Origin of the sequence: Streptomyces sp. NPDC086519, assembly GCF_040686075.1 — a bacterium.
Classification (GTDB): domain Bacteria; phylum Actinomycetota; class Actinomycetes; order Streptomycetales; family Streptomycetaceae; genus Streptomyces; species Streptomyces shenzhenensis.
In genome coordinates this window covers 1-57,671 of record NZ_JBFBJL010000056.1, presented here as the reverse complement: position 1 = coordinate 57,671, position 57,671 = coordinate 1, and the positions used below count along the sequence as shown (strand labels likewise).

The following is a 57,671-nucleotide window of genomic DNA, read 5'->3' as shown; positions in this document are numbered from 1 at the left end:
ACGTAGATCCACACCAGCGTCATGGTGAGGCCGAACGCGGCCAGCCAGGCCTCGTTCTTCGGGGCACCGTAGGCGATGCCGTCCTCGATCTGCTTGAAGTCGAGGGTCAGGAAGAACGCGCCGAGCAGGATCGCGATGATGCCGACGATCGCGCCGAGCGGGCCGAAGCTGCGCAGTCCGCCGTTGTCGGCGACGCCGAACGCGACCAGCAGCAGGTTGACCGCCATGACCAGCACGAAGGCGATGGCGATGGACATGCCGACGCGGGCGTAGCGGGCGGTGACGCGGATCCAGCCGGCCCGGTAGACCAGCAGGGTCGCGGCCGAGACCGCCATGGTGCCGAGCACCGCCTGGAACGGGGCGCCGCTCCACTGGCTGTTGTACATCTCGCTGATGACGCCGAGGAAGACGCCCTCGAAGGCGGCGTATCCCAGGATCAGCGCGGGCACCGGGGTGCGCTTGAAGCTCTGGATCAGGGCGAGGACCATCGCCACGATCGCCGAGCCGAACGCCAGACCGAAGCTGGTGCTGGAGATCGGGAGCAGGGCCCAGGCGAGAACCGCGCCGACGGCGACCGTGCCGAGCGTCATCGCGGAGCGCGTGACGACGTCGTCCATGGTCATCCGGCCGGTGGTGGCCGGGGCCTGCGGCGGGGCGCCCTGCTGGAGGTCCTGCTGGGCGTAGGGGTTGTTCGCGTACGGGTTCTGCGCGTACGGGTTGCCGCCCTGGGCGTACGGGTTGCCCTGTGCATACCCGGCCTGCGGCGCGGTGTTGAAGCCCGCGTAGCCGTTGTCGCGGCTGAACCCCCGTCGCGAGAAGACCGGGTTGCTGCTCCTCATTTCACTCCTCCATGGCCACACTGCGCGGCCTTGGCGTCAAGAGTAACGGATTGGCAAAGGATTGACCCTACTACCTGCGGAGGATCTTTCCCTCACCTTGCTGCGCAACACGCTACGCGGAGCCCTGATTCCCGGCCATGGAGGGCTTCATTCCATGACGAAGCCGGAACACGACCGGAACCGGCCAGAGATCCCTCAGACGTCCAGGGGGAAGCCGGTGTAGGCCTCCGCCAGGTCGGTCTCGGCGGCCCGGGAGGAGGCGATCCGGCCGAGCCGGGCCAGCTGGAGGCGAGCGTCGAAGGCGCTGTCGGCGGGACCGGGGTGGAGCATGCTCGTCATGTCGTACGAGAACCGCTCGGCCTGCCAGACGCGGCGCAGGCAGGTCGCCGAGTAGGCCTCCAGGAGCTCGGGCGATCCGGTCTCCCGCTGGTGGACCAGGGCGCGGGCGAAGGTCACGACGTCGCCGACCGCCAGGTTCAGCCCCTTGGCGCCGGTCGGGGGCACGATGTGGGCGGCGTCCCCGGCGAGGAAGAGCCGGCCGTGCCGCATGGGCTCGTGGACGTACGACCGCATGGGTGTCACCGACTTCTGGGTGATGGGGCCGCGCTCCAGGCGCCAGTCGTCGTCGGTCTCGAAGCGCCGCTCCAGCTCGTCCCAGACCGCCTCGTCGGTCCACTCCTCGGCGTCCGTGCCGGCCGGGACCTGGAGGTAGAGGCGGGAGACGGCCGGGGAGCGCATGGAGAGCAGTGCGAAGCCCCGGTCGTGGCGGGCGTAGACCAGTTCGTCGTGGGAGGGGGCGACGTCGGCGAGGATGCCCAGCCAGGAGTACGGGTAGGTCCGCTCGAAGACCTGGGAGAGGGCGGCGGGGAACGCCTGGCGGGCGATGCCCCAGAAGCCGTCGCAGCCGGCCACGTAGTCGCACTCCAGGACCTCCTCGCGGCCCTCGTGCCGGAACCGGATCCGCGGCCGCTCGCTCTCGGCGCCCTCCACCGCCAGCGCCTCCGCCTCGAAGAGCAGCGGGCCGCCCTCCTTGAGCTGGAGGGCGATGAGGTCTTTGCAGACCTCGGTCTGGGCGTAGACCGTCACGGACCGGCCGCCGGTGAGGCCGGGGAAGTCGACGCGGTGGCGCCGCTTCGCGAACCGCAGCTCGATGCCGTCGTGGCGCAGGCCCTCGCGGTCCATGCGCTCCCCGGCACCGGCCGCGCGCAGCACGTCCACCGTGCCCTGTTCGAGGATCCCGGCGCGCTGGCGGTGCTCGACGTAGGAGCGGTCCCGGCTCTCCAGGACGACCGAGTCGATGCCCGCGTTGTGCAGCAGCCGCGCGAGGAGGAGGCCCGCGGGTCCGGCTCCGATGATGCCGACGGTGGTGCGCATCGGTCGTTCCCTTCCATGGACGGGCGTCGTCGCCCGGAGTTCCGAGAGTAGGCTGTTCGCCTGGTGAAATTTCCTTCACCAACTTCCCCAGAGTCTCCGTCCGCTCGTATCCCCTGTCAATGGCGGCGGACCGGCGCGTGCGGCAGGCCGCCGGGCCCGCGGGAGGCGGTCGCGGGCCCGGCGGCCGGTGTGCGCGGGACGGGTCAGCGGCCCGGCCAGCCGTCCAGGTGGCGGTGGAGGGTGACGTCCTTCTGCGGATCGCCCTTCGGGGCGTTCGCGACCGCGTCGTGCAGGACGGTGGTGACCTCGGCGGCGAGCCCGTCGACCCGCGAGCGCAGTTGGTCGGCCGGCAGGGTGGAGCGGGTCAGCCCGTCGAGCCGGCGGTGGATGTCGGCGAGCTTGTCCTGGGTGGCCTCGTCGAAGCGCAGCGCGGTCGGCGTGGACACCACGAACTGGTAGGCCCCGGCAAGGGTCTGACAGCCCGTGCACTCCTTGTTGGCGGCGTCGCTGAGGTTCACGGCGTTCAGGTGGGTGCGCTCCCCGGCGATCGTGACGATCTGGAAGGAGAGGGCCACCGAGCGGCAGTGGTCGTCCGCCGAGCAGCCGGCCGATACGGCGTTGGCCTGGTTGCGTGCGGCGGCGGCGTTCACCGTGCCGAACTGGCGGACCGTGAAGGAGTCCCTGACCTGGGTGTGGTGCCCGCGGTCGGCGTGGCTGAAGACGTGGTCGGAGACGACCGCGGCGTGCGGCGCGAAGGTGGCCGCCTGCGCGGGCACGGCGGTGGCCGCCCCGGCGACCCCGGCGGCGAACAGGCCGATCCGGACGGCCCGCCGGGTGAGTGGACCTGTGGTGGTGCGTGGTTTTCGGTGACTGCTCATGGTGTGCTCCTGTGCTCCTGTGCTGCTGCGGTAGGTGGTTCGATGCCGCCCGTCAGGACGCGGCAGGGCCGCCCGTCACGACCGGGCCGGGCCGCCCGTCAGGACACGGCCGGGACCGGGCTCGGCGGGTCGCTGGCCGGCGGCGGGGACGGGCTGGCGGTCGGGGACACCGGGACGCTCTGCGACGGGGTGGGCGTCGGGGACGCCGGCACGCTCGCCGGCGCCGAGGACACCGGTTCGGTGACCGGTCCTCCGCTGGCCGGCGCCGGCGTCCTGGTCGCGCCCGGCCCGGGGGCGCCCGGCACCGAGGCGGAGGGCGACGCCGAGGCCGACGCGCCGTGCGACGGCTTCCCGGCCGAGGGCGCGGCGCTCGTCCCGGCCGAGCCGGACGGCCCGCCGGGCGCCGTGCCCGAGGAGGCACCGGAGTCCTCCGGCCGGTCCGGGGTCGAGGCCCGCCGGGCCGGCGGCGGTTCCTCGGTCGGCACCCCCGGCTGCAGGATCGGTGCGATCGGCGGCTGCTTGGGCAGCGGCTTCGGGGTCACCCCGGACGCCCAGGCGTAGCTGAGTCCGGTGAGCCCGGCGAGGGCGAGGGCGCAGATCGCGAGCCTCAGCCGCGGCCGGTCCGCCGTGGCGCGATTGACGGCCCGGACGATCCGGCCGCCGATCTTCACGGACAGGTAGACGACACCGGCCATCGGGCACAGCAGCATCACGCAGCCGATCGTCCCGACCAGCCCCTCGACGATCTTCCCGGCCACGAACGCCGAGCCGGTGCCGAGGAGTTGCTCGGTCAGCGAGCGGATCATCGTGGTGAGGATGCGCGGCAGGTTCCACAGCGCGTAGCCGAGTTCGCCGATGATCAGCGGGACCATCGTCAGCACCCAGGTGGCGACGACGGCCCGGGCCGACTTCTTCAGTCCGGCGACCTCCTGGCGGGCCCGGTCCCCCCTCGGCCCCGGCACCAGGCCCAGCAGGATCGGCTTGATCTTGCCGTACAGGTCCGGGACCCCGGCCAGGTCGCCGAGGATGTAGTAGCCGTCCAGCCGTACGGCCGGCATCAGCTGTTCCATGATCTCGAAGTGCCCGAGATACACCGCGGCCAGGAAGAACTGGGCCCCGGTGGCGAAGTAGGCACCGGCCATGGCCAGCATGAAGACGACGTTGAAGTAGACGCCGCCCAGGTCGGTGCGGAGCCGGCCGGCCCGCCCGATCCGGTAGACGTCGGTGACGTCGGTGTACATCGAGGGCCAGATGAGGAAGAGCCCGCACCCGATGCAGCCGGGGCGGGCTCCTCCGTATCTGCACGCGGAGGCGTGTCCGAACTCGTGGAAGACGAGGGAGGCCACGGTGAGCACGAAGACGACGAGGATCAGGACCGGCTGGTCGAGCACCTCCAGGACGGGCTCGATCGCCCCGAAGAACCCGAACAGCCAGACGTCCATGGCGACGGCCGAGCCCAGCACCAGCGCGACCACGGCCGGCCGGTGCAGCCACGCCAGCGAACGTGCGATCTTCGCCGTACGCCGCTCGTTGAAGATCACCCGGTGGCCCTTGAGGGCGAGCAGCAGGTCGGAGCGCGGGGCCTCGACCTCGTCGTCCTCCTGGCCCTCCGGGACCGTCACACCCAGCGGCTGGAGCTTCTTCTCGACGAGGTAGCGGATGTTCTCCCCGCTGACCTCGCGCCCGAAGCGGGCGCTGACCCGGTGGGCGATGGCCTCGGCATCGCGGACGCCGTCGACCGACGACGCCACCAGGTACAGCAGCCTGGACAACTGCACGACCTGCCCGTCCCCCCGACGGGCGATGTACTTGGGCTCGGTGAAACCCGACCCCTGGTACTCACCGTGCAGCCGCAGCCCCGCGCTCAGCCTCGGCACCGGCGACGGCGGGTCGACGACCGGCAGGTTGCCCGTCGCCACCTGCTCGTAGGTCACCGGCCAGCCGCCGGGTCCGGGCACCGGGCCCGTGTCGTACAGTGCGGCGGCCCCGTCCCCGAGCACCGTCATGTGTGGTCTCCCCCCGGATCCCCATGGTGTTACCCCCCGAATGGCCGGGAGCGCCACCGCTGGGGCGACGGCGGTGGCGCTCCTGGGAACTACTGGGTGACGGTGATCGTCTGCGCGGCCGACGACTCGGCGGCCGACCAGGCGGAGTGGTCGTTCAGCGCGGCGGACTGGTTGGACGCCTCGATGTTGGCGATGTGCTTGGTGACGTTGACGGTCCTGCCGAAGCTGAACTTCAGGCGGCCGAGGGCCTCGCGGCCCGGCAGCAGCTCGGCGGACTCGTTCTCCAGCTCGTTCATGTCCATGCTCATGACGGATGTCCCTTCGTTTCGTGTGCGGTGAGGTTGCGGACGATCGCGGTGCCGGCGCCGTGCGCCAGGGCGGTGTTACTGGGTGACGCTGATGGTCTGACCGGCGCCGGAGTCCGCCACCGACCACACCGAGTGGTCGTTCAGCGCGGCCGACTGGTTGGACGCGTCGATGTTGGCGATGTGCTTGGTCACGTTGACCGTCTTGCCGAAGCCGAACTTCAGCCGGCCCAGGGCCTCACGGCCCGGCAGCAGCTCCGCGGACTCGGCCTCGAGCTCATGGGCGTCCATCATGATCTTTTCCCCCTCAGGGATAGACATTTCCGATCGGACCGAGTCAGGTTCCCCCCGAACTCTGTCCAATCTGATCGGACAAGCTGTCCAACGAGATTGGACACTAGGGCCTCGGGAACCCACCGCGCAACCCCGTTGGAAAATCACCCTCTCGGCCGATCGCCTACCCGACCGTAGAATCGGCCGGGACATGGCGGTCCCCGCCGGCGGCGAGCAGGAAGTGACGGTCAGTGGCCAACGCACTGCAGCAGTTGATCCGTGAGCACCTCGACCGCAAGGGCTGGTCCTACGGCGACGTGGCGCGGCGCGGCGGCATTCCCCGCTCCACCGTCCACCATCTGGCCACCACCGACCGTGTGGTCCGCATGCCCCAGGCGAGCACCCTGGAAGGCCTGGCCAAGGGACTGGAGATCCCCCTGGAAGCGGTGCGCCGCGCCGCCGCCGAGGCCTGCGGGATCCACGTGTACGACACCTCGCCGGCCGCCGACCCGAACGGCACCGCGGGCGCCGGTCCCGCCGACCCCGAGGTCGCGCTGCTCATCGCGAGTGTCCAGAAACTGTCGGCCGACGACCGCCGGCATGTCACCGCGCTCGTCGAGTCCCTCCTGGACCGTTCCCCCCGGCCCGCCGAGGAGAAGTGACCGGGACCGGACCGCTCCCGGACGTTCTTCCGTCAAGTCGGAAAAAGAATCCAACTCCGCACGAAAGCGTCAAGATCCCCAGCTAGTCTCTCGTCCTGCCCGGGACGCGAGAGCCGCACGACCACGGGCTCTCAGGGGGAAGTTGTGTTGTTCGTGCACGGCGGACCGGCGACGGCCGTGGTCCGCAAACCCGGCGGCGAGTCCGTCGTCCTGCTGTCCGGGGAACTGCCCGAGGTGCTCACCGACGCGTCGGTCACCGAACTCCTGGACCTGGCCGCCGCCATCCTGGACCCGGGCGAACTCGCCCTCTTCGAGGAATGCCTGCGCGCTCTGCGCCGCAACGGCATGCGCGCGGGCCGCCGGGTCGAGGTCGACGGTGCCGTCCTGACCGTCTACGAAGGGTGACACCGCGCCGAGGGCGAGTCGGCGCCGAGAACGGATCGGCGCCACCTACGAGAGGTGCGGGAAGTGCCCGGAACCGGACTTGAACCGGTACGCCCGCGAGGGGCAGCGAGGTTTAAGCTCGCCGTGTCTGCATTCCACCATCCGGGCAGGCCATGGGCTCCGCAACGAGGATCCGACCCTATCGGGAGGCGTCCCCCGAACAGCGGACGGACGACCCCCATGTTGTCTTATTTTATTGACGTCTGAGGGAGCATCAGCCCCCGGAACGAGCCATCCGCACTTGCCAATAGCGTTACGCGCGGTGGGTGCGCGCGTACACGGAATGACGGAATTTCACCGTCCGAACAAGGGGGCTCCACCTGTTCTCGACGGCCGGAAGTGCCTGGTGCCGGGTTCGGGGTCGCGGAGTTCGGTGTCATCCCCAGGTATGACCCGGCGCCCGTCCCGTCCCCCTTCGGTCGCCCTCCGGAACCGGAACTGCGGCTGACTACACGGGCCCGTGCGCCGGAGACGATGGTTCGGCCGTACGCACACACCGTCGTCCCGACAGGAGCGCCCTTCCGTGTCCACCACACCCATCGCCGACCGCCGGACCACTTCCGTGGCCGCACGCGCCACGGACCTCTCGAAGATCTACGGCCAGGGCGAGACCCAGGTGGTCGCCCTGGACCGGGTCACCGTCGAGTTCCGGCAGGCCGAGTTCACCGCGATCATGGGCCCGTCCGGCTCCGGGAAGTCCACGCTGATGCACTGCGTGGCCGGCCTCGACACCTTCTCCTCCGGTTCCGTGCGGATCGGTGACACCGAGCTGGGCTCCCTGAAGGACAAGCAGCTGACCAAGCTGCGCCGGGACAAGATCGGGTTCATCTTCCAGGCGTTCAACCTGCTGCCGACGCTGACCGCCCTGGAGAACATCACCCTGCCGATGGACATCGCGGGGCGGAAGCCGGACAAGCAGTGGCTGGACTCCGTGATCGAGATGGTCGGTCTGCGGGACCGGCTCGGCCACCGTCCCTCGCAGCTCTCCGGCGGCCAGCAGCAGCGAGTCGCCGTGGCCCGCGCGCTCGCCTCCCGCCCGGAGATCATCTTCGGCGACGAGCCGACCGGGAACCTCGACTCCCGCTCCGGCGCCGAGGTGCTGGGCTTCCTGCGCAACTCGGTGCGGGAGCTGGGCCAGACGGTCGTCATGGTCACCCACGACCCGGTGGCGGCGGCGTACGCGGACCGCGTGGTCTTCCTCGCCGACGGCCGGATCGTCGACGAGATGTACCGGCCGACGGCGGAGACCGTGCTCGACTTCATGAAGCAGTTCGACGCGAAGGGCCGCACCAGCTGATGTTCCGCACCGCGCTGCGCAACGTACTCGCGCACAAGGCCCGGCTGCTGATGACCGTGCTCGCCGTCATGCTCGGCGTCGCGTTCGTCTCCGGCACCCTCGTCTTCACGAACACCATCTCGGACGCCTACCAGAACAGCTCCGCCAAGGGCTTCAAGGGCGTCGACGTGGCCGTCACCGCCAAGAGCCAGGCGGACAAGGGCAACACCATAGGCAAGACCCCGGACCTCACCCAGGCCCTCCTCGACCGGGCCGCGAAGGTCCCCGGGGCCGCCTCCGCCACCGGGGTCGTCTCCGGCTTCACCGCCATCGCCGACAAGGACGGCAAGCTGATCGGCGGCGGCTGGCAGTCCGAGGGCGGCAACTACTGGGGCACCAAGGACGCCCGCTACCCGCTGGTCAGCGGCCACGCGCCCAAGGGCGGGAACGAGGTGCTGATCGACTCCAGGACCGCCGAGCGGGCCGGCTACAAGGTCGGCGACACCGTGCGCATCTCGGTCGACGGCCCGGTCCTCACCCCCACCGTCGCCGGCATCTTCACCACCGACGACGGCAATGTCGCGGCCGGCGGCAGCCTCGCCCTGTTCGACACGGCGACCGCGCAGAAGCTGTTCGGCACGAAGGGCGCGTACGACGAGATCGACGTGACCGCGAAGTCCGGCACCGGCCAGGCCGCCCTCAAGTCTCAGCTGGACCAGGCCCTGCCGGCGAAGCTCGTGGAGACCACCACCGGCCACAAGCTCGCCGACGACCAGGCGCAGGCCATCTCCAGCAGCATGAGCGGCCTGCGCCAGGGCCTGCTGGTCTTCGCCGGCATCGCCCTGTTCGTCGGCACGTTCATCATCGCCAACACCTTCACCATGCTGGTCGCCCAGCGCACCAGGGAACTGGCCCTGCTGCGGGCGGTCGGCGCCTCCCGCCGCCAGGTCACCCGCTCGGTGCTGATCGAGGCGTTCGTGGTCGGCGTGGTGGCCGGGGTGACCGGTCTGGTCGCGGGTATCGGCATCGGCGCCGGACTGCGCTCGCTGCTCGGCTCGTTCGGCGCGACCGTCCCGGACGGCCCGCTGGTCGTCAGCACCGGCACGGTCGTGGCCGCGCTCGCGGTCGGCACCGTCATCACCATGCTGGCCGCCTGGCTGCCCGGCCGCCGGGCCGCGAAGATCCCGCCGGTCGCCGCGATGAGCGCCCTGCACGCCGCCCCGACCGCCAAGTCGCTGGTGCTGCGCAACACGATCGGCGCCCTGTTCTCGGCGGCGGGCGTGACGGTGATCCTGGCGGCGACGACGATGAGCGGCAGCGACGGCCAGGCCCCGATGGGCATCGGCGCCGTCCTCCTCATCATCGGCGTCTTCGTCCTGACCCCGCTGCTGTCCCGCCCGCTGATCGCGGCGGCGGCCCCGCTGCTGCGCGGGTTCGGCGTCTCCGGCAAGCTCGCCCGGCAGAACTCGCTGCGCAACCCGCGCCGTACCGCCGCCACCGCCTCCGCGCTGATGATCGGCCTGACCCTGATCACCGGCATGACGGTGATGGCGGGCAGCCTTCAGACGGCCATCGCCAAGATGGCGAGCGCGTCGATCCGCGCGGACTACATCGTCTCGATGGCCAACGGCAACGCGCTCTCCCCGGACGTGGCGAAGGAGATCGCGGCCACCGACGGCGTCACCGCCTCCAGCCCGCTGCGCAACGCGATCTCCCGGATCGACGGCAGGACCGAGTTCCTGACCGGCGTCAACGGTTCGGCGATCGGCGAGCTGACCGACCTGAAGGTGGACAGCGGCACCTTCAGGGTGAGCGGCCCGGACGTCGTCGTGGACGACGACGAGGCCAAGTCGCAGGGCTGGAAGGCCGGTTCGGCCCTCACCGTGCACTACGAGGACGGCAGGTCGCAGCGGCTGACGGTCGCCGGGGTCTACGAGGGCAACCAGGTGATCCGCGGGATCATGGTCGACAACGCCACCCTCACCCCGCACGTGGCCCACCCCGACGACATGCAGGTCATGGTCAAGACGGCGGACGGCGCGTCGAGCGCGACCAAGGACCGGCTGGAGAAGGCCCTCGGCTCCAACCCGGCGATCAAGGTCCAGGACAAGCAGGACCTGTCGGACTCCATCGCAAAGGCGTTCACGCTGATCCTGAACATGGTCTACGGCCTGCTCGCGATGGCGGTGATCGTCGCGGTCCTCGGGGTCATCAACACCCTGGCCATGTCGGTGTTCGAACGCTCCCAGGAGATCGGCATGCTCCGCGCGATCGGCCTGGACCGCAAGGCGGTCAAGCGGATGGTCCGTCTGGAGTCCCTGGTCATCTCCGTCTTCGGCGGGGTGCTGGGCATCGGCCTGGGCGTGTTCTTCGGCTGGGCGGCCGGTCAGCTGGTCGGCGCGAAGATGCCGACGTACGAACTGGTGCTGCCCTGGGCCAGGATGGCGGTCTTCCTGCTGCTGGCCGGCACGGTCGGTGTCCTGGCGGCCCTGTGGCCGGCCCGGCGCGCGGCGAAGCTGAACGTGCTGACGGCGATCAAGGCCGAGTAGCGAGCGGCGGCAGACACGGCGAAGGGGCCCCGCGCTCGCCGCGGGGCCCCTTCCGTGTGCCGTCAGTTCCAGGTGCGGGTGCGCAGCGGCAGCCCGGAGGCACCCGACTCCGGGGTCCGGACGGCCAGCACCTGGTTGACGCCGATGCGGTTGTGTTCGAAGGCGAGGGCGGAGGCGGCCATGTACAGCCGCCAGACGCGGGCCCGGCCGGGGCTGGTCAGCCGCATGGCGCGCGGCCACTCGGCCTCCAGGTTGGTCACCCACCGGCGCAGGGTGCGGGCGTAGTGCTCGCGGATCGACTCCACGTCCCGCACCTCGAACCCGGCCCGCTCCAGCTGGGTGACGGTGGTGCCGATCGGGGCGAGCTCGCCGTCCGGGAAGACGTAGGCGTCGATGAACGCGTCGACGTCGTACACCGACTCGTCACGCTGCGGCCGCCGGGCGATCTGGTGGTTGAGCAGCCGCCCGCCGGGCTTCAGGAGGCCGTACAGTTCCCGCGCGTACTCCAGGTACCGCTCGGACCCGACGTGCTCGGCCATCCCGATCGACGAGATCGCGTCGTACGGCCCGTCCCGGACGTCCCGGTAGTCCTGGACCCTGATCTCCACCCGGTCCGCCAGACCCTCCTCCGCGACCCGTTTACGGGCGTACGTGGCCTGCTCCTGGGAGAGGGTGACCCCGACGACGCTCACGCCGTGCTCCCGGGCCGCGTGGATCGCCATGGAGCCCCAGCCGCAGCCGACGTCGAGCAGCCGCTGACCGGGGGTCAGGCCGAGCTTCGCGCTGACGAGTTCGAGCTTGTCGCGCTGCGCGCTCTCCAGCGTCCCGCCGTCCTCCCAGTAGGCGCACGAGTAGACCATCGACGGCCCGAGGACGAGTTCGTAGAAGTCGTTGCCCACGTCGTAGTGGTGGCTGATGGCCCGCCTGTCGCTGTGACGGGTGTGCAGATGGCGGGGGCGGCGGACCTCCTCGCGGGGCGGGGCCGGCGGGACGGGGGGTCCGGCGAGTCTGAGCAGTTCCCGGACGCCGGACCGTACCGCGGGATCGCGCAGGGCCTGAAGGACCGTACGGCCGTCCTCCCCGCGCTCCCAGATCAGGCCGGACATCGCCGCGAGGACGCCGTAGAGGTCGCCCTCTATGTCCAGGTCGCCGGCGACCCAGGCGCGGGCGAGGCCCAGTTCGCCCGGCTTGAACAGCATGTGACGCAGAGCTCGGCGATTGCGGATCACGAGCGCCGGCGCGTCCGGCGGTCCGGCCTGTGACCCGTCCCAGGCCCGCAACCGCACCGGGAGCGGAACCCCCAGCACCTGCTCGGCAACTCTCCTCAGCCGCGACGCGGCGTCGGCCATGGCGCACACCTCCAAGACGTCGATCCCGGATGCCGGTTACCACGTAAACACCGTGAGGGCGGCAGCGCAGTCCTGCAAAGGAGTTACGACTGGGCAAAACAGATGTAGCCAACATGTAATCGGGTAGGCGCCCGGAAACGCCGAAGGACCTCCCGCACCACGGATGGCGGGAGGTCCTTCGGTCCGTTCAGCGACCGATGCCCGAGGTCAGGAGGCCTTGGCCTTCTCCTCGGCCTTCGGGGCGGCGACCGGCGCGGGCTTGGCGGCCTCGTAGAACTCCTCGCGGGGGTTCTCCATGGCACCCAGGGACACGACCTCGCGCTTGAGGAACATGCCGAGCGTCCAGTCGGCGAAGATGCGGATCTTGCGGTTCCAGGTCGGCATGGCCAGACCGTGGTAGCCCCGGTGCATGTACCAGGCGAGACGGCCCTTGAGCTTGATCTTCGTCTTGCCCAGGACGATCATCGCGACGCCCTTGTGCAGTCCCAGACCGGCGACCGCGCCCTTGTTGGCGTGGCTGTACTCCTTCTGCGGGAAGCCCCGCATGCCGGAGACCACGTTGTCGCCGAGGACCCTGGCCTGCCGCAGCGCGTGCTGCGCGTTCGGCGGGCACCAGGCGTTCTCGATCCCGGCCTTGCGGGCGGCGACGTCCGGCACCTGGGCGTTGTCGCCCGCGGCCCAGATGTAGTCGGTGCCCTGCACCTGGAGGGTCGGCGCGGTGTCGACGTGACCGCGGGGGCCGAGCGGCAGGCCGAAGCGGGCCAGCGCCGGGTTCGGCTTGACGCCGGCCGTCCACACGATCGTGTTCGAGTCGACCTCGAGGCCGTTCTTCAGCACCACGTGACCGCCGACGCAGGAGTCCATCGAGGTGGAGAGGTAGATCTCCACACCGCGGCTCTCCAGGTGCTCCTTGCCGTAGAGGCCGAGCTTGGGGCCGACCTCGGGAAGGATCTTGTCGGCGGCGTCGACGAGGATGAAGCGCATGTCCTCACGGGACACGTTCTTGTAGTACTTGGCGGCGTCGCGGGCCATGTCCTCGACCTCGCCGATGGTCTCCGCACCGGCGAAGCCACCGCCGACGAAGACGAAGGTGAGCGCCTTGCGGCGGATGTCCTCGTCGGTCGTGGAGTCGGCCTTGTCCAGCTGCTCGAGGACGTGGTTGCGCAGGCCGATGGACTCCTCGATGCCCTTCATGCCGATGCCCTGCTCGGCGAGGCCGGGGATCGGGAAGGTGCGGGAGACCGCGCCGAGCGCGATGACCAGGTAGTCGAAGGGCAGCTCGTACGCCTCGCCGACGAGCGGCGCGATCGTGGCGACCTTGCGGTCCTGGTCGATGGTGGTGACCCGGCCGGTGAGGACCTCCGCCTTCGGCAGCACGCGTCGCAGCGGGACGACGACATGCCGAGGGGAGATGCTGCCGGCGGCGGCTTCGGGGAGGAAGGGCTGGTAGGTCATGTACGACCGGGGGTCGACGACCGTGACGGTCGCCTCGCCGTAGCGCATCTTCTTGAGGATGCGCCGAGCTGCGTACAGGCCTACGTACCCACCGCCTACTACGAGGATCCTGGGACGCTCCGTGGTGCTCATGGCATCGAGTATCCACCCGCCCGGAGGGGGCCGCTCGTGCGCCCCTTCACAAGCTTCAACGGGGGTTGTGCTACACTCCGCGGCCCACGTGACGCAGGTCATGGTGACCGGCGGGAACCCACTTCCGATACGACCCGTTGTCAATGCCGCGTGAGCTGCCTCTCCAGGCTTCCGGGGGCGCCGTGAGGGCATCCGACGCCACCCTCGGGACCAAGCCCCGAATCGCCTTCGAAACGCTCTCCTGAGCACGCACTCGGGGCTGTTGAGCCCCCGAACGGCCGAAGAGTCCCCAGCGGACCCCCCACCTGCACCGAATTCCTTGTGAAGAACTTCACGAACTTTCCCGCCGGGCCGCCACGGCACGGCGTGTCACGGGCCGCTCTTCACGCTCACCCGACGTCTCACCTGCTCATCCGAGGCCGCCGGCCGGAGTCCGGCGGCGTCTCTAGGCGATGGACCAGGCGATCCCGTCGAGGATGTCGTGCTCGCTCACCACGACCTCCGTCGCGCCCACTCGCTCCATGATCGACTGGAGGACGAGGGCACCGGCGCCGATGACGTCGACGCGGCCGGGGTGCATGGAGGGGATCGCGGCCCGCTCGGCGTGGGTCGAGCGCAGCAGCCACTCGGTGATCTCCCGGACCCGGGCGTAGGGGATGCGGGAGTGGTGGATGGCCGCGGAGTCGTACTCCGGCAGGTCCTGGTGGATGGCGGCGAGGGTGGTGACGGAGCCGGCGAGACCGACCAGGGTGTGCGCCTCGCGCAGCGGTACGGTCTCCTCCGCGAGGTCGAGGGCACGCTCGATGTCGGCCCGCATGGAGGCGGTCTCGGCCTCGGTGGGCGGGTCGCTGACGTGCCCCTCGCGCACGAGATGCCGCTCGGTCATCCGCACGCACCCGACGTCCACGGACCGCGCGGCCCGCACGTGCTCGTCGCCCACGACGAACTCCGTCGAACCGCCGCCGATGTCCACGACCAGGAACGGCTTGGCGAGGTCGTCGCGTCCCGTCAGCTCCTTCGTCGCGCCCGTGAAGGAGAACTCGGCCTCCTGGTCGCCGCTGATGACCTCCGGCTCGACGCCGAGGATGTCCAGCACGCCGCGCACGAACTCGTCCCGGTTCTCGGCGTCACGGGACGCGGACGTGGCCACGAACCGCAGCCGCTCCGCGCCGTACTCCTTGATGACCGCCGCGTACTCCCGGCAGGCCGCGAACGTCCGTGCCAGCGCCTCGGGCGCGAGCCGCCCCGTCCGGTCCACCCCCTGCCCCAGCCGCACGATCACCATCCGCCGGTCCAGATCGACGAGCTCCCCCGTCTCGGGGTTCGCGTCGGCGACGAGCAGCCGGATGGAGTTGGTACCGCAATCGATGGCGGCGACGCGGGTCATGGCGGTGGGTTCCTTCTCTGTTCGTGACTTCTCGGCCGACCGAGTCGGGTGGGGGATGGTCGGAGGCCTCGGGGGTCCAGGGGGCCGGAGCCCCCTGGGGGATCGTCACTCGCCGGTGACCACGCAGGCGCCCTTGGCCCACCACTCGGGCAGCATGGCGATCGCCTCGTCGCCGAGCGGGTTGACGCCCGGTCCCGCCGCCAGCGAGTGGGCCACCAGGACGTGCAGGCACTTCACCCGGTCCGGCATACCGCCGGCGCTGGGGAACCCGGTGAGCTCCTCGATCTCGTCCCGGCGCCGGATGTAGTCCTCGTGCGCGGCCCGGTACGCCGCCGCCAGCTCCGGATCGCTCTCCAGCCGCGCCGTCATCTCCTTCATCACGCCGTTGGCCTCAAGGGTGCCGATCGCCGAGGCGGCCTTGGGGCACGTCAGGTAGTACAGCGTCGGGAACGGCGTCCCGTCCGGCAGCCGCGGCGCGGTCTCCACGACGTCCGGCTGCCCGCACGGGCACCGGTGCGCGATCGCCCGCAGGCCGCGCGGCGGCCGCCCGAGCTGCTGCTTGAAGGCCTCGACGTCCGCGTCGGTCGGCTCGGTACGCGGAGTGGAGGGAGGAGCCGTTTCCATGCCTGTCTTTCTGCTCTGCTGCACAACTGCTGTGTTGTCCTGCTGCTCACCGGTCGGACGCGTCGGACTTGTCGACGCCGTCCCAGACGTTCGCGTACCAGGGCCGGTCGGCCGCCCCGAGGTAGGCGTGCGCCCGCTTGACGGCACCGGGGTCGATCACGACGTACCCCGTCTCCCCCGGCATCACGAAGTGCAGCCGCTCCCGGATCTGCTGCTCGGCGTACGCGTCGTCCTGCCACCGCGCCTTGAGGTCCCGCAGCTGCTCGACCCGCTGCCGGGCCTGCTGCCGCTGGCGTTCGAGGTCGGAGATCTCGGCGCGCTGGGAGACGTACTGCCGCATCGGGTAGGCGAGCGCCACGACCATCGTGCACAGCACGATCGCGAGCAGCGCGGCGCGGCCGGTGAGCCGGGAGCGGCGGGCCTGGCGCCGGGTCTGGGAGCGGTAGACCCGGGCAGCCGTCTGCTCGCCGAGCAGCTTGAGCCTGGTCGCGGTGGAGAACCGGTCCCGGTCCTTCACGGCCATGTCCCCGCCTCCCTGGTCGCCCTGATACGTGCGTACGTCCCCGGACACGGTACGGGACCGGGTACGGGGACGTACGTGCGACTGGCTAGGCCTTACCCTCTACGGGCCGTACGGGCTCAGCCCTTGAAGCGGGGGAACGCGCTGCGGCCCGCGTACACCGCCGCGTCGTCGAGGATCTCCTCGATGCGCAGCAGCTGGTTGTACTTGGCGACGCGCTCGGAGCGGGCCGGGGCGCCGGTCTTGATCTGGCCGCAGTTGGTGGCGACGGCGAGGTCGGCGATGGTGACGTCCTCGGTCTCGCCGGAGCGGTGCGACATCATGCACTTGAAGCCGTTGCGCTGGGCGAGCTCGACGGCGTCCAGGGTCTCGGTCAGGGAACCGATCTGGTTCACCTTCACCAGCAGGGCGTTGGCGGTGCCCTCCTCGATGCCGCGGGCGAGGCGCTCCGGGTTGGTGACGAACAGGTCGTCGCCGACGATCTGGACCTTGTCGCCGAGCTTGTCGGTGAGGACCTTCCAGCCGGCCCAGTCGTCCTCGAACAGCGGGTCCTCGATGGAGACCAGCGGGTAGGCGGCGACGAGCTCCTCGTAGTACTCGGTCATCTCGGCGGCCGAGCGGGACTTGCCCTCGAACTCGTACTTGCCGTCCTTGTAGAACTCGGACGCGGCGACGTCGAGCGCGAGCGCGATCTGCTCACCGGGGACGTAACCGGCCTGCTTGATGGCCTCCAGGATGAGGTCCAGCGCGGCGCGGTTGGACTCCAGGTTCGGGGCGAAGCCGCCCTCGTCGCCGAGGCCGGTGGCCAGGCCCTTGCCCTTCAGGACCTTCTTGAGGGTGTGGTAGACCTCGGCACCCCAGCGCAGCGCCTCGGAGAAGGACTCCGCGCCGATCGGGGCGATCATGAACTCCTGGATGTCGACGTTGGAGTCCGCGTGCGAGCCGCCGTTGAGGATGTTCATCATCGGCACCGGCAGCAGGTGCGCGTTCGGGCCGCCCAGGTAGCGGAAGAGGGGGAGGTCGGAGGCCTCGGAGGCGGCGTGCGCGACGGCGAGGGAGACGCCGAGGATGGCGTTGGCGCCGAGCGAGCCCTTGTTGTCGGTGGCGTCCAGGTCGAACATGGCCTGGTCGATCAGGCGCTGCTCGGTGGCGTCGTAGCCGACCAGCTCCGGGCCGATCTGCTCGATGACGGCGAGGACGGCCTTCTCGACGCCCTTGCCCTGGTAGCGGTTGGGGTCGCCGTCACGGAGCTCGATGGCCTCGAAGGCACCGGTGGAGGCGCCGGACGGGACGGCGGCACGACCCGTGCTGCCGTCGTCGAGGCCGACCTCGACCTCGACCGTGGGGTTGCCTCGGGAGTCCAGGATTTCCCGGGCTACGACGACGTCGATGGACGGCACGAGCATCTCCTTCTTGGGATGTGACGCTGGTTGTGCGGGGCGCACGCGGGCCTCGTCGGCCCTTGCTCAGCCTTGCGACTAGAGCCTAACCGTCCCGGGCCCGTCGGCCGGCACGACCGACCGGCCCGTGGACACACAGACGGTACTCATTGTTCACGCGCGGAACAAAGGGGGGCCGGGTGAAGAACGGAAGAAGAGCGGACCAAGAAGGGGGCGGCAGGGCGGCGGCAAAGAGAAACCCGCCCCGGTGCGTACGGGGGGAGACGCACCGGAGCGGGGGTTTGCGGGGGGGCGGGGGCGGCCCTCACGCGGTCTCCACTATGGGGACCGCGGCTGTGCGGGAGCTGTGGTCCAGCCGGGCGCCGCTCAGGACCGGCGGACGCTCGGCGCCGCGCCCGTGCCCTTACCTGAGGTGGAGCTGCTGGCCCGGGTAGATGAAGTCGGCGTCGTCGACGATGCCCTTGTTCAGCTTGAACAGCGCCTGCCAGCCGCCCTTGACCTTGTGCTTCGCGGCGATGGAGCTGAGGGTGTCGCCCTTGACGACCTTGTACTCGCCGTCACCCTTCTTGACCTTCTTGCCGGTCGGGGTGGTGACGGTCTTCTTGGCGGCCGGGCGCTCGGCGGAGCGGGAGGCGGCCTGGGAACCGGTCGAGCGGGTGCTGGTGCCGCCGCTCGACGAGCCGGCGGAGCCGCCGGTGTAGGTGGCGCCGGACAGGCCCTTGCCGCAGACCGGCCAGGCGCCCTTGCCCTGGGCGGCGAGGACCTTCTCGGCGATCGCGATCTGCTGTGCCTTGGTGGCCTGGTTGGCCTGCGCGGCGTACTGCGTGCCGCCGTACGCGGCCCAGGTGGAGGCGGAGAACTGAAGGCCGCCGTAGTAGCCGTTGCCGGTGTTGATGGCCCAGTTGCCGCCCGACTCGCACTGCGCGACGGCGTCCCATTCGGAGGCGGTGGCGGCGGAGGCGCTGCCGGCCGCCATCAGCGGGGCGGCCACGGCGACGCCGGTGACACCGGCGACAGCGATGGCGCGGACGGCCTTGGACGGACGACGGTGCTTGCCCTTGCCGGAGAACAGCATGGATCGATCCCCTCACCGACGCCTGCGAGGTGAGCTGTCGGGTTCGGGCCGGTTGAGTTGCCCGGCCGCACACCCGTGTGTCGGTGCGCGGCTTCACCCCGAGCCGGATCGGCAGCCTCGACTACCGGTCCCGGCACTTACCTTGGGTCCCCCGCTCCTGCCTACGGCGCTTGACGCGACGACTGTTCCCGGACGGCCGCTGGCAGGACTCGGCGTTGCGACAGCCGGGGCTCGTGGTGACGAGCGGTCTTGACCGTAAACAGGGCATCCGGCGAATTTCAAAGATGATCAGGGCTTCTGAGACTCATCCCACACTTTCACCAAACCGGACATTAACCACGAAGCGGGGCGTCAACTCCCGCTACTTTTCGTCCGATTCGCTGCCGAGTTTCAGGGTCTGACCGGGGGCGATGGCGTTCGGGTCGGTACCGATGTCGGCCTTGTTCGCGGCGTAGAGCGCGCGCCACCCGCCGTCGAGGTCAAGGGAGTCGGCGATGGAGGCGAGGGTGTCGCCCTCGCGGACGGTGTAGGTACCACTGTCGCGGGAGGCGTGACGACCGGCGGAGGTGGCGCTCTGACCATTTGTCACGTTTTCGTCCGCCGAGCCGCCGCGGTGCTTGCCGCCACTACTGACGGCTCCCGTGTCGACCAGACTCCAAGAGCCTCCGGTCTGCCACGAATTGTCCGAGTCATCGGCCTCGGGAGTGACGGGATTCCCGCTCGCCTTCGAGGTGCCGGATCCGGAGTCGGAGTCGGAGGATTCCGACTTGTCCGTCTTGGTGGATTTGCTGGGAGTGCCCGCCTTGGAGTCCCCGCCCGCGCTCACACTCGGAGAAGGAGTGGCGGATTGACTCCCCGAGTCCGCGGCGCCCGAGGAGGAGCCGGAACCTGAACCGGACGACGAGGAGGACGAGGAGGACGAATCCGACAGCCCGGAGGACGAGTCCGACGAGCCGGAGGAACCGGACGAACCATCCGACCCGCCGAGTCCCGTGTCGACGTTCACCGAGGCGTCGGCGGAGGAGAGCCCGGCGAGCAGGGCGCAGGTCCGCCAGGGCTTGGTGCCCTGGTCGGCGAGTATCTTCTCGGCGACCGCGATCTGCTGCGAACGGCTCGCCTGGTCCGGCGTCGCGGCGTAGTCCGTGCCCCCGTACTTCGCCCAGTCGTCCAGGGACATCTGGAGGCCGCCGTAGTAGCCGTTGCCGCTGTCGGCGCTCCAGGAGCCGCCGCTCTCGCACTCGGCCACCTGGTCCCAGGTGGAGCCGTCGGCCGCGTGGGCGCTCACCGCGCCGAGGAGCGGGATGGCGATGGCGGAGCCGGTCACCCCGGCCGCGACGAGGAGGGCCGGAGCCTGACGGGGGCGACGGTGACGACCGTTCCCGGAGAGCATGCGGAAACCTTTCGAGCGACAGTGGTGACCGGCGCGGCGGGTCCCGCAGGGCGCCGCGCTGATGCGGTGAACGTATCGGCAGACGATCACTCGTCACAAGTTAATGCCGCGCAGATCACGTGAAGATCACAGAGTTGAGCGCTAATCAACTTTTGCCTGCGCGGGCCGGTACGGGCTCCGGCACCGCTCAGCGGTCGACGGGTGTGAACTCCACGGGGAGCGTGCGCAGTCCGCGCATGATGAGGCCGCCGCGCCACCGCAACTCGCTCTCGTCCACCGCGAGTCGCAGATCGGGAAGGCGGGTGAGCAGGCCGGCGAGCGCGGTCTGCCCCTCCAGGCGGGCGAGCGGGGCGCCGAGGCAGTAGTGGATGCCGTGTCCGTATCCGAGGTGCTGGTTGTCGCGCCGTGCGAGGTCGAGGGTGTCCGGCTCGGCGAACCGCTGCGGGTCCCGGTCCGCCGCGGCCAGGACGACCAGGACCGGATCGCCGGGCGCGATGTGCTGCCCGCCGATGGTGACCGGCTCGGTGGCGAACCGCCAGGTGGCCACCTCCACCGGCCCGTCGTAGCGCAGCAGTTCCTCGACACCGGTCTCCAGCAGCCCGCGCTCGCCGGCGGCGAGGGAGTCCCGCAGCCGGACGCGCTGCTCGGGGTGGGTGAGCAGGGCGTACGTCCCGTTCCCGATCAGGTTGACGGTCGTCTCGAACCCGGCGAACAACAGGATGAACGCCATGGCCGCGGCCTCGTTCTCGGTGAGGTGCTCACCGTGGTCCGAGGCCCGGATGAGGCCGGAGATGAGGTCCTCGCCGGGACCGGCCTCCGCGGGCAGCGCCTCCCGCTTCCGGTGGATCAGCTCGGCCAGATACCCGCGCATCTTCTTCACGGACCGCGCGACCCCGCCCCGCGGCCCTCCCCCCTGCCCTGCCTTCGTATGCCGCAGCATCATTCCCGCCCAGTCCCGGAAGTCGTCCTGGTCCTCGGGCGGGACGCCGAGCAGGTCGCAGATGGCGTAGATGGGGAGCGGAAAGGCGAACTCGTGGATGAGGTCGGCCTCGCCGCGCTCCGCGAACCCGTCGATGAGCCGGTCGGTCAGCTCCCGCACCCGCGGCGCGAACTCGGCCACCCGGCGCGGTGTGAACGCCTTGCTCACCAGCCGCCGCAGCCGGGTGTGGTCCGGCGGATCGATGTTCAGCAGGTGCGTCATCAACTCCGCCTTGCGCTCCCCGGGGATGCCGGTCTTCCCCTTGGCGTGCGCGGGCTCGTCGTGATGCGCCGGGTTCTTGGAGAGCCTCGGGTCGGCGAGCGCCTGCTTGGCGTCGGTGTAACGGGTGACCAGCCAGGCTTCCACCCCGCTGGGGAGAGTGGCCCGGTGGACGGGGGCGTTGTCACGGAGCCAGGCGTAGGCGGGATAGGGGTCCGTCGCGAACTCCCAGGTGAAGAGTTCGGGCGCGGCGGAGGTCACTTCTCCACCCCCTCCGTCGCCCGCACCGCGTCACGGTAGGACCGGGCCGCCGCGCGCAGTGCCGCCTCGGGGTCGACGCCCTCCGCCTCCGCGTGGACCGCCAGCGCGAGCAGTTCGTAGCCGATGCCCTGCGCCTGCGGCAGCGGCACGTCCAGCCCCGCCGTGCGCACCCGTGAGGCCAGCTTCGCCGCCAGGGCGAGACCCGGCTGCGCGAGGGGCACCCCGTCCGTCACCGACTCGCGCTGCTTCTCTATCGCCTTGGTCCGCAGCCAGTGTTCCTTGACCTCCTCCGGGGTCGAGGCGGTCTCGTCGCCGAAGACGTGCGGGTGGCGGTGGACGAGCTTCGCGACGATGCCTCCCGCCACGTCGTCGATCGAGAAGGGGGCGTCCGGGTCCTCCTCCGCGATCCGGGCGTGGAAGACGACCTGGAGGAGCACGTCGCCCAGTTCCTCGCGCAGTTCGTCGCGGTCGCCGGCCTCGATCGCCTCGACGAGTTCGTACGCCTCCTCGATGGCGTACTTGGCCAGGCCCTCGTGGGTCTTCAGGGAGGACCAGGGGCACTCGGCGCGGATCCGGTCCATGACCTGGACGAGGTCGAGGAGGCGGGCGCCGGGCAGGTCGTAGGAGGCGGGGAGCAGCTCCAGCTCGGGCATCCGCACGCGGCCGGAGCCGGCGAGGCGGGCCAGGCCGTCCGTGAGGGCGGGCTCACCCTCGCCCGTCGCCACGACCACCACCGTCCGGCCGCCGGCGCAGGCGTCGACCAGCTCCTCCGCGGTGGGGGCCGCCTCGTCCACGGCCGTCCCGGCCTCCCGCAGATACGGCAGCTGCGGATGCGCGCCGTCCGCGCACAGCACGCGGTCCGCCGCGCGCAGCGCCTGCCAGGCGGGCCAGGACAGCAGGCCGGGAGCGACCCGGTGGCTGGTGGTGAGCAGGACGATCCGGCCGGCGTCGGACCGGTCGGGCTGGTCGGGCTGGTCGGACCGGGAGGCCGGAGCGGGTTCCGGGGTGGCGGGTTCGGGCCTGGTGGTGTTCACGCTCCGAACGTAACGCACCGCCGCTGCCGACCTCGCGGTTTGTCCACAGGGCGGGGGCGATCACGTGATCGTATGACCACCGCGGAGGTGACTCGCCCCGGCGGCCCACCCCAGCGGCCCACCCCGCGCGGCCCGTCCTACGCCGACACCTGCGTCCCGCCCGAGGTGACCTCCCGTACCCACGGCGTCTTGGCGTCCACCCGGCTGCTCTTCTGGACGTCCCAGGCGCCGTAGCGCGGGTTGAGGTCGACGTGGAGTTCGTTGGAGGCGGTGGCCAGGGCCTTCCAGAAGGCCGGCTGCGAGGTGTCGGTGCCGAGCGCCTGGGCGAGCTTCTTGGCCTCCACCTGGAAGCGGAGGTTGTCGTCCAGGCGCTCGGGGGCGATGCCGTACTTCTGTAGCCAGGCGGTCTGTAGCGCCGCGGAGCCGCCGGCCTGCTGTTCGAGGCCGGAGCGCATCTCCTCGACCTCCTTGCGGGTGACGCCGACGCCCGCGTCCTGGGCGGCCCGGTGCAGCACCCGGTCGAGGACCATGTTGTACAGGGTGTCCCGGGTGAGGCTGCTGGTGGAGGCGAGGACCTGCTGGTACTGCGTCTCGTCCGGCACCGCGGCGCGCTGGGCCCGGCGCACCTCGTTCACGCGGTTCTCCAGCTGCGAGACGGTGATCCGCTGGCCGCCCACGACGGCCGCCGCGCCCGGGTGCGCGTCGCTTCCGCAGGCGGTCAGGAAGGGAGCCGCGGCGGCGATCGCGGCGGAGAGGACGAGCGCGGTGCGACGGCGGCGGTGCAAGGATGCCTCCCGAGGAGATTGTGCGACGGTGCACAAAGTCTTGCGGTGATCGATGGTAGGCAGTGGGCAAGCTCTGGCCAACCCATTCGACCAACGATTCACACGCGTATCCGGCACCGCCGCACCACCCTCCGGAAGGGTTTGCGGCACGGATCGCGCTCAGCCCGTGATCGCCACCGGGGCGTCCCAGGCGTCGCGGTCCACGGTGATCGTGTAACCGCCGCGCGTCTCCTTGCTGTTCACCAGGTACTGGTGGGCCCGGCTGTGCCCGGTGAACTGGGTCGAGCCGAACGGCCAGTCCGCGGTCGTGGTGTTCTGCTTGTCCCACAGCGCGTACCAGAGGTTGCCCGGCAGGTCCGTCTTGTCCGTGGCGTTCGCGATCGCCTTGGCGCTGGAACTGGTGAAGCCGTAGAGGCCCGCGCGGTACGTCTTCGCGCGCAGTTCCTTGTCGAAGGCGCGGACATACGTCAGCACGGCGTTGTTGCACGACGTGTTCGTCGTGTCGTACGCCTCCATGTCGAGGTAGATCGGGCTGCCGGCCTTCATCCCGAGCGCGGCGGCCTTGGACACGGCGTCGTCCGCCTCGGTCTTGCCCACGGAGGCGGCGGTGGCGGCGCTGATCTTCACGGAGCCGCCGGATCCACAGGGCGGCTGGGAGCCGACGTACAGCGGGACGAGCTTCCAGCCCACCGCTGAGACCGACTTGACCCAGGAGGCGGTGAGGTTGGGCTGGGCGCAGCCGCGGTTCCTGCCGCCGATGTAGACGGCGGCGGCGCCGTAGAAGCCGGTGTTCCAGGCCTTCATCGCGGCGAGGGAGGGCGCGGCGCAGGTGTCGAAGGCGCGGCCGGTGAACGTCTTCTGGGCGGGCCAGGCGGTGGCCGCCATGGAGGTCTGCGCGGCGATCCCGGCCCCGGCGACCACGGCGGCGCCCGCGACGCCCCAGGTGACGTATCTGCGCTTCTTCGACTGCCGATGGCTGGACATCCCCGAACCCCACCCCTGTGTCATTGCTGTGCGGCAACTTGTACGAAAAGTAGGTGCAGTATGCACGGCGCGGGAACTAGCCGCGCATCTGCCCCAGCCACTGCAACGTGCGCCGGACCTCGGCGGCCATCGGGTGCCCGGGCCCGTGCAGCCGCTCCACGTCCATCAGCAGCCGTGCCAGCGTGTCGTGCGCGGCGGGCCGGTCGCCGAGGGCGAGCAGCAGATGTCCGATCCGGCGGCGCACGTCGTGCGCGAGCTGCGGATCGCCGGCCACGTACTGGTTCTCGTAGTACGGCAGCAGCGCACGGTACTCCGCGAGCGCTGCCGCCGGTTCGCCGAGCTGTTCCAGGCACTGGGCGGTCTCATAACGGAAGCGCAGCGCCTGGGGGTCGGCCTGGCCCGCCTCGGCGGCGCGTTCGTCGGCGAGCCGGCGCAGTTCGGGCAGCGCGCGGCGGTACTGCCCGTCGTCCATCAGCGTGGCCGCGTACTGCTTGCGCAGGGTCCGTACGACCGTGGAACGCTCGCCGTGCCGGTCGGCGGCGACGGGCAGGATCGCGCCCAGGATGTCGACGGCCTGGGTGATGCGGCCCTCCCCGAGCAGCCGCTTGACCTCGTCGACGGCCGCGGCGACATCTGGTTTGTCGGGTACCGCGGCCACGGGGGCGGCCGGCTGGGGCGCGGGGGTCCGCGCCCGGTCCGGCCAGGGGGCGTGCGGGCGCAGGAAGGGGCGGGTGGGGTCCAGGGGCGCCCCGGAGGGCGTCCCGCGCGCGGGCAGAAGCGACGACAGGTTCTCGTAGACCTCCTGCGCGGACGCCGGGCGGTGCTGCGGGTCCTTGGCGAGCAGGCGCAGCACGAGGCTCTCCAGCGGCTCCGGGACCTCGGGGCGGATCCGGCGCACGGGCAGCGGCGGCTCGTACAGGTGCCGGTGCAGCACGCCCAGCGCAGTGGAGCCCGCGAACGGGACCTCCCCGCTGAGCAGTTCGTGCAGCAGTACGCCGAGCGCGTACAGGTCGGTGTACGGGCCGACCGCGCCGCCCATCGCCTGCTCGGGCGCCATGTAGGCGGGCGAGCCGATCGGGGAGCCGGTGTGGGTGAGGCGGGTGGTGTCCGTGTCCATGACGGAGGCCACGCCCAGGTCGAGGACGGTGACCGTGCCGTCCTGCTTCACCATCACGTTGCGCGGCTTGAGGTCGCGGTGGACGATCGGCACGGCGTGCACGGCGCTCAGCACGGCGCACAGCTGCGCGGCCACCGCCACCGCCCACTGCCACGGGTACGGGTCGTGCTCCGCCAGGTGGTCGGAGAGGTCGGCACCGTCCACGTACTGCATGACGAGGAAGAGCTCCTCGCCCTCGCTGCCCGCGTCGTGCACGGTGACCAGCCCGGGGTGGTCGACCTGCGCGGTCACCCGGCACTCCCGCAGGAACCGCCTGCGCAGTTCCTCCGCCTCCGCGCCCGCCACCTTGTCGGGGCGCAGCAGCTTGACCGCCACGCGCCGGTCGAGCCGCTGGTCGTACGCCGTCCACACCTGGCCCATGCCGCCCTGCCCGATGAGCGTGGACAGCTCGTAGCGGCCGGCGACGACACGCCCTGTCGCCACGGTCACCTTCCGCCCTCGTAGTCGCCCTCGTAGTCGCCCTCGCGGTGCCCGTCGTGCTTGCGCAGATAGTCACTGAGCTCGTCGAGTTCGGCGCGCACCTGCTCGATCCGGGCGGGCGCCGGGCGCTGCGGCGGCGCGGGTATCGGAGCCTGCGAGAGCGGCGGCCCGGGCATCGGGGGAACGGTGTGCGGGGGCGGGGTGTGCGGGGGCTGCGCGCCCAGGGGAGTCGTCCCCGTGATGTACGGCGCGGCGGGGGGCGGGTAGCCGTACGTCTGCGCCGCGTACGCCTCGCGCTGCCGCTGGAAGTGGCGTACGTCGGCCACGAGGTAGTAGATGACGGTGGCCAGGAGCGTGCCGAACAGCAGGGTGATGCCCAGGTAGCCGCCGGCGGTGTGCACGTCGTCGCCGGGTTCGCTGCCCAGCAGCACGATGCTGAGGACGTCGGACGCCGCCACCGCCACCAGCAGGCCCCAGTCCACCGACCTGCGGGTCACGGCGGCCAGCCGCAGCATCATCACCCACGTCAGGAAGCCGGCGCTGAACACGCCTGTCGCCACGAACACCACGCGCAACAAGACCAGTACGGCGGAGTGCGGCGGCCGCCGCACCGGCTGCGCATGGCCCTGGCCTTGCATGATCGCTCCTATGTGCCTGGAAAGGGCGTACCCGAAACGGACGTACGTGCCCGGCGCGGTCCGCCCGCGGACGGCACCGGTCGTGCGATGGTCGGTTCGAGCATATGGCCCGGCACGGACAACCGGTTCGGGTTGTACCGAACCGTTGTCGGACCGACTGCCGGCACACACCGGTCAGGGATCGACCGGTCAGGGATCGGCCGGTCAGGGATCGGCCGGTCAGGGATCGGCCGGTCAGGGATCAGCCGGTCAGGGATCAGTCGGGCGCGACGGTCCCGTCGGTGAGGCCGTCGTACATCCCGCGCACGAGGTGCTCCCCGAGCCGGCTCGCGTGGCGCAGCGCCCGCTCGAACTCGTCGAGCGCGTGGAAGCGCGCGCCGTAGCGCCGTTGTTCCTCCAGCGGCAGCCGGGGCAGCTGAAGCCGACGCACGTCCAGCCGGGTCGCCGTGGAGGCATAGCTGCTGGCCTGCCGGTTGTTGGCGGTACCGCGCAGGAAGCCGGCGAGGAACCACGGGTCGAGGGCCGTGCGATCGGGGCGCAGCAGCACGAGGTTGCGCCCCAGGGCGGCGCCCGCCGTCGCGGCGTCGATCACCCGCGCCACCGAGCCCCCGCCGAGGACCGGTACGACGACATCGCCCGGCTCGGTCAGCACGGCCTCCTCCTCACTCTCCGGAAGAGAGCCCGAGGGCGGCGCCGCGGCGAGGACGTCGTGGTCGGTGAGCACGGGCACGCGCGCGTGGCCGCCGTTCCCTCCGGTGCGCAGCATCAGCGCGCCCCCGCGCGCGAGTTCACCGACGGTGGTGAGCGGCCAGCGCACGGGCGGCGCCTGGTCGGCCGGCGGCGGAGTGAGGTCGACGGTCAGGCGCAGGGTCTCGCCGAGCCGTTCACGGACCGCCGTGAGCTGTTCCGCGCCGTCGGCCGCGGCGGCCGGGGGCAGATGGCGGGCGGGGGCGAGGTCCACGTCGTCGTCGAGGAGTTCGATGACCGGCACCGATCGGGCCAGCCCCGGCCGTTCCACCGGCCCCTCCTCGCGCTCTGCGGCCCGCCAGGCGTCCAGGACGGCGTCCCGTACCGCCGTCCAGTCCGGACCGCCCCGCCCTTCCCCGGCGAACCTCCCGGTGTCCACCAGGAGCACCTCGGGCGTGGCCGGCGTCCGGTCGGGCCGGCGCAGCACCCACAGGTGCAGCGGGACGCTGTGCGGCGGCGCCGCCCCGGCCGGCAGCGCGACGAGTGCCCTGAGCGCGCCCCGGCGCAGCAGGTCGGCCCGGATCCGGCGCCCGGAACGGCGGGACGCGACGGCCGGCGGCATCAGCAGGACCGCGGTACCGCCGTCGGCGAGCCGGGCCAGGGCGTGCTGCACCCAGGCCAGTTCCGACTCGGTGCGCGCGGGAAAGCCGTACTCCCAGCGTGCGTCGTACGCCAGCTCGTCGTGACCCCAGTTGCGCTCGTTGAACGGCGGGTGGCACAGCACCGCGTCGGCGCGCAGCTCCGGGTAGGCGTCGGCGCGCAGGGTGTCGCCGGCGGCGCCGTGCACCCGGGCCCGGGAGTGCAGCGCGAGCCGCAGTGCGGTGAGCGCGGCGAGATCGGGGGCGCTGTCCTGGGCGTAGAGCTCCTGGCCGGGGCGGACGTCGACGGCCCGCAGCAGGGCGCCGGTTCCGCAGGCCGGGTCCAGCACGGTGCGGGCGGGGCCTGCCAGGTCGGCCATGAGACCGGCGAGTTCGGACGGGGTGAGCGTGTACTGGCGGGGGTTGGCGTCCAGGTGCCTGCCCAGCAGGAACTCGAAGGCCTGCCGGGCCCCGGCCTCGGCGGCCAGTTCGGCGACGCCGCGCAGGAGCGGGACGGAGGGGAGGAGCTGGGGGCCGGTGGGGGTGTTCACAGCCTCCGCGCCGGTGGGAGTGTTCACACCCTCCGCGCCGCCAGACCTGTTCACAGCCTCGGCGGCGGTCGCGGGGCGGCCGTTGTGAACTGCGCGCTCCGCCGCCCCGCCGAGGCGCGCGGTCAGCACCTCTTCCAGCGCGCCGGGCAGCATCGCGGCCAGGCGCTCGTCCGAGCCGGCGCTCACGTGGAGCCAGTCAGTGGGGCGCTCGTGGATCAGCAGGAGCGCGCAGCCGGCGTGTACCAGGGCTGTCAGCGCGCCGTCGGGGTGCCCGGCGAGGTGCTGCCAGACCCGCTCGCGCAGCGGGACCTCGGCGAGTTTGCCCTGCTTGCGCAGCCAGGACTCGACCTCGGCGAGCGCGAACGACGGACTGGTCTCGGTACCGCCGACCGGCTTGGGGAAGTCGGCGTGCCGACGGCGCCAGTTGCTGACGGCGGCACGGCCCACCCCGGCCAGCCGGGCGATGCCGGCCGCGGTCACCTCTGTGGCGTTGTCCTGCACGCGGCCTCGCTCCCGTCGTCCCATGTGTGCACCGAGGATACCGGTGTACACAAGATCTGTCGCTTCACGGACGTGTATGCCAGACCCTACGCTACTCGTGTTGACTCGGTTCACAGCCTCTGGTCTTATTGACTCATCGCTTCGCCCACCACCGAAGGACCCCTGATGCGTCTCCCGTCCCGTGCCGTGATGCTGATAGCCGTCGCCGCCCTCCCGCTGGCCCTGACCGCCTGCTCCACCGGATCCACCGGATCCACCACTGACTCCGGTACCGGCGCGAGCGCCAAACCGGCCAAGACGAAGGACCCCGACTCCGGCCTGCTCACGGGCACCCAGTTGAAGAAGGCGCTGGCGCCCGCCTCGGCCTTCCCGGCCGGGCTCACCCTTGAGTCGGACGGTGCCGCGGACAGCGGCGGCCAGTTCCTCTCACCGACCGGCAGGAAGACGGGGAAGCCGGACTGCACCCGGCTGGAGACCACGTCCTGGATCCAGGTGTCCGGCTACAAGGGCGGGGTGTCGTTCGCACAGAACGGCTACGCGAACAAGACCGAGGAAGTGGACCAGGAGATAGACGCCTTCCAGGGCACCACGGCGGCCGCCGTGATGAAGGCGCTGCGCGACGTGGCCGCCGAGTGCGCCACGTACACGGACACCGACGCCCACGCCAAGGTGAAGCTCACCGGAACAGCCACGGCCGGGCTCGGCGACGAGGCCTACACGATGACGCTGACAAGCGGCTACTGGGAGAACGGCACCACGCTGATCGCGGCGCGTTCCGGCAGCTCCGTGGTCACCGTGCTGTCCACGGCGGGCAGCGACAACGGCGCCGCGTCCGCGAAGAAGGTGACGGCGACGGTCCTGTCGGCGCTGAAGAAGTAGCTGCGGAAGCCCCCCACCACCGTTCCGTCCCGTTCCCCTGAAGGATGCCGATGCGCCTGACGTCCCGCGCCGCCGACCGGACGGCCGCCGGGGAAACCGCCGTACGAGAGCGGGGCGTACGAGAACGGGGCGTACGAGAGCGGGGCGTGCCCGGAGCGCCGCTGCGTGCCGCGCTCGTTCTCGGCCTGCTCCTCGGGTTCTACGTGCTGGCCCTGCTCGTCCTCGTCGCGCTCGCGGTCCTGGACGTCTTCCTGGCCCGGGGCCCGGGCTTCACGGTCATGGCCGTCGAGGGCTACCTCGGCTCGCTGGCGATCGCCTGGTGCGTGGTGCGGGTCGTCCTGCTCACCCGCGGCACCGGGGGCGGGCAGGACGAGGTGCCCGGCGTGTCACTGACGCCGCGTGAGCAGCCGGAGCTGTGGCGGTGCGTGCGGGTCCTCGCCGAGCGGGTGGGCACTCGGCCGCCCACGGAGATCCGGGTGATCCCGGGGGCCAACGCCATGGTGCGGGAGGACGCCCGGTGGCTCGGGCTGATCGCGGGCGAGCGGCGGCTCCACCTCGGCGCGGCGCTGCTGATCGGCCTGCCGGAGGACGAACTGCACGCCGTGCTCGGGCACGAACTGGGCCACTACGCGCACGACGACACCCGGCTGGGCGGCCTGCTCTGGGCGCTGCACGGCAGGCTGCTGCACACCGCGCACACCCTGCGGCAGCGGGCCGCGCGTGAGGAGGCCGAGGAGAAGGCGCGGGCCGCCGCGCGGGCCGCACGGCGCCGCGCGGCCGGCAAGCCGCCACCGCTGAAGCGGGAGCCGACGCGGGGCCCGGACCACTACCTGGCCCTCGTCTTCTCGGCGTACGCACGGCTGTGTCTGCGCCTGACCGAGGCCGTCAGCCGCCGGCAGGAGTACGCGGCCGACCTGGTGGCCGCCAGGGTCGCCGGACGGGACACCACGGTCGCCGCGCTGCGCCGCATCCCCGCGCTCGAAGCCGCCGACGACTTCTATCTGCGCGAGTACGCCCTGCTGGGCCGCGAGGCCGGCCTGCTGCCCCCGGAAGGGCAGTTCCACGGCGGGCTCGCCCACCTGCTCGCGGACCCCGCACGCCGCGCCGAACTGGAGGCGTGGGCCCGCGAACCGCTCCCCGAGGCGATCCCCGAGGAGAGCTCTCCGTACGACAGCCACCCACCCACGGCCGACCGCGTCGCGGCCCTGGAGGCGCTCCCCGAGCTCCCCGGACTCAACGAACTTCCCGGACTTCCCGGACTTCCCGGGCTCCCCGGCGACGGACGCACCCCCACGCGCCCCCGGCGCCCCGCCCTCGCGCTGCTCAGGGAGCCGGACCGCCTCCTCGCCGGACTGGAACGAGCCGTACTGGCCCCGGAGACGCTGTCCTGGCGGCGGGTGCCCTGGGCCGAACTGCCCGCGCGGGCCCGGCGCGAGAGCTGGGCGCGGGAAGTGGAGCCGCTGCTGGAGGCCATGACCCAGGTGGCCGGCGCGCGAGGCGTCACCCTGTACGAAGTGACATACCTCGGCCGCCTCCTGGAACTGGTCGACCACGGCCTGCTGTACGACATCGCGGACCGGCTGCCCAGGTCGGAGCAGGCCGGCCAGAGAAGCGGGCGCGCGGCACGCGAGTTCGCCAGGACGGCCTTCCGTTCGGCCCTGCGCCCGCTCGCCCTGCTCACCGCGCTGGACACCGGGCTGTGCCGGTGGGAGCTGTGCTGGTCCGGGCCCGCGGTGCGGGTGGTGGCACCCGAGCGGTTCGCCGAGGCGCTGGAGCGGGCCCTGGACCACGCGGTCGCCGAGCCGCCCGGTACGGCCCCTCTGCGGGCACTGCTGTCCGGCGGCGGCCCCGCGCCGACAGCCCCTCCGACAGTCCGTCCGACAGTCCGTCCGACGACCCCTTCGGCAACCTTTTCACCCGAATCGTCAGCCGCCTCGTCAGCCGTCTCCTCCGACGGCCTCTACCCGAAAGACCAGGTATGAACGTCCTGATCGACATAGCCGGTGCCGGCGCCCTCGCCTACGCGGCCGTCACCGTCCCGCGCAACGCCCGCAAGGCGCGTGCGCTCAGGGCGGAGGCGAAGGCCAAGGCGCCGGTCAACATCGACCCCGCCCAGTACGGGCTGGTGCCCGCCGCTCAGCTCGACAAGCGTTTCGCGGGCCCCGATCCCGAGGCGGACGCGGTCGCGGCGGCCGCCCTCGCCGGTGACTGGCGGCGGGCCGCCGCCTACCTGGCCGGGGCGGGCCGGGACTGGGACCTGCGGTGGTACCGGCTCGGCATCCTCACCCACGCGGCCGCCGAGGACGACGCCTGGCTCAAGGCGTGGCGGACCGAGTACCCCGGCGACCCGGCCGCCGCCCTGGTGCACGCCGACGCGCTGGTCGTGCTCGCGCACAACGTGCGCGGCGCGAAGCAGGCGAAGCACACCACGGCGGAGCAGTTCGAGGGGTTCCACCGGCTGCTGGCCGAGTCGCTGCCCGCCTGCCAGGAGGCCGCCTGGATGGCGCCCGAGGACCCCTGTCCGTGGATCGCGCAGATCTCCATCGCGCTGGGACTCGGCTGGTCGCACGACGACTTCCGGGCCCTGTGGGCCGAGATCACCGCACGCGACCCGCACCACTTCGGAGCGCACATGAGTGCCCTGCAGTACTGGTGCGCCAAGTGGCGGGGTTCGCACGACCTGATGTACGCGTTCGCCGAGCAGGCCGCGGTCTCGGCGCCACAGGGCAGCCTGCTGCCCGTACTGCGCCTGGAAGCACTGATGGAGCACGCGTTCAGGGAGCCGAAGGCGCCCGTGTACAACCAGCCGTTCGTGCAGGCGGCCGTGGACGCCACCCTGGACGCGGTGGACCGGGTGCCGGCCGGGCACCACCGGCTGCCGACGGTGCGGCACCTGCTGGCGGACACCCTGTTCCAGACCAAGCGGTACGCGGAGGCCGTCGAGCAGTTCCGGGCGGTCGGCGGGTACATCGGCAGCGCGCCGTGGACGTACTCCGCCAACCCGGTCAAGGCGTTCGTCTTCGCCCGCACCAACACCTTCGTGGCCTGGGAGAAGGCGGGCTGCCCGGCGCCTCCACCGCGTGGCCACGCCATGGGGCGGTGACGCACGCGGCGCGGTCGGGCGGGTTCAGCGCGCCTTGAAGCGGGACGGCGCGTTGGTCGGGTTGCCGCCCGAGGGGAGTTTCTGCCCGGGACAGGTGGTGAGGACCTTCTTCATCACGGCCTTCTCGGCGGCGGTGACCCACAGGCCGTACTTCTTCTTCACGGCGACCTGCGCGGCGACGTAGGTGCAGCGGTAGGACTTGTCGGGCGGCAGCCAGGTGGCGGTGTCGCCGTCGCCCTTGCCGCGGTTGGCGCCGGCGTCGACGGCGAGGAGGTTGAGCGGGTCGTTGGCCAGGGCTATGCGCTTGCCGGCGTCCCAGTACTTGGCGCCCTTCTGCCAGGCGTCCGAGAGGGCGACGAGGTGGTCGATGTCGACCAGGCTGCGGCCGCGCCGGTAGGTGACCACCTTGCCGGAGTAGGGGTCCGGCTCCAGCACGCCGTAGGAGACCTTGCAGTCACCGTCGGTGTACCTCACGTCCTTCAGGTCACGCTTGAGTATATCGTCCCGGGTGTCGCAGGAGTTGGAGTCGGTGTCCGCCCACGCGGAGCCGAACTTGGCCCGGGAGTAACCGGTCTTCGGCGCCCGGCCCTTGACGGTGAGCGAGTCGGCGGCGGTCAGGGCCGCTCCCCCGCCACCCGTGCCCGGGGCTCCCGACGCCCCCTTGTCCTGAAGGTCCTTGCAGCCGGCCACGGCGAAGATCACGACGACAGCCATGACCGCCCCGCCCCTCAGACGCGCCACGTACGCCCCTCCTCCTTGCCCCGATCCGCCTCCGCGCAGGCGGATCTCCGCTGGTCTCACGGTAACTGCCGGACGTTCACGCCAGACGGCGCACAATGCGGGCACGACGCGCAACTCACCCTTGCCGCCGTCCGGTTGACGCCGGGCTGAAGCCCGATCGGCATGCCGCCGCGCCCGCTCACGCCTCACCGAGTCCGGATGCCCCGGACGACACGGTTCACGCCCTGCCCGCCGGCGAACGCCGTCCGGTCCCGTGGCCGGGCAGCGGCTGACGGCCGCTGTTCCCCGTCTCGGTCAGCGGCCGTCAGGGGCCGTCAGCAGCCTCAGGAGCCGAGCAGCCGTCAGGAGCCGTCAGGAGCCGTCAGCAGCAGAGGGGCGTCCGCCACGAGGCCGCGGGGGCCAGGGCGGGTACTTCACGACCCCAGGATCGAGGCGAGGAACTCCCCGACCCAGCCGAGCAGTTCCCGGCCGACCAGCGGCTTGCCGCCCACCTTGGCGGTTTTCGGGCGGGGTACCAGCAGCTGGTGGACGGCCGGCTTGATGACGGTTCCGGGGTACAGGCGCTTGACCCGCAGCTCCTGCGACTCGCGCAACTCCACCGGTGCGAAGCGGATGTTGGTGCCCTGGAGGACGATCTCGCCGACTCCGCAGGCGCGGGCGAGCATCCGCAGCCCGGCGACCAGCAGCAGGTTCTCCACCGGCTCGGGCAACTTGCCGTAGCGGTCGGTGAGTTCCTCGCGGACCGCCCTGATGTCGTCCTCCGAGTTGGCGGAGGCGATGGAACGGTACGCCTGCAGGCGCAGCCGCTCGCCGGGCGCGTAGTCGTGCGGGACGTGCGCGTCGACGGGCAGTTCGATCTTGACTTCGAGCGGCGGCTCCTCCCATCCCGCCGAGGGCTCCCCTGCCTCCAGCTGCCGCCGGTAGTCCGCCACGGCCTCGCCGACCATGCGGACGTACAGGTCGAAGCCGACGCCCGCGATGTGCCCGGACTGCTCGCCGCCGAGCAGGTTGCCGGCGCCGCGGATCTCCAGGTCCTTCATCGCCACGTACATGCCGGCGCCCATCTCGGTGTGCTGGGCGATGGTCGCCAGTCGCTCGTGCGCGGTCTCGGTGAGCGGCTTCTCCGGCGGGTACAGGAAGTAGGCGTACCCGCGCTCGCGGCCGCGGCCGACCCGGCCGCGCAGCTGGTGCAGCTGGGACAGGCCGAAGGTGTCGCCGCGTTCCACGATCAGCGTGTTGGCGTTGGAGATGTCGATGCCGGACTCGACGATCGTGGTCGAGACGAGGACGTCGAACTTCTTCTCCCAGAAGTCGACGACGACCTGTTCGAGGGCCGACTCCGACATCTGGCCGTGGGCCGTCGCGATGCGTGCCTCGGGGACGATCTCACGGAGTCTGGCCGCCGCGCGGTCGATGGACTCCACCCGGTTGTGGATGTAGAAGACCTGGCCCTCGCGCAGCAGTTCGCGGCGGATGGCGGCGCCGATCTGCTTCTCCTCGTACGGCCCGACGAAGGTGAGCACCGGGTGCCGCTCCTCCGGCGGAGTGGTGATCGTGGACATCTCGCGGATGCCGGTGACCGCCATCTCCAGGGTGCGCGGGATCGGGGTGGCGGACATGGTCAGCACGTCGACGTTGGCGCGCAGCTTCTTCAGCTGCTCCTTGTGCTCGACGCCGAAGCGCTGCTCCTCGTCGACGATGACCAGGCCGAGGTCCTTGAACTTGGTTTCCGAGGAGAACAGCCGGTGGGTGCCGATGACGACGTCGACCGCGCCCTCCTTCAGGCCCTCCAGGGTCGCCTTCGCCTCGGTGTCGGTCTGGAACCGGGAGAGCGCCTTCACGCTCACCGGGAACTGCGAGTACCGCTCGGAGAACGTGCCGAAGTGCTGCTGCACCAGCAGGGTGGTGGGGACCAGGACGGCCACCTGCTTGCCGTCCTGGACCGCCTTGAAGGCCGCGCGGACGGCGATCTCCGTCTTGCCGTATCCGACGTCGCCGCAGATCAGGCGGTCCATGGGGACCGACTTCTCCATGTCGTCCTTGACCTCGGCGATGGTGGTCAGCTGGTCGGGGGTCTCCGCGTACGGGAACGCGTCCTCCAGCTCGCGCTGCCAGGGCGTGTCCGTGCCGAACGCGTGCCCGGGGGCGGCCATGCGCGCGCTGTAGAGCTTGATCAGGTCGGCCGCGATCTCCTTGACGGCCTTCTTGGCGCGTGCCTTGGTCTTCGTCCAGTCCGCGCCGCCGAGGCGGTGCAGGGTGGGGGCCTCGCCGCCGACGTACTTGGTGATCTGCTCCAGCTGGTCGGTCGGGATGTACAGCCGGTCGCCGGGCTGGCCGCGTTTGGCGGGGGCGTACTCCACGACCAGGTACTCGCGGGTGGCGCCCTGGACGGTGCGCTGCACCATCTCGATGTAGCGGCCGACGCCGTGCTGCTCGTGGACGATGTAGTCGCCCGACTCCAGGGTGAGCGGGTCGATGGTCTTGCGGCGGCGGGCCGGCATCCGGGCGCCGTCCTTGCCGGCCGCCTTCTGGCCGGACAGGTCGGTCTCGGTGAGGACGGCGAGCCTGAGCGCCGGGTCGACGAAGCCGTAGTCGATCGAGCCGCACGACACGTGCACGACCGAGGGGCTCAGCTCGCCCAGGTCGACGTCCAGGCGGGCGGCGATGCCCTCGCCGCCGAGCACCTCGGCCGTGCGGGAGGCCGGGCCGTGGCCCTCGGTGACGAACACGGTGCGCCAGCCCTCGGCCAGCCAGCCCTTGGTGTCGGCGAGTGCCTTCGCGGTGTCGCCGCGGTAGGTCTCCGTGGCGTGCATGCCCAGCTTGAGGGTGTCGGCCGCGAGTTCCTCGTCGGCGGTGAACGGCGACACCGACCACCACATCATGTCCAGCTCGCGCGCGCGGTCGCGGACGTCCGCGATCGACCACAGGGAGGCCGCGCCGACGTCGATGGGTGCCTCGCCGCCGCCCGCGGTGGCCGCCCAGGACGCCTGGAGGAACTCCTGCGAGGTCGCGACGAGATCGGCGGCACGCGTGCGTACCCGCTCCGGGTCGCACACGACGGCCATGGCGTCCTTGGGCAGCACGTCGAGCAGCAGCTCCATGTCGTCGACCAGGACCGGGGCGAGGGACTCCATGCCCTCGACCGCGATGCCCTCGGCGATCTTGTTCAGCAGCTCGCCGAGCTCCGGGTGCTCCTCGGCGAGGGCACGCGCGCGTGCGCGGACGTCGTCGGTCAGCAGCAGTTCGCGGCAGGGCGGCGCCCACAGGCCGTGCTCGGCGACCTCCAGGGAGCGCTGGTCGGCGACCTTGAAGTAGCGGATCTCCTCGACGTCGTCGCCCCAGAACTCGACGCGCAGCGGGTGTTCCTCGGTCGGCGGGAAGACGTCCAGGATGCCGCCGCGTACGGCGAACTCGCCGCGTTTCTCGACGAGCTCCACGCGCGCGTAGGCGGCCGCGGCGAGGGCCTCCACGACCTCGTTCAGGTCGGCGTTCTGCCCGGTGCGCAGCGCCACCGGCTCCAGGTCGCCGAGGCCCTTGACCTGCGGCTGGAGTACGGAGCGCACGGGTGCGACGACGACGGAGACCGGGCCGGTCTCGGGGTCGTCGGTGCTGGGGTGGGCGAGGCGGCGCAGGACCGCGAGGCGGCGGCCGACGGTGTCGCTGCGGGGGCTGAGGCGCTCGTGCGGGAGCGTCTCCCAGGAGGGGTATTCGGCGACGCCCTCGGAGGGCAGCAGGGTGCGCAGGGCCGAGGCGAGGTCCTCGGCCTCGCGGCCGGTCGCAGTGACGGCGAGGACGGGGCGGCCGGTCTCGCGGGCCAGCGCGGCGACCGCGAAGGGTCGGGCCGCCGGGGGGCCGACCAGGTCGACGTGCATGCGGTTGCCGTCCGCGGCCGCCTTGATCGCTTCCGCGAGGGCGGGGTCCTTGACGACGGCGTCTAGCAGACCGTGCAGGCTCATTCAGGGCGGCTTTCGTCCGGGGGTGGGCAACGCGAAGTGCCCGGCGCGGGCTGCGACCGGGGGGTCTCCAGCGTACGACTACGCGGGCGCGGGTGCCGGGGCTGTGGATAACCTCCGTCGCCCTGTGCGGCGCCGTGCGTCGCGGTGGCCGTACCAGGGGGCTCCGCCCCCTGGACCCCCGAAGCCTATGCCCACCCACCGCCCGACTCGGTCGCCCGAGAGGCCGAGCTCGAAGAACAGGCGAAGCCGCACCCACGACGCGCCCGGCGCCGGAGAGTCCCCCAGGACTCCCGGCGCCGGGCGTTCCCCCGCAACCCCCGTGTGCGGTGGTCTTCTCGGTCGGCTCTCGGTCGGCTCTCGGCTCAGTCCGTCGCGATCGCGTTCAGGACGTTCATGCGGCCGGCGCGGAACGCCGGGATCAGGGCGGCGATCAGGCCCACGAAGGCCGAGCCGATGAAGACCCCGATGATGGTCGGCCAGGGGATCTCCAGGACCTTCAGGCCCTGCAAGGCGAGCAGTTTCTGGGCCGTGGCGCCCCAGCCCATGCCCAGGCCGAGGCCGAGCAGGGCGCCGAAGAGGGCGATCACCACGGACTCCATGCGGATCATGCGGCGCAGCTGGCGGCGGGAGAGGCCGATGGCCCGCATGAGGCCGATCTCCCGGGTCCGCTCGACCACCGAGAGGGCGAGGGTGTTCACGACGCCGAGGACGGCGACGATGATCGCCAGGGCGAGCAGGCCGTAGATCAGGTTCAGCAGCTGGCCGATCTGGTCCTTGAGCGCCTTCTTGTAGTCGGTCTGGTCGCGCACCGTGTACTGCGGGTAGTCGTGCAGCGCGCTCTTGAGCGCCTGGTACGCGCTGTCCTGACGGCCGTCCTGGGCGGTGGCGAAGACCAGCTCGTCCAGCGGCATCTTGGCGGCCGGCACGTACGTGGCGAGCGTGGCGATGGACGTGTACTTGGCGCCGGCGTCGATGAGGCCGTCGCTGCTGGTGATCGCCCGGACGGTCAGGTGGGCCGTGCGGCCGTCCTTGAACCTGACGGCGATCTTCGAGCCGAGGTGGATGCCGTGCGCCTTGGCGAACTTGTCGTGCACGGACATCGAGTCGGGCAGGTAGGCGTCCTTGAGGTCGCCGGCGACGGTCTTGGTGCGCAGGTCGGTCGCGTACGTCGGGTCGGCGGCCGTGATGTCGGTGTCCTTGAGCGTCTTGCCGTCGGGCGTGGTGTAGTCGGCGGTGGTGGTGCGGTACTCGGTGACCCGGGCGAGCCCGGGCACCTCCTTGACGGCCCTGACCGCCTGCGGGGTGATCCGCTGGCCGCTGTCGGACTGGATGATGAAGTCCGTGCCGACGGTCTTGTCGAGCTGGTCGGAGGCGGAGGCGACCATGGAGGAGCCGACCACCGAGAGGCAGGCGACCAGCGCGAGCCCGATCATCAGGGCGGCGCCGGTGGCGCCGGTGCGGCGCGGATTGCGCAGCGCGTTGCGTTCGGCCATGCGCCCGACCGGGCCGAACATCCGCAGCAGGACGGCGCCCAGGACCCGTACGACACCGCCCGCGAGCAGCGGGCCGATGACGACGAACCCGATGAGGGAGAGGACGATGCCGAGGCCGAGCCAGGCCGAGCCCTGCGTGGCGTGCTCCGTGGCTGAGGCCAGGTAGAGGCCGTAGCCGCCCGCGCCGGTCAGCACGAGGCCGACCAGGGCGCGTATGCGGCCCGCCCGGGCGTCGGCGGGGGCGCCGGCGTCGCGCAGCGCGGCCATCGGGGAGACCTTGCCGGCGCGGCGGGCGGGCAGGTAGGCGGCGAGGACGGTGACGACGACGCCGAGGAGGAGACCGAGCACCGGGGTCGTCCAGGCGACCGTCAGATCGCTGGTCGACAGGTGCATGCCCATGGAGCCCATGAGCTTCATCAGGCCGACCGCGATGCCGACACCCGCGCCGACGCCCAGGACCGAGCCGACCACGCCGAGCAGCAGGGCCTCGACGAGCACGGACCGGTTGACCTGGCGGCGGCCGGCGCCGATGGCCCGCATCAGGCCGATCTCGCGGGTGCGCTGGGCGACCAGCATGGAGAAGGTGTTGATGATCAGGAAGATGCCGACCAGGAAGGCGATCCCGGCGAAGCCGAGCATCGCGTACTTCATGACGTCCAGGAAGCCCTCGACGCTCTTCTGGTTGGCGTCGGCGGTCTCCTTGGCGGTCTGCACCTTGTAGGCACTGCCGAGTTCACCGGCGATGTTCTTCTTCAGCCGCGCGTCCGTCACCCCCGGCGCCGCCGTCACGTTGATGTTCGTGAAGACGCCGGTCCGCCCGACGAGCGTCTGCTGGGCGGTCCGCGTGTCCAGGTAGAAGATCGCGGCGCCGGGGTTGGTGACGGTGAAGTCGGCGATGCCGGAGATCCTCGCGGTGTGCGTGCCGACCGCGCTGATGACGGCGAGTTCGTCGCCGAGCCTGAGGTGGTGCTTGTCGGCGGTGTCGGCGTCCACCATGATCTGGCCGGAGTTCGCCGGCGCCGCACCGGAGGTGATCTTCATGGTGCGGGCGTCGTTGGAGTTCCAGCTGCCGACGATGGTCGGCGCGCCGCTCGACGGCGACATGCTGTCCTTCTTGGCGTTCACCACGGTCACGGACGTCGAGAAGACCGTCCCCTCGGCCGCCTTGACGCCGTCCGCCGCACGGACCTCGGTGACCACCGAGGCCGGCATGACCGGCGGCCTGCCGTTGTCGGAGGTCGTCTCCCCGGTGCCCGAGGCGCCCTTGGCGCTGACCGTGACGTCGGACGAGGTCGCCGCGAACAGCTTGTCGAACGTCGTGTTCATGGTGTCGGTGAACACCAGCGTGCCGCACACGAACGCCACCGACAGCAGCACGGCGACCGCCGACAGGGCCATGCGCCCCTTGTGCGCGAAGAAGTTGCGCATCGAGGTCTTCAGGACGGTCATGACGTACGCCCCCGCGCGTCGAAGTCCTTCATGCGGTCCAGGACGGTGTCCGCGGTCGGCTTGAACATCTCGTCGACGATCCGGCCGTCGGCGAGGTAGAGCACGCGGTCCGCGTAGGAGGCGGCGACCGGGTCGTGCGTGACCATCACGATCGTCTGGCCGAGTTCGTCCACGGAACGGCGCAGGAAGCCGAGCACCTCCGCACCCGCGCGGGAGTCGAGGTTTCCGGTCGGCTCGTCACCGAAGATGATCTCGGGGCGGGCGGCGAGGGCGCGCGCCACGGCCACACGCTGCTGCTGACCGCCGGAGAGCTGGGTGGGGCGGTGCTTGAGCCGGTCCGCGAGCCCCACGGTGTCCACCACGCGCCCCAGCCACTCCTTGTCGGGCTTGCGCCCGGCGATGTCCATGGGAAGCGTGATGTTCTCCAGCGCGTTCAGCGTCGGCAGCAGGTTGAACGCCTGGAAGATGAACCCGATCCGGTCCCGGCGCAGCTTGGTGAGCTTCTTGTCCTTCAGGCCGGTGATCTCGGTCTCGTCCAGGTAGATCTGACCGCTCGTCACGGTGTCGAGCCCGGCGAGGCAGTGCATCAGGGTGGACTTCCCGGACCCCGAGGGGCCCATGATCGCGGTGAACTGCCCCCGCGCGATGTCCACGTCGACGTGGTCCAGGGCGACGACCCGGGTCTCTCCGGCCCCGTACGCCTTGACGACCTGCCGCGCCCGCGCGGCAACGGCCGTACGCCCTCCAGTACCCCCGTGCCTGGGAATGGTCACAGCCGATGTCACGGTATGTCTCCTAAGTCGGTCAGCGAGCGAGCAGCGTGGTGCTGCGGCTTGCCGTGCAGTGGTCGGTACGACGATGAGTCTCGCGGCCGGCAGGGGTGCTCCGCGCTGGTGCGAAGCCCCGTCTTGCCCGGGGGAAAACCCCACCCCCGCCGGTTCGGTCAGCCGCCCCCCGGCGGCATAAAGCCAGGTTAAGGACGAGCGGGGTGCCGTCTCGTCCTCCGCCGGTACGAACGCCCCCCGAGCCGTAGTACGGAGGACCCCCTAGGGGACGTCCACCGCCGGGTGGAGCCCGTCTCGGGGTCGGTCTCCACCCACCGGCCCAGGCAGCGTCCACCCTCTCGTCGCGTGAGGGTCAAGCGGCCGGGCGCCCCCACGCGTTCCCACGCGTTCCCACCAGGTGGACGCGCACTCCCGCCGCGCCGGGGCGAATGGGAAGCTGTTGTGCGCGACATAGATACATGGCGGGCGCACGGGGAGGGGATCCGGCGTGGAGAACACCAAACCCGCGACACGCGCGGCGGGGCGCGAGGCAGGGACGGGCCGGCGGGGGGCCGTGGTGGCCGCCCTGATGCTCGCCATGGCACTGCCGGCGCTCGACTCCACCGTCGTCTCCACAGCCGTACCCCAGATCGTCGGCGACCTCGGCGGCTTCTCGGTCTTCTCCTGGCTCTTCTCCGGCTATCTGCTGGCCGTCACCGTGACGCTGCCGGTGTACGGCAAGCTCTCCGACACCTTCGGCCGCAAACCGGTGCTGGTGGCGGGCGCCGCGGTGTTCCTGCTGGGGTCGCTGCTGTGCGCCCTCGCCTGGAACATGGGCGCGCTGATCGCGTTCCGGATCGTGCAGGGCCTCGGCGGCGGGGCGCTGCAGGGCACCGTGCAGACCCTCGCCGCCGACCTGTACCCGCTCAAGGAACGTCCGAAGATCCAGTCGAAGCTGTCCACGGTGTGGGCGGTGTCGGCGGTCGCCGGACCGGGGCTCGGCGGGGTGCTGGCCACCTATGCGGACTGGCGGTGGATCTTCCTCGTCAACCTGCCGATCGGCGCGGTCGCACTCTGGCTGATAGTGCGTCACCTCCACGAGCCGAAGCGCGCGCCGCGCACGCCCCCGCGAGTGGACTGGGCCGGTGCGCTGGCGGTCTTCGCCTGCGGAGGCGCGCTGCTGACGGCCCTCGTGCAGGGCGGAGTGGCGTGGGCGTGGTGGTCCGCCCCCTCCTGCGCGCTGTTCGCCACCGGGCTCGCACTGGTGGGGCTGGTGGTGTGGATCGAGCGCCGGGCGGCGGAGCCGATCATCCCGGGCTGGGTCTGGCGGCGCCGTACGATCGCCGCCGTCAACCTCGCCCTCGGCGCGCTCGGCCTGCTCATGGTGGCACCGGCGGTGTTCCTGCCCACGTACGCGCAGTCGGTCCTCGGGCTCGCGCCGGTGGCCGCCGGGTTCGTGCTGTCGGTGTGGACGCTGAGCTGGCCGATCTCGGCGGCCCTCAGCCAGCACGTGTACCGGCGGATCGGCTTCCGCGACACCGCCCTGCTCGGCATCGGCACGGCCGCGCTGATCCTGTTCGCCTTCCCCTTCCTGCCCTACCCCGGATCGGCCTGGCAGCCGACGCTGCTGATGCTCCTGCTGGGCGCCGCACTGGGCCTGTTCCAGTTGCCGCTGATCGTGGGCGTGCAGTCAACGGTCGGCTGGGAGGAGCGGGGCACGACGACCGCGTCGGTGCTGTTCTGCCGGCAGACCGGTCAGACGATCGGGGCGTCGGTGTTCGGCGCGGTCGCCAACGGGGTGCTGGCCGTACGGCTGGGCGGTGCGGGCGACCTCGACTCCGTGACGCGCGCACTCGACGACGGAACGGCCCCCGAGTCCACCCGCCACGCCATCGCGGACGCGGTCCACGCGGTGTACTTCGGGGCGGCGTGCGCGGCGGCACTGGCGTTCCTGATGCTGCTGCTCGTGGCACCACGCCGCTTCCCGGTCCTCAAGGACTGACTCCGGCATACCGGCCGTCCAGTTGCCGGAAAAGACCGCGCGCCCGTTCGCCGTTCACCACCCGGCCGGGTGAACCGGTCGCAGCATGAAGCAGGTATGAAGCAGGTATGAAGCGGCATGAAGCAGAGGGGAACTCGGCGGTCAGGACGCCGACGCTATTCCGTCGCCGCACGCCCCGTCAGGGTCATGAGGCTGTCCCGCATGTGATCCATGTGCGCCTGGACGTCGTCCCAGGTCTCCCCGTGCTCGCGCAGCACGCGCTCGGTCTCCCGGGCGATGCGGTCCTCGTGGACCCGGGCCTCCGCGAGGACCTCGGCGGCACGCGTGTGTGCCTCCTCCTCGGAGCGGCGCGCCGACTCCCCGGCCTCCTCCAGGGCCCGCTCCGCCTCCGCCAGGGCGGCCTCGGCACGGGCGATGCGTTCGGCGTTGTGCGCGTCGACCGCGGCGGCCCGCGCGGCCTCCTCACGCTCCTCCTCGGCCCAGCGTTCGGCGTGCTCCTTGGCCTGTTCGGCGAGCATCGCGATGGTGCGCTGCCGCACCTCGCGCAACGCCGCAAGGGCCTCACCCCGCCGCTCCTTGACCTCCAGGCGCGCGCCGACACGGATGTCGTCCGCCTCGGCGCGCGCGGCCAGCAGCCGCTGGCGGGCACGTTCCTCGGCGTCCGCGCGGAGCGTGTCGGCCTGCTCCTGCACCGCACAGCGCGCGCTCTCGGCACGCTCCGCGGCTTCCACGACCCCCTCCGTCAGCTCACGCCGGGCGTCCTCACGCAGGGCCTTCGCCTCCTCCAGCACGAGCCGGAAGATCCGGTGCGCGCGGTCCCCGAGCGCCTCGTACATCTGCGGAGCGAGCTGCTCGACCATGGCGCGCACCCGCTCGGACTCCGCCTCCATCTCCTTGGCGAGCACGGTGAGCCGCGCGGCACGCTCCCACGCCGCGTCCCGGTCCTCGCTGAGCGCCGCCATGAACGTGTCGACCTGATCGGGGCAGTAGCCACGCCCCCGGACGGTCACGAACTCGTACGGCGACATCGATGCGCTGCTCACCTGGAACCCCTCTCCGCCGGACCCGCACGAAATGATGATTTCGCGGACATCTTGATGGATCGGACGTAAGTGTTCATAACGCGACACTCCGCATGCCACGCTGGAAACAGCGCAAGCCATGCCAGAGGGTGAGAAGCACGTCAGGGGGCGTGAACCATCAGCCGCGCGCCCTGCGGTAGCGGATCAGCAGCAGGTCCTCGTCGACCAGGTTCACGTCCGCCAGGGCCTGGAGACCACCGAGGCCGCCCATGACGATCGCCTCCCGGACGCGGGCGTGAGCGGCGCCTCCGGGTCCGCACCAGGCGCCCCCGGCTCCGACGGCAACGGCCGCCGCCCGCGCCCCTGAACCGCCGTCAGGCACACGTGCACCGTGATCCGGCTGCGCACCTGCCAGGGGTCCAGGGTTCCGCACGCAGGCCCGCGCGGGGGCGTGGCGCTCACGGGCCTTCCAGACGCGCAGCACGGTCTCGCGGGCACACGCGCGTGGGGGCCGGTCAGGTCACCCGACCCGACCGGCCCCCATGACGGCCGACTCAGCCTCGCGATGACGGCCGACTCAGCCTCGCGTCACAGCAGACCGTCCCACATCTGCTCCAGCAGCACCGACCACCAGCTCTCCGGCGAACCGAGCGCCGCCGGGTCCAGCGAGGCCAGCTGGGCCTGGAAGTCGACGGTCCAGCGGCCCGCCTGCTCCTGGTTCAGGCCGAACCTGAGCCGCCACATCCGGCCCAGCAGGGCCAGACAGCGCGCGAACTCGGGCAGCCCCGTGTTCACGAACTGCGGCGGCACGGACGCCCCGCCCGGCCCCGCCTCCACAGGCACGGCCACGATGTTCGCGGTGCCGTACTGCACACAGAGCGCCTTGCCGAAGTCGGTCCCCATGACGAGGTACGACGCCGCGTCCGGCGCCGGCTGCAACCCGCGCTCCTGCGCCAGCTCCGCCAGCGTCGGCACCGGACGGCCCGGCTGCGCCTGCGCCCAGAAGAACGGCCCCATGTCCAGCGGCAGCCCCGCCGCCACCAGCGTGTGCGCCACGATCGGCGGCACCCCCTGCCGCGACACCGCCGCCTGCTCGAACCGGAACACGCCAGGACCGAACGCCGCCCCCAGCTCCTGCGCGATCGCCTCCGGCGGGACCGGCGGCGCGGCCTGCACCTGCGGCAACGGCGCCCGCACCGGCGCGGGCCGCGCGGGACCCGCCGCCACCTGGTGCAACTCGCCCTGATGCGCCAGCAACTGACGCATCCCCTGCTGCCGGCTGGCGTGATCCGTCCCGTACGGCGCGATGCTCGCCAGCCGCGCCTGCGGCCACTGCTCCCGGATCATCCGCGCGCAGTAGGCACCCGGCAGCTCGCACGGCTCCAGCTCCGTGTGCAGCTCCAGCACCTGGTCCGGCGGCACGTTCATCGCCCGCAGCTCGTGGAAGATCTGCCACTCCGGGTGCGGGGTGCCCGGCGCCGAACGCCGGATCAGCTGCTGCTCCGAACCGTCCTGCGCCCGGTAGCGCAGCACCGCCTGGTAGCCGGGGCCCACCGTCGGCTGCCCCTGCTGCGGGTAGCCGTACGCCGGCGGCTGACCGGGCACCGGCTGACCGGGCGGCGGCACCGCACCGGCCGGCATCGGGGGCGGCATCTGCGCGGGCATCCGCGGCGGCGTCTGCGGAGCGCCCGGCGGCATACCGGGAGCGCCCGGAGCGACCACCGGGGGTGCCGCCAGCACCGTCTCCGCGTGGTGAACCGCCGCGCCGCCGGGGGCGGGAGGCACACCGGGGGCGCCCGGGGGCTGGGGTGCGCCGGGCGCGGGAGGCACACCCGGGGCGCCCGGAGGCTGCTGCGCGCCCCCGCCCACTCCGCTCGGGCCGGCCAGCATCGTGGCGGCGTGATGCCCGTCGCCCGGGGGCACGTTGCCCGGGGGCAGGTTGCCCGGAGGCACATTGCCCGGAGGCACGTTGCCCGGACCACCCGGCGTACGGGGCGCGTCGGGGGCGCCCGGCGGACTCTGCGCGCCCGGCACCTGCGCCGGAGTCTCAGGCCCCTTGGGAACCGGCGCCGACACCATCTGCGTCGGCGCGTACCCAGCCGCCGGCGCGGGCGGCTGAGGCACGCCCGCAGGGTGGGCACCCGGCGCACCCGGCGCACCCGGCGCACCCGGCGCTCCCGGCGCTCCCGGCGGCGGAGGAGGCGCACCGGCCCCGCCACGCGCCCTGCGCGGAGGAGGCGCGGCCCTGCTCGTCGCGGCGTCCGCTATGTCACTGGCGTTCGGCGCGAGAGGCCGACCGGGAGCGGCCGGACCACCCGGTCCAGCCGGAGGAGCCGGATGCGCGGGACCCGCCGGCGGCTGAGGCGCGCCCGGAACGGCACCGGCCGGTGCCTGCGGATAGCCGTAGCTCGAAGCAGGCGGAGCAGGCGGAGCAGGCGGCGCCTGCGGGTAACCGTAAGAAGGCGCGGGCGCCTGCGGCTGAGCGGGCGCGCCCGGAGCCGCCGGTCCCTGCGGGTAACCGTACGACGAGGCGTCCCGCGGAGCCGGCTCAGGCGTACCGCCCTGCGGCGCACGGCCCCGCACGTCCCGCGCACTCGCCTCGTCGAGCGCCGGGGACACCGCCGTACGGGGCAACTGGCTGCCCCCCGCCATCAGCGCCGTCTCGGCGTCTCCCAGGGCACCGTCGGCGGCATCGCTCAGCGGCGGTGCGAACACCGTGGCGGGCAGCGGGACGGAACGGTCCTCACCGGCATCGGCGTTCGTGTCGGTACCGGCCCAAGGGGTCGCACCGGCAGGCACCTCGGGCGCACTCGACGCACCCCGCGCCCCGCCGGCCGCCCCTGCCCCGGCGCCCGCCGCGGCCGGCGGCCAGGAAGCACCACCGCTCCCCGCCGGACCGGCCCCACCCGACGCCCCCGGCACCCCGGCCTGCGTCTCGGCAAGCCCCCCGGAACCGGAACCGGCGCCGGAGCCAGAGCCGGAAACGGAACCCGCACCCGCCGACGCCCCGCCACCCCCCGACCGCCCATCCGGAATACCCAGCTTGTCCGCCGCCTCCTGGAGCCACTCCGGCGGACTCAACAGGAACGACGTCTGATTCAGGTCCACCCGCGCCGCGGGCGCCGGCACCGCGTCGGCGACCTCCGCCTCACGGCCGTACACCTCCTCGTACCGGCGGACCACCTCGCCCACCGGCAGCGCCGGCCACAGCGTGGCCTCGCCGCTGTCCCGGGCGATGACCAGCCGCTGCCCGCCCGCGTCCGACCGCGGCCCCTCCGCCCGGTCCTCACCCCACACCACGAACCCGAGGCCGAACTCCCGCACCCGCACCTCACGATGCTGGTACGCCGGCACATCACCGTTGATCCACTCTTCCGCGCGCTCCTGCGCCTGCGCGAACGTCACCATGCCGGACCTCACTCCCCCGAGCCGTCGGAAGACACCGGCACGGCACGCGCGAAACCACCGTCGGCCATCAGGTTCGCCACCGTCTCCAACTCCGGCGGAGACCCCGCCAGTCGCGACAGGAACACATCGAAGTCCTCACCGCACGGCAGCAGCAGACGCTCCACCCGCTCCGCCGGCGGCAACCCCGGATCCACGTCACGCGCGTCGTCGTACGCGCAGAACCACACCGAACCCAGCCGGTCGCCCTTCACCTTCACCGCCAGCAGGCCACCCTGCACAAAGCTGACGCCCAGGTAGTCCTTGGTCAGATGGTCACGCAGGCACTTGTTGACATACACGAGGTCGTTCACCGCCGCCTCGTCGCGGACCGTGAAGAACGGCTGGTCCAGCAGCAGTCCGAGACCGGCGTCCAACGCCGTGCCCACCGGCGCGCAGCCACCCGCCGCCTTCAGGAACGTGCGGTACGCACCCGGCAGCCGGTACCCGAGGTCCTCCTCGACCCCCTGCACCTGCGACTCCGACACCGCCACACCCGACTTCGGCAGCCCGAAATGCGCCGGACGGGTCTCCTGCAACGGCCGCGTCCCCCGCTTTCCGTGGTCCACCCGAGCCGTCGCCACCCCGCCGTGATGCCGCAGCAACGCCTTCACCTCGACCGGGACCAGCTCCAGCCGCCGCGACCCGACCACGTGATGCCACGTCCAGCCGTGCGGCGTCGCCACCGCCGGCACCGTGTCCCACAGTTCATGACCCGAAGCCGCCAGCACCGCGTTCGCGGACACGAAGTCCGTCAGCCGCAACTCGTCGACACCGAAGCCCTCCGGCGGATCGGCGATCTCCGCCGCCGCGCGCGCGTACGGCGAGAAGTCCGGATAGCCACGCTCGTCGACCCGTACCCCTCTCGGGTGACGTGCCGCCCGGACCGGATCCGGGAAGTGCACGACCTGCCCGGCGTAGGCCGCGTTCGGCGGCGCGGCCTGTCCCCCGGCCTGGCCGCTGGGCGGCGCCCCCAGCCCGAGCCGACCTGTCGTCATGACGGATGCCCCCTGCGGCACTCTGTACGGACCGGTACCACACCCCTGCGGCGCGCCACGGCCCGTATCCGGCTGTCTCTCCCACGTCCCAGACGCGTCGACCGCGCCCATCGCGGTGCCGACAGCCTATGCGGTACCCGAACCCCGGTCACCGGCCCTCCGGTTCCGTGACCAGCCGTCACCCCGCCGTGACAGCGCGCCCAAACCCGGGCGTGTCGCACCGCCCCAGCTACCGCACCCGCCACAGGATTTGGCAGTCTGTGACTTTCGGGGGGATGCCCGGGAGGGGAAGACGATCATGAACACCACACAGACGGGACCGCACACCGCCATGTCCGGCGCCATCCACGGCGCCACCCACGGCACCACCGACGGCGACCCCCGCATCGGCTGGAGCAGCGCCGAGACACCTCCCGTCCCCACCCTCCAGCACCGCCGCGACGGCATCCTGCCCACCGTCGCCGCCGCCCTCTCCGTCCGCGGCGCCACCCTCACCGGCACCGCCGCCCGCGGCGACCAGCCGCCCCCGCTGCACCCGCTGGTCCAGGAGTTCCTCGACACCCTCCCCAGCGGACAGCGCGACCGCTTCACCGGCCGCTGCGCCGAAGCCATCCTCATCTCACGGCACATCAGCGCCGCCGACAGCGCCCGCAGCAAACGCGCCGCCCGCAAACCCATGACCAACGGCGAAGCCCGCAAATCCCTCAAGCAGGCCAAGCTCACCGCCCGCCGCATACGCGAGGACGGCGACCCCCTGCACGGCAGCTTCGCCGCCCCCTGCCGGGCCTGTGCCGCCCTCACCGCCCACTTCGGCGTCCGCGTCGTCGACCCCACCACCGACGCCTGACGCACCCACCACCCCCACGCACCGCACGGACACCCGGCCACCCGGCCAACACGGCCAGACACCCGCACCCGCACCCGCACCACACACGAACGAAGGGCAGATGCACGCCGACCGCACCTCCTCCACACGCTTCTCCGTGCCCGTCGACGCAGCCCTGCGCACCGCCGGCTGGCTCCCCGGACGCTGGGACATAAAGCAGGCCGAAATCTGGGCCGACACCCTGCGCGACCACGCCTCACCCGCCGGCCACCGGCACGCCGTCTTCCCCGCCGCCGTCGAAGCCTGGGCCGAGTTCGGCGGCCTGCACATCAACCCGACCGGCACCGGCCGCCAGATCGCCCCCGCCGCACTCCACATCGACCCCCTGCACGGCCTCCACCTCGCCCGCACCCTCGGCGACCTCGGCCGAGCCCTCGACACCGAGCTCTGCCCCCTCGGCGCGGAAACCGACACCCACTCGCTCCTCGCCATCGACGCCGAAGGCCGTGTCTACACCCTCGACCACACCGGCGACTGGTACCTCGGCCCCGACATCGACCGCGCCCTGACCACCCTCATCACCGGCCTCGCACCCCAGCGCCTCACCACCCAGGCGTAACCAGACGGTCAGACCGCCGGTATCACCGCCGACACCCGAAACCCCCCGGCATCGGTCGGCCCGGACACGAACACCCCACCCAGCCCCAGCACCCGCTCACGCATCCCCACCAGACCGTTCCCACCCGAGGGCAGCCCGGCCGACCCCGCCGACGCCGGCTCCGGCGGCGGCTCGTTCTCCACCTGCATCGCGATCTCCGCCACCCGATGCGCCAGCCGCACATGCGTCTTCGCACCCGCCGCATGCTTGTGGACGTTCGTCAGCGCCTCCTGCACCACCCGGAACGCCGTCTGCTCGATCTCCGCCGCGTACGACCGCACCGCACCCTCGACCGACAGATCCACCACCATCCCCGCCGCCGCCGACTGCCCGATCAGCACCTCCAACTCCGACAGCCACGGACCCTCCTCCTCCGCCGCCATCCGAGAAGCCGCCGCCGCGGCCGCCACCCCCACAGCAGCCAACGGCACCGCAGCCGACGCCGACGCCGACACCGAAGCCGACGCGGACACCGAAGCCGTACGGCGCTGAGCGGCCTCCCCCGACCGCAGCACACCCAACATCTCCCGCAGCTCCGTCAACGCCTGGCGCCCCATGTCACCCACCAGCGCCGCGTTCCTCACCGCCTTCTCCGGGTCCTTCCGCGCCACCGCCTGCAACGCCGCCGCATGCACCACCATCAACGACACCCGGTGCGCGACCACGTCATGCATCTCACGCGCGATCCGCGTCCGCTCCTCACCCCGGGCCCACTCCGCCCGCTCCTCCGCCCGCTCCGCGAGCAACTGAAGCTCCCGCTCCAGACTGTCCGCCCGCTCCCGCAGGCTCTCCATCAGCCGCCGCCGCGCACCCACATACAGCCCCAGCAGCACCGGCGGAGCGGTCAGCCCCAGCGAGGTGGCCACCGCCGCGAAGGGCACGAACCAGTCCCCCAGCGTCAGATCACCCCGCGCCATGTCCTGCTTCACCCGCACGAACGTCACGATCATCATCCCCACCAGCGACATGCCCGCCAGCGCCACGATGATCCGCCGCGGCAGCTCCGCCGCGGCAAGGGTGTACAGGCCGACGATGCCCATCAGGAAACCCATCTGGGCCGGCGTGATCGCGATCGCGACCAGCACCACGGCGATCGGCCACTTCCGGCGCAGCACCAGCACGGAACCGGCCAGCAGACCGAACACCACCCCCGCCGACACCGGGATCCCCGCGTCGCGCGCGAACGGAATCCCCTCCGCGGCGCACTCCAGCGCCGACACCAGCGCGAGCACCACGTCCAGCACCGCGCTACGCCACCGCGACCACCACCACGGCCCGGTCAAGGCCGTCGCGTGGTCTGCCCCCGTCGTGGTCATGCCTCAAGCCTACGGGCGCGAGGGTGGGCTTTTCCGGTGAGTTTCGTCTACTCGCCTACACCACACTCCGTAACCCGAACAACACCAAAACCCCTCGGTATCGCTCGAACTGCTGAACCATCCCCGTTCGACCCCGGAACCGATCATTCCGCCCGGATGGTATGCCCATGGCACATCCAGACAACACGTACCAGGACTTCGAGAGCCTGCGGGACCAGGCGGTGGAACTACGGCGGACAGGACTCAGCCGCCGCCAGATCCGCGACCGCCTGCACGTCCACAACAACGACATCCTCAACCGCCTCCTGGAAGGCGAGCCCCCACCGGAATGGACAAGGCGCCCGAACGCGAAGGACGACCTGAGGGAAAGGGCGCGGGAGCTGCGACTCCAGGGATGGACGTACAACCAGATCCAAGCCGAGTTGGGGTGCTCGAAGAGCTCAGTCTCCCTCTGGGTACGAGATCTGCCACGCCCAGAGCCCAAGTGCACACCCGAGGAGCAGCGGGCCCGCATGAACGCGGGACTGGCGCGATTTCACGCCTCCCGGGACCTCGAACGTACAGCGACGAAGCAGGAAGCCGCAGCCGCCATCGGGGACTTGTCGGACCGGGAGCTGTTCATCGCGGGTGTCGCCCTCTACTGGGCCGAAGGCTCCAAGGGCAAGCCGTACCGGCGCACCGAGGTCCTGCAGTTCATCAACAGTGATCCCAACGTGATCAGGCTCTTCCTCGGATGGCTCGACCTGCTCGAGGTGGCACGGGACCGCCTCACCCTGCGGGTGAGCATCCACGAGACGGCGGACGTCCGGGCCGCCGAGGAGTTCTGGGCAGATGTCGCGGGCGTCGAGGCATCCGCCTTCAGCAAAGCGACACTGAAGAAGCACAACCCCAGGACGGTCCGGAAGAACACCGGTGACTCCTATCACGGATGCCTCGTGATCTACGTCCGGCAGAGCGCCGACTTGTACCGTCGCATGGAAGGCGCCTGGTACGGCATAGTAGGAGGCGCCACTCGACGACCTGACTAAATGTCCGGTTTAGTCGGAAATATTCCCCCGTGGTGTAATTGGCAGCACTGTGGCTTTTGGTGCCATATGTCCGGGTTCGAGTCCTGGCGGGGGAGCCCTGCTCGGTTCGGGCCCTGACAGCACCGTCAGGGCCCTCTCTCATGTCCCCCACGAAACGCCCCGGTATCCTGCGGATGTCACCCCCACCCGTCCAAAAGCCGAAGGGCAACTCCGTGAGCGCCATTCGCCCGGCAGCCGTCGTCGTTCTCGCAGCGGGCGAGGGCACCCGTATGAAGTCGGCCACACCGAAGGTCCTGCATGAGATCTGCGGCCGTTCCCTGGTGGGTCATGTGCTCGCCGCGTCGCGTGAGTTGGACCCCGAGAACCTGGTCGTCGTCGTCGGGCACGCGCGCGAGCAGGTCGCCGCTCACCTCGGTGAGGTCGACGCCGCCGTGCGTACCGCCGTGCAGGAGCGGCAGAACGGCACCGGGCACGCGGTGCGGATGGCGCTGGAGGAGTTGGGCGGGGCGGTCGAGGGGACCGTGGTCGTGGTCTGCGGTGACACCCCGCTGCTGACCGGGGCGACGTTGAAGGGGCTCGCCGAGGCGCATCACGGCGATGGAAACGCCGTGACGGTGTTGACGGCGGAGGTGCCGGACGCGACGGGTTACGGCCGTATCGTGCGCGACGCGGTCTCCGGGGCTGTGACGGCCATCGTGGAGCACAAGGACGCCTCCGCGGCGCAGCGGGCGATCCGGGAGATCAATTCCGGGGTGTTCGCGTTCGACGGGCGGTTGCTCGCGGACGCGTTGGGGAAGGTGCGGACGAACAACAGCCAGGGTGAGGAGTACCTGACGGACGTTCTCGGGATCCTGCGGGAGGCCGGGCACGGGGTCGGGGCCTGGGTGGCGGGTGATCATCGGGAGATCGCCGGGATCAACAACCGGGTGCAGTTGGCTCAGGCGCGGCGGATCCTCAACGACCGGTTGTTGGAGCGGGCGATGCTCGATGGTGTGACCGTGGTGGATCCGGCCACGACGTGGGTCGACGTGACGGTCACGTTCGAGCAGGATGTCGTCGTTCACCCGGGGACGCAGTTGCAGGGGTCCACGCATCTTGCGCAGGGTGCGGAGGTCGGGCCGAACAGCCGGCTGAAGGACACCCGGGTGGGTGCGGGGGCGCGGGTGGACAACACGGTGTCCTATTCCTCTCATATCGGTGCGGGTGCGTCCGTGGGACCGTATGCCTATCTGCGGCCGGGGACCCGGCTGGGGGCGAAGGGCAAGATCGGTACGTACGTGGAGACGAAGAACGCGTCGATCGGGGAGGGTACGAAGATTCCGCATCTCTCCTATGTGGGTGACGCGACGATCGGTGAGTACTCGAACATCGGTGCGGCCAGTGTGTTTGTGAACTACGACGGGGAGAGCAAGCACCACACCACGGTGGGGTCGCACTGCAAGACGGGTTCGGACAACATGTTTGTGGCGCCTGTCACGATCGGGGACGGTGCGTACACCGCTGCCGGGTCTGTGATCACGAAGGATGTGCCGCCCGGTTCGCTGGCCGTGGCCCGCGGTCAGCAGCGGAATATCGAGGGCTGGGTGGCTCGTAAGCGTCCGGGGAGTTCGGCGGCGAAGGCCGCGGAGGCGGCTTCCCGGCGGGGCGCGAACGAGGACTGACCGGAAACAGGTGCGCCGAAGACGTCGTACCGTGATAAGTGCACACCCGCACCTAACCAGCTGATTCGCTTCCGCGCCCGGCACACGGGGCGCTGGAGTTCCGGCTGTACGGCTGAGAACCTCTGAGGAGACAGTGCTGTGACCGGGATCAAGACGACCGGCGAGAAGAAGATGATGTTCTTCTCCGGCCGCGCCCACCCCGAGCTTGCCGAGGAGGTCGCCCAGCAGTTGGGTGTCGGGGTCGTCCCGACGAAGGCCTTCGACTTCGCGAACGGTGAGATCTACGTCCGTTATCAGGAGTCGGCGCGTGGTGCCGACTGCTTTGTGATCCAGAGCCACACGGCTCCGATCAACCAGTGGATCATGGAGCAGTTGATCATGATCGACGCGCTGAAGCGGGCGTCGGCGCGGTCCATCACGGTGATCGTGCCGTTCTACGGTTACGCGCGGCAGGACAAGAAGCACCGGGGTCGTGAACCGATCTCGGCGCGGCTGGTCGCGGATCTGATGAAGACGGCGGGCGCGGACCGGATCCTGACCGTGGATCTGCACACGGACCAGATCCAGGGTTTCTTCGACGGCCCGGTGGACCACCTGTTCGCGCTTCCGCTGCTCGCGGACTACGTGGGCGGGAAGGTGGACAAGGGCAAGTTGACCGTGGTGTCCCCGGATGCCGGCCGGGTGCGGGTGGCGGACCGGTGGTGCGACCGGCTGGGTGCGCCTCTGGCCATCGTGCACAAGCGGCGCGACAAGGACGTGGCGAACCAGGTCACTGTGCATGAGGTCGTGGGTGAGGTCGAGGGCCGGGTGTGCGTGCTGGTCGACGACATGATCGACACGGGTGGCACCATCTGTGCGGCGGCGGACGCGTTGTTCGCGCACGGTGCCGAGGACGTGATCGTCACGGCCACGCACGGTGTGCTGTCGGGTCCGGCGGCTGATCGGCTGAAGAACTCGCGGGTGAGCGAGTTCGTGCTGACGAACACGCTGCCGACGCCGGGTGAGCTGAGCCGGGATCTGGACAAGATCACGGTGCTGTCGATCGCGCCGACGATCGCGAGTGCGGTGCGTGAGGTGTTCGAGGACGGTTCGGTGACGAGCCTGTTCGACGAGCAGTGAGGTTTCTGCACCGGCTGCGCTGACCGCCGCTGGTGATCCTTTTGGGTGCGGCCTCCCTCTCCGAGTAGACTGCTCAGGTTGCTCGGCGAGGGAGGCCGTGCCTGTTTCGTGCAGGTGTCGGCGGTCCGTTATCGACGCGCTCTTCGTAGCAGGCCGTTCGTGGCCGGGTAACCACGTCCGTCTCTACCTACGAGGAGTGATCACATGTCCGAGGTGAAGATCGCCGCCCAGACGCGCACCGAGTTCGGCAAGGGTGCCGCGCGCCGTATCCGTCGTGACAGCAAGGTCCCCGGTGTCCTGTACGGCCACGGTTCGGACCCGATCCACCTGACTCTGCCGGGCCACGACCTGCTGCTCGCGCTGCGTACGTCGAACGTCCTGATCTCCCTGGACATCGACGGCAAGTCCAACGAGCTGGCGATCCCGAAGTCCGTGCAGCGCGACCCGATCAAGGGCTTCCTTGAGCACGTCGACCTGCAGCTCGTCAAGCGCGGCGAGAAGGTCACGGTCGAGATCCCGGTGCACACCGAGGGCGAGCTGGCCCCCGGCGGCTACCTGCTGGAGCACGTGCTGAACGCGCTGCCGGTCGAGGCCGAGGCCACCCACATCCCCGAGGCCGTCTCCGTCTCCGTCGAGGGCCTGGAGGCCGGCGCGTCCGTCCTCGCCAAGGACATCACCCTGCCGTCCGGCGTGACCCTGGCCGTCGAGGAGGACGCGGTCGTCCTCCAGGTCCTGTCCGCGCAGGCGGAGGAGGGCGCGGGCGAGAACGAGGGCGAGGAGGCGGCCGAAGCCTGAGCCGTCGGTTCAGGTGCCGTCTGCTGGACAGGCGCCCGGCGCTGGTGGCTGTGCCCACCCTCCCCCACGCTCGGCTTCGCTCGCGCGGGGGACCCCCATCGCCTTGCGGAACGCCTGCCCCCAGCGGTAGCCATACGGCAGGCGGCCGCCACACACCGGTAGCCATACGGTGGTCGGCGGCCGCACGCCGGCAGCCATGCGGCAGGCGGCCGCCGCGGTGGGCCGTGAGTGGTAAGCGGTTGTTCGACGGTCAGCCGCCGTTCCCCCGGGAGCGGCGGCTGGCGCGTATGAAGGAGACATGGACGTGACCACCCCCGCAGGCGGCGCCTCCGCAGGCGCGCCCTGGCTGATCGTCGGGCTCGGTAATCCGGGGCCTGAGTACGCGATGAACCGGCACAACGTCGGGTTCATGGTCGTGGAGTTGCTCGCCGGGCGGATCGGGGGGAAGTTCAAGCGGGCCGGGAAGGCGCAGGCGCAGGTCGTGGAGGGGCGGCTGGGGGCGCCGGGGCCGGCGAGCCGGCGGGTGATCCTGGCCAAGCCGATGTCGTTCATGAACCTCTCCGGTGGTCCGGTGAACGCGCTGCGCGATTTCTACAAGGTGCCGTTGGCGAACGTCGTGGCGGTCCATGACGAGCTCGACATCGACTACGGCGTGCTCCGTCTCAAGCTGGGCGGCGGCGACAACGGGCACAACGGGCTGAAGTCGATGACGAAGGCGATGGGTCCTGACTATCACCGGGTGCGGTTCGGGATCGGGCGGCCTCCGGGTCGTATGCAGGTGGCCGACTTCGTGCTGAAGGACTTCTCCTCGACGGAGCGCAAGGAGCTGGACTACTTCGTGGACCGGGCCGCCGACGCGGTGGAGGCGCTGGTCACCGAGGGGTTGGAGCGGGCGCAAAGTTCGTACAACTCCTGACTTGTCCCCCATGGCAGTTGACCCGCCGTGGGGACATGGCCAATGATCCCGGCCATGCCTGCTGCCTCTGCCGCCTCCTCCCGTACGGCCCCGGTCGACGCGCTGCGTGTCGTGTCGATGGGCGCGGTCGCCGTGCTGATCCTGGTCGCCGGGGTGTGGGGGTCCTGGGGCACCGCGCAGCACGTGATGCTGACGAAGGGCAAGGAGCGGGGCACGGTCAGGGTGACGGCGTGCGGTGCGGATACCTGCACGGGACCGTTCACCCCGGTGTCGGCGGGTGCGTCGGCGCGTGCCGCCGTGGTCATCGGCAAGTCGGTCGCGGTGCGCAAGGGGCAGACGTACGACGTGATCGTGAAGCCCGGCACCGATGATGTGGTCCGGTCCGGTCCCGCCGGGGTTCTGTACGCCTGGGTGCCGCTCGGCGGTGCGTTGCTGCTGGCGTCGGTGGTGGTGGCGGGGGGCTTGCGGCTGCGCCGGGCGGCGTGGGTGCTGGGTGGTTCGGGGCTCGCGCTGCTGACGGTGGCGTTCGCCGCGGTGCAGTGAGACGAGTCGTGCGGTGAGACGAGTGGTGCCCCCGGGGTGTACGACCCCGGGGCTCTCGTGGTCGGCGACCTCGGCGCGGCGATCGCCGCGACCGGGGAGTCACGAAGGCTGGCGCGCGAGACCAGCCAGACGATGATGTACGCGCT

46 protein-coding genes, 2 tRNA genes and 1 riboswitch (1 of these 49 running past the window's edge) are annotated in these 57,671 nt (G+C 71.4%); of the genes, 17 read left to right on the top strand and 31 right to left on the bottom strand.

Annotated features, from left to right (window positions below; genetic code table 11):
* The 6 genes from AB0P24_RS36875 to AB0P24_RS36850 form a co-directional block, all read right to left on the bottom strand.
* Positions 1 to 839 carry the 5' portion of a Bax inhibitor-1/YccA family protein gene (locus AB0P24_RS36875; RefSeq protein WP_365801804.1) on the bottom strand. It extends 43 nt beyond the left edge of the window, so 839 of the gene's 882 nt are visible here — the first part of the coding sequence; its start codon is at positions 837 to 839; its stop codon lies beyond the left edge, outside the window.
* Positions 840 to 1,034: 195 nt separating this feature from the next.
* On the bottom strand, positions 1,035 to 2,213 hold the full coding sequence (locus tag AB0P24_RS36870; RefSeq protein ID WP_365801802.1) for a 4-hydroxybenzoate 3-monooxygenase: 1,179 nt from the start codon (positions 2,211 to 2,213) through the stop codon (positions 1,035 to 1,037).
* A 203-nt stretch (positions 2,214 to 2,416) separates the two neighbouring features.
* The gene (locus AB0P24_RS36865) at positions 2,417 to 3,091 is read right to left on the bottom strand and encodes a hypothetical protein (RefSeq protein WP_365801800.1); all 675 of its coding nucleotides are present in this window, start codon (positions 3,089 to 3,091) and stop codon (positions 2,417 to 2,419) included.
* A 98-nt stretch (positions 3,092 to 3,189) separates the two neighbouring features.
* The gene (locus AB0P24_RS36860) at positions 3,190 to 5,097 is read right to left on the bottom strand and encodes a hypothetical protein (RefSeq protein WP_365801797.1); all 1,908 of its coding nucleotides are present in this window, start codon (positions 5,095 to 5,097) and stop codon (positions 3,190 to 3,192) included.
* Between the two features lie 89 nt (positions 5,098 to 5,186).
* Positions 5,187 to 5,405: a hypothetical protein gene (locus AB0P24_RS36855; RefSeq protein ID WP_365801795.1), complete on the bottom strand. Its 219-nt coding sequence runs from the start codon at positions 5,403 to 5,405 to the stop codon at positions 5,187 to 5,189.
* Between the two features lie 75 nt (positions 5,406 to 5,480).
* Complete coding sequence (locus tag AB0P24_RS36850; RefSeq protein WP_365801793.1) at positions 5,481 to 5,696, bottom strand: hypothetical protein; 216 nt, start codon at positions 5,694 to 5,696, stop codon at positions 5,481 to 5,483.
* Positions 5,697 to 5,926: 230 nt separating this feature from the next.
* Here AB0P24_RS36850 and AB0P24_RS36845 point away from each other — a divergent pair, with 230 nt between their 5' ends.
* Both AB0P24_RS36845 and AB0P24_RS36840 read left to right on the top strand, forming a co-directional pair.
* Positions 5,927 to 6,337, top strand: coding sequence for a helix-turn-helix transcriptional regulator (locus AB0P24_RS36845; protein ID WP_365801791.1), 411 nt, complete (start codon positions 5,927 to 5,929; stop codon positions 6,335 to 6,337).
* Positions 6,338 to 6,481: 144 nt separating this feature from the next.
* Positions 6,482 to 6,742 carry a hypothetical protein gene (locus tag AB0P24_RS36840; RefSeq protein ID WP_365801789.1) on the top strand — a complete coding sequence of 87 codons (261 nt, stop codon included), beginning with the start codon at positions 6,482 to 6,484 and terminating at the stop codon, positions 6,740 to 6,742.
* A gap of 64 nt (positions 6,743 to 6,806) precedes the next feature.
* Here AB0P24_RS36840 and AB0P24_RS36835 read toward each other — a convergent pair.
* Positions 6,807 to 6,889 (bottom strand) — tRNA-Leu (locus AB0P24_RS36835).
* A 415-nt stretch (positions 6,890 to 7,304) separates the two neighbouring features.
* On the opposite strand from AB0P24_RS36835, the gene AB0P24_RS36830 reads away from it, so the two are divergent.
* A complete protein-coding gene (locus tag AB0P24_RS36830) occupies positions 7,305 to 8,078 on the top strand; it encodes an ABC transporter ATP-binding protein (protein WP_365801787.1) in 774 nt (257 codons plus the stop codon).
* Positions 8,078 to 10,606 (top strand): FtsX-like permease family protein, encoded by a 2,529-nt coding sequence (locus AB0P24_RS36825; protein ID WP_365801785.1) that lies wholly within the window; start codon positions 8,078 to 8,080, stop codon positions 10,604 to 10,606. Before AB0P24_RS36830 ends, AB0P24_RS36825 begins: the two co-directional genes overlap by 1 nt.
* Before the next feature lie 62 nt (positions 10,607 to 10,668).
* On the opposite strand, the gene AB0P24_RS36820 is transcribed toward AB0P24_RS36825, so the two are convergent.
* From AB0P24_RS36820 to AB0P24_RS36750, 15 genes are all read right to left on the bottom strand, one after another.
* Complete coding sequence (locus AB0P24_RS36820; protein ID WP_365801783.1) at positions 10,669 to 11,955, bottom strand: cyclopropane-fatty-acyl-phospholipid synthase family protein; 1,287 nt, start codon at positions 11,953 to 11,955, stop codon at positions 10,669 to 10,671.
* A 207-nt stretch (positions 11,956 to 12,162) separates the two neighbouring features.
* Positions 12,163 to 13,542 (bottom strand): NAD(P)/FAD-dependent oxidoreductase, encoded by a 1,380-nt coding sequence (locus AB0P24_RS36815; RefSeq protein WP_365801781.1) that lies wholly within the window; start codon positions 13,540 to 13,542, stop codon positions 12,163 to 12,165.
* A 445-nt stretch (positions 13,543 to 13,987) separates the two neighbouring features.
* A complete protein-coding gene (locus AB0P24_RS36810; RefSeq protein ID WP_365801779.1) occupies positions 13,988 to 14,929 on the bottom strand; it encodes a Ppx/GppA phosphatase family protein in 942 nt (313 codons plus the stop codon).
* Between the two features lie 105 nt (positions 14,930 to 15,034).
* Positions 15,035 to 15,553, bottom strand: a complete 519-nt coding sequence (locus AB0P24_RS36805; RefSeq protein ID WP_181803871.1) for a DUF501 domain-containing protein — start codon at positions 15,551 to 15,553, stop codon at positions 15,035 to 15,037.
* Between the two features lie 46 nt (positions 15,554 to 15,599).
* Positions 15,600 to 16,076, bottom strand: a complete 477-nt coding sequence (locus AB0P24_RS36800) for a septum formation initiator family protein (RefSeq protein WP_365801777.1) — start codon at positions 16,074 to 16,076, stop codon at positions 15,600 to 15,602.
* A 116-nt stretch (positions 16,077 to 16,192) separates the two neighbouring features.
* Positions 16,193 to 17,479: a phosphopyruvate hydratase gene (gene eno / locus AB0P24_RS36795; RefSeq protein WP_133045929.1), complete on the bottom strand. Its 1,287-nt coding sequence runs from the start codon at positions 17,477 to 17,479 to the stop codon at positions 16,193 to 16,195.
* A gap of 397 nt (positions 17,480 to 17,876) precedes the next feature.
* Entirely contained in the window at positions 17,877 to 18,548 is a 672-nt protein-coding gene (locus tag AB0P24_RS36790; RefSeq protein ID WP_365801775.1) for a transglycosylase family protein, read from the bottom strand.
* A gap of 4 nt (positions 18,549 to 18,552) precedes the next feature.
* Positions 18,553 to 18,727: riboswitch (cyclic di-AMP (ydaO/yuaA leader) on the bottom strand.
* Positions 18,728 to 18,909: 182 nt separating this feature from the next.
* Positions 18,910 to 19,938 carry a transglycosylase family protein gene (locus AB0P24_RS36785; protein WP_365801773.1) on the bottom strand — a complete coding sequence of 343 codons (1,029 nt, stop codon included), beginning with the start codon at positions 19,936 to 19,938 and terminating at the stop codon, positions 18,910 to 18,912.
* A 187-nt stretch (positions 19,939 to 20,125) separates the two neighbouring features.
* On the bottom strand, positions 20,126 to 21,397 hold the full coding sequence (locus AB0P24_RS36780) for a cytochrome P450 (RefSeq protein WP_365801772.1): 1,272 nt from the start codon (positions 21,395 to 21,397) through the stop codon (positions 20,126 to 20,128).
* Complete coding sequence (locus tag AB0P24_RS36775) at positions 21,394 to 22,431, bottom strand: nucleoside triphosphate pyrophosphohydrolase (protein ID WP_365801770.1); 1,038 nt, start codon at positions 22,429 to 22,431, stop codon at positions 21,394 to 21,396. The genes AB0P24_RS36780 and AB0P24_RS36775 overlap by 4 nt, the downstream gene beginning before the upstream one ends.
* Before the next feature lie 137 nt (positions 22,432 to 22,568).
* Positions 22,569 to 23,216 (bottom strand): SurA N-terminal domain-containing protein, encoded by a 648-nt coding sequence (locus AB0P24_RS36770; RefSeq protein WP_365801768.1) that lies wholly within the window; start codon positions 23,214 to 23,216, stop codon positions 22,569 to 22,571.
* 159 nt (positions 23,217 to 23,375) lie between these two features.
* Positions 23,376 to 24,200 (bottom strand): glycoside hydrolase domain-containing protein, encoded by an 825-nt coding sequence (locus tag AB0P24_RS36765; protein ID WP_365801766.1) that lies wholly within the window; start codon positions 24,198 to 24,200, stop codon positions 23,376 to 23,378.
* Between the two features lie 76 nt (positions 24,201 to 24,276).
* Positions 24,277 to 25,764, bottom strand: a complete 1,488-nt coding sequence (locus AB0P24_RS36760; protein ID WP_365801809.1) for a protein kinase — start codon at positions 25,762 to 25,764, stop codon at positions 24,277 to 24,279.
* 38 nt (positions 25,765 to 25,802) lie between these two features.
* Positions 25,803 to 26,435: a hypothetical protein gene (locus AB0P24_RS36755; RefSeq protein ID WP_365801764.1), complete on the bottom strand. Its 633-nt coding sequence runs from the start codon at positions 26,433 to 26,435 to the stop codon at positions 25,803 to 25,805.
* A 256-nt stretch (positions 26,436 to 26,691) separates the two neighbouring features.
* The gene (locus AB0P24_RS36750; RefSeq protein WP_365801762.1) at positions 26,692 to 28,812 is read right to left on the bottom strand and encodes an N-6 DNA methylase; all 2,121 of its coding nucleotides are present in this window, start codon (positions 28,810 to 28,812) and stop codon (positions 26,692 to 26,694) included.
* Positions 28,813 to 28,977: 165 nt separating this feature from the next.
* Between AB0P24_RS36750 and AB0P24_RS36745 the strand changes: the two genes are divergently transcribed.
* Genes AB0P24_RS36745 through AB0P24_RS36735 form a run of 3 tightly spaced genes read left to right on the top strand, consistent with a single transcriptional unit; the run spans position 28,978 to position 32,794 of the window.
* A complete protein-coding gene (locus AB0P24_RS36745; protein ID WP_365801760.1) occupies positions 28,978 to 29,691 on the top strand; it encodes a hypothetical protein in 714 nt (237 codons plus the stop codon).
* Between the two features lie 50 nt (positions 29,692 to 29,741).
* Positions 29,742 to 31,673, top strand: coding sequence for a M48 family metalloprotease (locus AB0P24_RS36740; protein ID WP_365801758.1), 1,932 nt, complete (start codon positions 29,742 to 29,744; stop codon positions 31,671 to 31,673).
* On the top strand, positions 31,670 to 32,794 hold the full coding sequence (locus AB0P24_RS36735) for a hypothetical protein (RefSeq protein ID WP_365801756.1): 1,125 nt from the start codon (positions 31,670 to 31,672) through the stop codon (positions 32,792 to 32,794). The genes AB0P24_RS36740 and AB0P24_RS36735 overlap by 4 nt, the downstream gene beginning before the upstream one ends.
* A gap of 24 nt (positions 32,795 to 32,818) precedes the next feature.
* On the opposite strand, the gene AB0P24_RS36730 is transcribed toward AB0P24_RS36735, so the two are convergent.
* The 4 genes from AB0P24_RS36730 to AB0P24_RS36715 form a co-directional block, all read right to left on the bottom strand.
* Positions 32,819 to 33,535 carry an HNH endonuclease family protein gene (locus tag AB0P24_RS36730; RefSeq protein ID WP_365801754.1) on the bottom strand — a complete coding sequence of 239 codons (717 nt, stop codon included), beginning with the start codon at positions 33,533 to 33,535 and terminating at the stop codon, positions 32,819 to 32,821.
* Between the two features lie 413 nt (positions 33,536 to 33,948).
* Positions 33,949 to 37,491: a transcription-repair coupling factor gene (gene mfd, locus AB0P24_RS36725; protein WP_365801752.1), complete on the bottom strand. Its 3,543-nt coding sequence runs from the start codon at positions 37,489 to 37,491 to the stop codon at positions 33,949 to 33,951.
* Between the two features lie 362 nt (positions 37,492 to 37,853).
* Positions 37,854 to 40,433 (bottom strand): FtsX-like permease family protein, encoded by a 2,580-nt coding sequence (locus AB0P24_RS36720; protein ID WP_365801750.1) that lies wholly within the window; start codon positions 40,431 to 40,433, stop codon positions 37,854 to 37,856.
* The gene (locus AB0P24_RS36715; protein WP_181808137.1) at positions 40,430 to 41,218 is read right to left on the bottom strand and encodes an ABC transporter ATP-binding protein; all 789 of its coding nucleotides are present in this window, start codon (positions 41,216 to 41,218) and stop codon (positions 40,430 to 40,432) included. The genes AB0P24_RS36720 and AB0P24_RS36715 overlap by 4 nt, the downstream gene beginning before the upstream one ends.
* Before the next feature lie 487 nt (positions 41,219 to 41,705).
* Between AB0P24_RS36715 and AB0P24_RS36710 the strand changes: the two genes are divergently transcribed.
* On the top strand, positions 41,706 to 43,199 hold the full coding sequence (locus AB0P24_RS36710; protein ID WP_365801748.1) for an MFS transporter: 1,494 nt from the start codon (positions 41,706 to 41,708) through the stop codon (positions 43,197 to 43,199).
* 155 nt (positions 43,200 to 43,354) lie between these two features.
* Here the strand turns inward: AB0P24_RS36710 and AB0P24_RS36705 are convergent, their stop codons facing one another.
* The 4 genes from AB0P24_RS36705 to AB0P24_RS36690 all read right to left on the bottom strand — a co-directional run bounded on the left by AB0P24_RS36705 (position 43,355) and on the right by AB0P24_RS36690 (position 48,663).
* Entirely contained in the window at positions 43,355 to 44,242 is an 888-nt protein-coding gene (locus AB0P24_RS36705; RefSeq protein ID WP_365801746.1) for a cellulose-binding protein, read from the bottom strand.
* A 157-nt stretch (positions 44,243 to 44,399) separates the two neighbouring features.
* Positions 44,400 to 44,603, bottom strand: a complete 204-nt coding sequence (locus AB0P24_RS36700; protein WP_365801744.1) for a hypothetical protein — start codon at positions 44,601 to 44,603, stop codon at positions 44,400 to 44,402.
* A gap of 206 nt (positions 44,604 to 44,809) precedes the next feature.
* Entirely contained in the window at positions 44,810 to 47,629 is a 2,820-nt protein-coding gene (locus AB0P24_RS36695; RefSeq protein ID WP_365801742.1) for an SUKH-4 family immunity protein, read from the bottom strand.
* Positions 47,630 to 47,637: 8 nt separating this feature from the next.
* Positions 47,638 to 48,663, bottom strand: a complete 1,026-nt coding sequence (locus AB0P24_RS36690) for an SMI1/KNR4 family protein (RefSeq protein WP_365801740.1) — start codon at positions 48,661 to 48,663, stop codon at positions 47,638 to 47,640.
* A gap of 331 nt (positions 48,664 to 48,994) precedes the next feature.
* On the opposite strand from AB0P24_RS36690, the gene AB0P24_RS36685 reads away from it, so the two are divergent.
* Complete coding sequence (locus AB0P24_RS36685; RefSeq protein ID WP_365801807.1) at positions 48,995 to 49,510, top strand: YwqJ-related putative deaminase; 516 nt, start codon at positions 48,995 to 48,997, stop codon at positions 49,508 to 49,510.
* A gap of 100 nt (positions 49,511 to 49,610) precedes the next feature.
* On the top strand, positions 49,611 to 50,108 hold the full coding sequence (locus tag AB0P24_RS36680) for an SUKH-3 domain-containing protein (RefSeq protein WP_365801738.1): 498 nt from the start codon (positions 49,611 to 49,613) through the stop codon (positions 50,106 to 50,108).
* Positions 50,109 to 50,116: 8 nt separating this feature from the next.
* Here the strand turns inward: AB0P24_RS36680 and AB0P24_RS36675 are convergent, their stop codons facing one another.
* Positions 50,117 to 51,463 carry a histidine kinase gene (locus AB0P24_RS36675; protein WP_365801736.1) on the bottom strand — a complete coding sequence of 449 codons (1,347 nt, stop codon included), beginning with the start codon at positions 51,461 to 51,463 and terminating at the stop codon, positions 50,117 to 50,119.
* Between the two features lie 167 nt (positions 51,464 to 51,630).
* Between AB0P24_RS36675 and AB0P24_RS36670 the strand changes: the two genes are divergently transcribed.
* The 7 genes from AB0P24_RS36670 (at position 51,631) to AB0P24_RS36640 (ending at position 57,525) form a co-directional block, all read left to right on the top strand.
* The gene (locus AB0P24_RS36670) at positions 51,631 to 52,491 is read left to right on the top strand and encodes a hypothetical protein (RefSeq protein ID WP_365801734.1); all 861 of its coding nucleotides are present in this window, start codon (positions 51,631 to 51,633) and stop codon (positions 52,489 to 52,491) included.
* A 23-nt stretch (positions 52,492 to 52,514) separates the two neighbouring features.
* Positions 52,515 to 52,586: transfer RNA gene (locus tag AB0P24_RS36665), tRNA-Gln, on the top strand.
* A gap of 117 nt (positions 52,587 to 52,703) precedes the next feature.
* Positions 52,704 to 54,152: a bifunctional UDP-N-acetylglucosamine diphosphorylase/glucosamine-1-phosphate N-acetyltransferase GlmU gene (gene glmU / locus AB0P24_RS36660; RefSeq protein ID WP_365801732.1), complete on the top strand. Its 1,449-nt coding sequence runs from the start codon at positions 52,704 to 52,706 to the stop codon at positions 54,150 to 54,152.
* Positions 54,153 to 54,290: 138 nt separating this feature from the next.
* Entirely contained in the window at positions 54,291 to 55,271 is a 981-nt protein-coding gene (locus tag AB0P24_RS36655; RefSeq protein ID WP_234533367.1) for a ribose-phosphate diphosphokinase, read from the top strand.
* Positions 55,272 to 55,475: 204 nt separating this feature from the next.
* The gene (locus AB0P24_RS36650) at positions 55,476 to 56,066 is read left to right on the top strand and encodes a 50S ribosomal protein L25/general stress protein Ctc (RefSeq protein WP_365801730.1); all 591 of its coding nucleotides are present in this window, start codon (positions 55,476 to 55,478) and stop codon (positions 56,064 to 56,066) included.
* Between the two features lie 298 nt (positions 56,067 to 56,364).
* Positions 56,365 to 56,982, top strand: coding sequence for an aminoacyl-tRNA hydrolase (gene pth, locus AB0P24_RS36645; RefSeq protein WP_365801728.1), 618 nt, complete (start codon positions 56,365 to 56,367; stop codon positions 56,980 to 56,982).
* Between the two features lie 42 nt (positions 56,983 to 57,024).
* The gene (locus tag AB0P24_RS36640) at positions 57,025 to 57,525 is read left to right on the top strand and encodes a hypothetical protein (protein WP_365801726.1); all 501 of its coding nucleotides are present in this window, start codon (positions 57,025 to 57,027) and stop codon (positions 57,523 to 57,525) included.
* Positions 57,526 to 57,671 lie beyond the last annotated feature (146 nt).

What these genes read in the sequence shown, in the direction of transcription:
- AB0P24_RS36805 (WP_181803871.1), bottom strand. Translation starts at nt 15,553, where the DNA reads ATGGAAACGGCTCCTCCCTCCACTCCGCGTACCGAGCCGACCGACGCG.
- AB0P24_RS36685 (WP_365801807.1), top strand. Translation starts at nt 48,995, where the DNA reads ATGTCCGGCGCCATCCACGGCGCCACCCACGGCACCACCGACGGCGAC.
- AB0P24_RS36870 (WP_365801802.1), bottom strand. Translation starts at nt 2,213, where the DNA reads ATGCGCACCACCGTCGGCATCATCGGAGCCGGACCCGCGGGCCTCCTC.
- AB0P24_RS36690 (WP_365801740.1), bottom strand. Translation starts at nt 48,663, where the DNA reads ATGACGACAGGTCGGCTCGGGCTGGGGGCGCCGCCCAGCGGCCAGGCC.
- AB0P24_RS36785 (WP_365801773.1), bottom strand. Translation starts at nt 19,938, where the DNA reads ATGCTCTCCGGGAACGGTCGTCACCGTCGCCCCCGTCAGGCTCCGGCC.
- AB0P24_RS36820 (WP_365801783.1), bottom strand. Translation starts at nt 11,955, where the DNA reads ATGGCCGACGCCGCGTCGCGGCTGAGGAGAGTTGCCGAGCAGGTGCTG.
- AB0P24_RS36850 (WP_365801793.1), bottom strand. Translation starts at nt 5,696, where the DNA reads ATGATGGACGCCCATGAGCTCGAGGCCGAGTCCGCGGAGCTGCTGCCG.
- AB0P24_RS36790 (WP_365801775.1), bottom strand. Translation starts at nt 18,548, where the DNA reads ATGCTGTTCTCCGGCAAGGGCAAGCACCGTCGTCCGTCCAAGGCCGTC.
- AB0P24_RS36650 (WP_365801730.1), top strand. Translation starts at nt 55,476, where the DNA reads ATGTCCGAGGTGAAGATCGCCGCCCAGACGCGCACCGAGTTCGGCAAG.
- AB0P24_RS36855 (WP_365801795.1), bottom strand. Translation starts at nt 5,405, where the DNA reads ATGAGCATGGACATGAACGAGCTGGAGAACGAGTCCGCCGAGCTGCTG.
- mfd (WP_365801752.1), bottom strand. Translation starts at nt 37,491, where the DNA reads ATGAGCCTGCACGGTCTGCTAGACGCCGTCGTCAAGGACCCCGCCCTC.
- AB0P24_RS36735 (WP_365801756.1), top strand. Translation starts at nt 31,670, where the DNA reads ATGAACGTCCTGATCGACATAGCCGGTGCCGGCGCCCTCGCCTACGCG.
- AB0P24_RS36745 (WP_365801760.1), top strand. Translation starts at nt 28,978, where the DNA reads ATGCGTCTCCCGTCCCGTGCCGTGATGCTGATAGCCGTCGCCGCCCTC.
- pth (WP_365801728.1), top strand. Translation starts at nt 56,365, where the DNA reads ATGGACGTGACCACCCCCGCAGGCGGCGCCTCCGCAGGCGCGCCCTGG.
- AB0P24_RS36810 (WP_365801779.1), bottom strand. Translation starts at nt 14,929, where the DNA reads ATGACCCGCGTCGCCGCCATCGATTGCGGTACCAACTCCATCCGGCTG.
- AB0P24_RS36755 (WP_365801764.1), bottom strand. Translation starts at nt 26,435, where the DNA reads ATGCAAGGCCAGGGCCATGCGCAGCCGGTGCGGCGGCCGCCGCACTCC.
- AB0P24_RS36765 (WP_365801766.1), bottom strand. Translation starts at nt 24,200, where the DNA reads ATGTCCAGCCATCGGCAGTCGAAGAAGCGCAGATACGTCACCTGGGGC.
- AB0P24_RS36675 (WP_365801736.1), bottom strand. Translation starts at nt 51,463, where the DNA reads ATGACCACGACGGGGGCAGACCACGCGACGGCCTTGACCGGGCCGTGG.
- AB0P24_RS36800 (WP_365801777.1), bottom strand. Translation starts at nt 16,076, where the DNA reads ATGGCCGTGAAGGACCGGGACCGGTTCTCCACCGCGACCAGGCTCAAG.
- AB0P24_RS36695 (WP_365801742.1), bottom strand. Translation starts at nt 47,629, where the DNA reads ATGGTGACGTTCGCGCAGGCGCAGGAGCGCGCGGAAGAGTGGATCAAC.
- AB0P24_RS36740 (WP_365801758.1), top strand. Translation starts at nt 29,742, where the DNA reads ATGCGCCTGACGTCCCGCGCCGCCGACCGGACGGCCGCCGGGGAAACC.
- AB0P24_RS36865 (WP_365801800.1), bottom strand. Translation starts at nt 3,091, where the DNA reads ATGAGCAGTCACCGAAAACCACGCACCACCACAGGTCCACTCACCCGG.
- AB0P24_RS36670 (WP_365801734.1), top strand. Translation starts at nt 51,631, where the DNA reads ATGGCACATCCAGACAACACGTACCAGGACTTCGAGAGCCTGCGGGAC.
- AB0P24_RS36825 (WP_365801785.1), top strand. Translation starts at nt 8,078, where the DNA reads ATGTTCCGCACCGCGCTGCGCAACGTACTCGCGCACAAGGCCCGGCTG.
- AB0P24_RS36680 (WP_365801738.1), top strand. Translation starts at nt 49,611, where the DNA reads ATGCACGCCGACCGCACCTCCTCCACACGCTTCTCCGTGCCCGTCGAC.
- AB0P24_RS36720 (WP_365801750.1), bottom strand. Translation starts at nt 40,433, where the DNA reads ATGACCGTCCTGAAGACCTCGATGCGCAACTTCTTCGCGCACAAGGGG.
- eno (WP_133045929.1), bottom strand. Translation starts at nt 17,479, where the DNA reads ATGCTCGTGCCGTCCATCGACGTCGTCGTAGCCCGGGAAATCCTGGAC.
- AB0P24_RS36815 (WP_365801781.1), bottom strand. Translation starts at nt 13,542, where the DNA reads ATGAGCACCACGGAGCGTCCCAGGATCCTCGTAGTAGGCGGTGGGTAC.
- AB0P24_RS36860 (WP_365801797.1), bottom strand. Translation starts at nt 5,097, where the DNA reads ATGACGGTGCTCGGGGACGGGGCCGCCGCACTGTACGACACGGGCCCG.
- AB0P24_RS36640 (WP_365801726.1), top strand. Translation starts at nt 57,025, where the DNA reads ATGATCCCGGCCATGCCTGCTGCCTCTGCCGCCTCCTCCCGTACGGCC.